The 57671-nt window shown below is 40.5% G+C and carries 55 protein-coding genes; 38 read left to right on the plus strand and 17 right to left on the minus strand.

Translation table 11 applies throughout. From position 1 onward, the window contains the following. Positions 1 to 481 precede the first annotated feature (481 nt). A complete protein-coding gene (gene glsB, locus ACFI4Z_RS05805; protein ID WP_462670007.1) occupies positions 482 to 1405 on the plus strand; it encodes a glutaminase B in 924 nt (307 codons plus the stop codon). A gap of 15 nt (positions 1406 to 1420) precedes the next feature. Here glsB and ACFI4Z_RS05810 read toward each other — a convergent pair whose 3' ends face one another. Further along, positions 1421 to 2725 carry an inosine/guanosine kinase gene (locus tag ACFI4Z_RS05810; RefSeq protein ID WP_462669759.1) on the minus strand — a complete coding sequence of 435 codons (1305 nt, stop codon included), beginning with the start codon at positions 2723 to 2725 and terminating at the stop codon, positions 1421 to 1423. Between the two features lie 180 nt (positions 2726 to 2905). Between ACFI4Z_RS05810 and tadA the strand changes: the two genes are divergently transcribed. After that, positions 2906 to 3415 carry a tRNA adenosine(34) deaminase TadA gene (gene tadA, locus ACFI4Z_RS05815; RefSeq protein WP_462669760.1) on the plus strand — a complete coding sequence of 170 codons (510 nt, stop codon included), beginning with the start codon at positions 2906 to 2908 and terminating at the stop codon, positions 3413 to 3415. Here the strand turns inward: tadA and ACFI4Z_RS05820 are convergent. Further along, the gene (locus ACFI4Z_RS05820; RefSeq protein ID WP_462669761.1) at positions 3405 to 3575 is read right to left on the minus strand and encodes a hypothetical protein; all 171 of its coding nucleotides are present in this window, start codon (positions 3573 to 3575) and stop codon (positions 3405 to 3407) included. The two genes, tadA and ACFI4Z_RS05820, sit on opposite strands and share 11 nt — an antisense overlap. 123 nt (positions 3576 to 3698) lie before the next feature. Then, positions 3699 to 5117, minus strand: a complete 1419-nt coding sequence (gene mltF / locus ACFI4Z_RS05825) for a membrane-bound lytic murein transglycosylase MltF (protein WP_462669762.1) — start codon at positions 5115 to 5117, stop codon at positions 3699 to 3701. Between the two features lie 210 nt (positions 5118 to 5327). Between mltF and purL the strand changes: the two genes are divergently transcribed. From purL to ACFI4Z_RS05845, 4 genes are all read left to right on the plus strand, one after another. After that, positions 5328 to 9212, plus strand: coding sequence for a phosphoribosylformylglycinamidine synthase (gene purL / locus ACFI4Z_RS05830; protein WP_462669763.1), 3885 nt, complete (start codon positions 5328 to 5330; stop codon positions 9210 to 9212). 138 nt (positions 9213 to 9350) lie between these two features. After that, positions 9351 to 11792: an intermembrane phospholipid transport YdbH family protein gene (locus ACFI4Z_RS05835; protein ID WP_462669764.1), complete on the plus strand. Its 2442-nt coding sequence runs from the start codon at positions 9351 to 9353 to the stop codon at positions 11790 to 11792. Beyond that, entirely contained in the window at positions 11785 to 11967 is a 183-nt protein-coding gene (locus ACFI4Z_RS05840; protein WP_099297731.1) for a YnbE family lipoprotein, read from the plus strand. Before ACFI4Z_RS05835 ends, ACFI4Z_RS05840 begins: the two co-directional genes overlap by 8 nt. A 9-nt stretch (positions 11968 to 11976) precedes the next feature. After that, on the plus strand, positions 11977 to 12312 hold the full coding sequence (locus tag ACFI4Z_RS05845; protein WP_462669765.1) for a YdbL family probable chaperone protein: 336 nt from the start codon (positions 11977 to 11979) through the stop codon (positions 12310 to 12312). 32 nt (positions 12313 to 12344) lie between these two features. On the opposite strand, the gene ACFI4Z_RS05850 is transcribed toward ACFI4Z_RS05845, so the two are convergent. Together ACFI4Z_RS05850 and waaA are read right to left on the minus strand one after the other, a co-directional pair. After that, positions 12345 to 12905: a DUF1415 domain-containing protein gene (locus ACFI4Z_RS05850; protein ID WP_462669766.1), complete on the minus strand. Its 561-nt coding sequence runs from the start codon at positions 12903 to 12905 to the stop codon at positions 12345 to 12347. After that, positions 12902 to 14164, minus strand: coding sequence for a lipid IV(A) 3-deoxy-D-manno-octulosonic acid transferase (gene waaA, locus ACFI4Z_RS05855; RefSeq protein WP_462669767.1), 1263 nt, complete (start codon positions 14162 to 14164; stop codon positions 12902 to 12904). The genes ACFI4Z_RS05850 and waaA overlap by 4 nt, the downstream gene beginning before the upstream one ends. Positions 14165 to 14317: 153 nt before the next feature. Here waaA and ACFI4Z_RS05860 point away from each other — a divergent pair, with 153 nt between their 5' ends. From ACFI4Z_RS05860 to hldE, 3 genes are read left to right on the plus strand one after another with little or no spacing between them, the layout of a single operon-like run. Further along, positions 14318 to 15808, plus strand: a complete 1491-nt coding sequence (locus tag ACFI4Z_RS05860; protein ID WP_462669768.1) for a capsule assembly Wzi family protein — start codon at positions 14318 to 14320, stop codon at positions 15806 to 15808. Between the two features lie 50 nt (positions 15809 to 15858). Beyond that, positions 15859 to 16449 (plus strand): SIS domain-containing protein, encoded by a 591-nt coding sequence (locus ACFI4Z_RS05865; RefSeq protein ID WP_462669769.1) that lies wholly within the window; start codon positions 15859 to 15861, stop codon positions 16447 to 16449. Further along, a complete protein-coding gene (hldE, locus tag ACFI4Z_RS05870; RefSeq protein WP_462669770.1) occupies positions 16449 to 17888 on the plus strand; it encodes a bifunctional D-glycero-beta-D-manno-heptose-7-phosphate kinase/D-glycero-beta-D-manno-heptose 1-phosphate adenylyltransferase HldE in 1440 nt (479 codons plus the stop codon). The genes ACFI4Z_RS05865 and hldE overlap by 1 nt, the downstream gene beginning before the upstream one ends. Here the strand turns inward: hldE and ACFI4Z_RS05875 are convergent. Further along, positions 17878 to 18606 (minus strand): 3-deoxy-D-manno-octulosonic acid kinase, encoded by a 729-nt coding sequence (locus tag ACFI4Z_RS05875; RefSeq protein WP_462669771.1) that lies wholly within the window; start codon positions 18604 to 18606, stop codon positions 17878 to 17880. The genes hldE and ACFI4Z_RS05875 overlap by 11 nt on opposite strands. Positions 18607 to 18732: 126 nt before the next feature. Here ACFI4Z_RS05875 and ACFI4Z_RS05880 point away from each other — a divergent pair, with 126 nt between their 5' ends. From ACFI4Z_RS05880 to glpG, 6 genes are all read left to right on the plus strand, one after another. Then, positions 18733 to 19809 carry a glycosyltransferase family 9 protein gene (locus ACFI4Z_RS05880; protein ID WP_462670008.1) on the plus strand — a complete coding sequence of 359 codons (1077 nt, stop codon included), beginning with the start codon at positions 18733 to 18735 and terminating at the stop codon, positions 19807 to 19809. Continuing rightward, positions 19809 to 20357: a D-glycero-beta-D-manno-heptose 1,7-bisphosphate 7-phosphatase gene (gene gmhB, locus ACFI4Z_RS05885; protein ID WP_462669772.1), complete on the plus strand. Its 549-nt coding sequence runs from the start codon at positions 19809 to 19811 to the stop codon at positions 20355 to 20357. The genes ACFI4Z_RS05880 and gmhB overlap by 1 nt, the downstream gene beginning before the upstream one ends. A gap of 155 nt (positions 20358 to 20512) precedes the next feature. Then, positions 20513 to 21709: a glycine C-acetyltransferase gene (locus ACFI4Z_RS05890; protein WP_394192505.1), complete on the plus strand. Its 1197-nt coding sequence runs from the start codon at positions 20513 to 20515 to the stop codon at positions 21707 to 21709. Between the two features lie 49 nt (positions 21710 to 21758). Continuing rightward, positions 21759 to 22784 (plus strand): L-threonine 3-dehydrogenase, encoded by a 1026-nt coding sequence (tdh, locus tag ACFI4Z_RS05895; RefSeq protein ID WP_394192504.1) that lies wholly within the window; start codon positions 21759 to 21761, stop codon positions 22782 to 22784. A gap of 86 nt (positions 22785 to 22870) precedes the next feature. Beyond that, the gene (glpE, locus tag ACFI4Z_RS05900; protein ID WP_099295066.1) at positions 22871 to 23188 is read left to right on the plus strand and encodes a thiosulfate sulfurtransferase GlpE; all 318 of its coding nucleotides are present in this window, start codon (positions 22871 to 22873) and stop codon (positions 23186 to 23188) included. After that, complete coding sequence (glpG, locus tag ACFI4Z_RS05905) at positions 23185 to 23997, plus strand: rhomboid family intramembrane serine protease GlpG (RefSeq protein ID WP_462669773.1); 813 nt, start codon at positions 23185 to 23187, stop codon at positions 23995 to 23997. Before glpE ends, glpG begins: the two co-directional genes overlap by 4 nt. Before the next feature lie 5 nt (positions 23998 to 24002). Here the strand turns inward: glpG and ACFI4Z_RS05910 are convergent, their stop codons facing one another. Beyond that, complete coding sequence (locus ACFI4Z_RS05910; protein WP_099295078.1) at positions 24003 to 24410, minus strand: flagellar basal body-associated protein FliL; 408 nt, start codon at positions 24408 to 24410, stop codon at positions 24003 to 24005. A 158-nt stretch (positions 24411 to 24568) separates the two neighbouring features. Between ACFI4Z_RS05910 and ACFI4Z_RS05915 the strand changes: the two genes are divergently transcribed. After that, the gene (locus ACFI4Z_RS05915) at positions 24569 to 25114 is read left to right on the plus strand and encodes a chorismate--pyruvate lyase family protein (RefSeq protein WP_462669774.1); all 546 of its coding nucleotides are present in this window, start codon (positions 24569 to 24571) and stop codon (positions 25112 to 25114) included. Beyond that, a complete protein-coding gene (ubiA, locus tag ACFI4Z_RS05920; RefSeq protein ID WP_462669775.1) occupies positions 25111 to 25989 on the plus strand; it encodes a 4-hydroxybenzoate octaprenyltransferase in 879 nt (292 codons plus the stop codon). Before ACFI4Z_RS05915 ends, ubiA begins: the two co-directional genes overlap by 4 nt. Positions 25990 to 26000: 11 nt before the next feature. On the opposite strand, the gene ACFI4Z_RS05925 is transcribed toward ubiA, so the two are convergent. From ACFI4Z_RS05925 to ACFI4Z_RS05940, 4 genes are all read right to left on the minus strand, one after another. Further along, entirely contained in the window at positions 26001 to 26621 is a 621-nt protein-coding gene (locus ACFI4Z_RS05925; protein ID WP_099295062.1) for a 2OG-Fe(II) oxygenase, read from the minus strand. A gap of 116 nt (positions 26622 to 26737) precedes the next feature. Beyond that, positions 26738 to 27625 carry a LysR family transcriptional regulator gene (locus tag ACFI4Z_RS05930; protein ID WP_099295061.1) on the minus strand — a complete coding sequence of 296 codons (888 nt, stop codon included), beginning with the start codon at positions 27623 to 27625 and terminating at the stop codon, positions 26738 to 26740. A gap of 120 nt (positions 27626 to 27745) precedes the next feature. Continuing rightward, on the minus strand, positions 27746 to 29269 hold the full coding sequence (locus ACFI4Z_RS05935) for a DUF3369 domain-containing protein (RefSeq protein WP_462669776.1): 1524 nt from the start codon (positions 29267 to 29269) through the stop codon (positions 27746 to 27748). Between the two features lie 51 nt (positions 29270 to 29320). Beyond that, a complete protein-coding gene (locus ACFI4Z_RS05940) occupies positions 29321 to 29728 on the minus strand; it encodes a DUF2721 domain-containing protein (protein ID WP_099295059.1) in 408 nt (135 codons plus the stop codon). A 97-nt stretch (positions 29729 to 29825) separates the two neighbouring features. Here ACFI4Z_RS05940 and ACFI4Z_RS05945 point away from each other — a divergent pair, with 97 nt between their 5' ends. Genes ACFI4Z_RS05945 through tsaD form a run of 3 tightly spaced genes read left to right on the plus strand, consistent with a single transcriptional unit; the run spans position 29826 to position 31789 of the window. Beyond that, positions 29826 to 30152 carry a putative signal transducing protein gene (locus ACFI4Z_RS05945; RefSeq protein WP_462669777.1) on the plus strand — a complete coding sequence of 109 codons (327 nt, stop codon included), beginning with the start codon at positions 29826 to 29828 and terminating at the stop codon, positions 30150 to 30152. Next, entirely contained in the window at positions 30145 to 30735 is a 591-nt protein-coding gene (locus ACFI4Z_RS05950; protein WP_462669778.1) for a YjaG family protein, read from the plus strand. The genes ACFI4Z_RS05945 and ACFI4Z_RS05950 overlap by 8 nt, the downstream gene beginning before the upstream one ends. Positions 30736 to 30775: 40 nt before the next feature. Continuing rightward, a complete protein-coding gene (gene tsaD / locus ACFI4Z_RS05955; protein WP_462669779.1) occupies positions 30776 to 31789 on the plus strand; it encodes a tRNA (adenosine(37)-N6)-threonylcarbamoyltransferase complex transferase subunit TsaD in 1014 nt (337 codons plus the stop codon). Here tsaD and plsY read toward each other — a convergent pair. Then, positions 31786 to 32403 carry a glycerol-3-phosphate 1-O-acyltransferase PlsY gene (plsY, locus tag ACFI4Z_RS05960; protein ID WP_462669780.1) on the minus strand — a complete coding sequence of 206 codons (618 nt, stop codon included), beginning with the start codon at positions 32401 to 32403 and terminating at the stop codon, positions 31786 to 31788. The genes tsaD and plsY overlap by 4 nt on opposite strands. Positions 32404 to 32626: 223 nt before the next feature. Between plsY and folB the strand changes: the two genes are divergently transcribed. Genes folB through ACFI4Z_RS05975 form a run of 3 tightly spaced genes read left to right on the plus strand, consistent with a single transcriptional unit; the run spans position 32627 to position 34273 of the window. Further along, entirely contained in the window at positions 32627 to 32986 is a 360-nt protein-coding gene (folB, locus tag ACFI4Z_RS05965) for a dihydroneopterin aldolase (RefSeq protein WP_462669781.1), read from the plus strand. Between the two features lies 1 nt (position 32987). Continuing rightward, complete coding sequence (folK, locus tag ACFI4Z_RS05970) at positions 32988 to 33476, plus strand: 2-amino-4-hydroxy-6-hydroxymethyldihydropteridine diphosphokinase (RefSeq protein ID WP_462669782.1); 489 nt, start codon at positions 32988 to 32990, stop codon at positions 33474 to 33476. Continuing rightward, the gene (locus ACFI4Z_RS05975) at positions 33473 to 34273 is read left to right on the plus strand and encodes an undecaprenyl-diphosphate phosphatase (RefSeq protein ID WP_462669783.1); all 801 of its coding nucleotides are present in this window, start codon (positions 33473 to 33475) and stop codon (positions 34271 to 34273) included. Before folK ends, ACFI4Z_RS05975 begins: the two co-directional genes overlap by 4 nt. 73 nt (positions 34274 to 34346) lie before the next feature. On the opposite strand, the gene ACFI4Z_RS05980 is transcribed toward ACFI4Z_RS05975, so the two are convergent. Then, positions 34347 to 37250, minus strand: a complete 2904-nt coding sequence (locus ACFI4Z_RS05980) for a TonB-dependent receptor plug domain-containing protein (RefSeq protein WP_462669784.1) — start codon at positions 37248 to 37250, stop codon at positions 34347 to 34349. A gap of 583 nt (positions 37251 to 37833) precedes the next feature. Between ACFI4Z_RS05980 and mpl the strand changes: the two genes are divergently transcribed. The 5 genes from mpl to trmB are packed head-to-tail and all read left to right on the plus strand — an operon-like array spanning position 37834 to position 42189. Next, positions 37834 to 39183, plus strand: coding sequence for a UDP-N-acetylmuramate:L-alanyl-gamma-D-glutamyl-meso-diaminopimelate ligase (gene mpl, locus ACFI4Z_RS05985; protein WP_462669785.1), 1350 nt, complete (start codon positions 37834 to 37836; stop codon positions 39181 to 39183). A 20-nt stretch (positions 39184 to 39203) separates the two neighbouring features. Next, on the plus strand, positions 39204 to 39827 hold the full coding sequence (locus ACFI4Z_RS05990) for a flavin prenyltransferase UbiX (RefSeq protein ID WP_099295049.1): 624 nt from the start codon (positions 39204 to 39206) through the stop codon (positions 39825 to 39827). Continuing rightward, positions 39824 to 40753, plus strand: a complete 930-nt coding sequence (locus tag ACFI4Z_RS05995; RefSeq protein ID WP_462669786.1) for an ABC transporter ATP-binding protein — start codon at positions 39824 to 39826, stop codon at positions 40751 to 40753. Before ACFI4Z_RS05990 ends, ACFI4Z_RS05995 begins: the two co-directional genes overlap by 4 nt. Further along, the gene (locus tag ACFI4Z_RS06000; RefSeq protein ID WP_462669787.1) at positions 40754 to 41521 is read left to right on the plus strand and encodes an ABC transporter permease; all 768 of its coding nucleotides are present in this window, start codon (positions 40754 to 40756) and stop codon (positions 41519 to 41521) included. Then, positions 41521 to 42189, plus strand: coding sequence for a tRNA (guanine(46)-N(7))-methyltransferase TrmB (gene trmB, locus ACFI4Z_RS06005; RefSeq protein WP_462669788.1), 669 nt, complete (start codon positions 41521 to 41523; stop codon positions 42187 to 42189). The genes ACFI4Z_RS06000 and trmB overlap by 1 nt, the downstream gene beginning before the upstream one ends. Here the strand turns inward: trmB and ACFI4Z_RS06010 are convergent. After that, on the minus strand, positions 42119 to 44056 hold the full coding sequence (locus ACFI4Z_RS06010; protein ID WP_462669789.1) for an EAL domain-containing protein: 1938 nt from the start codon (positions 44054 to 44056) through the stop codon (positions 42119 to 42121). The genes trmB and ACFI4Z_RS06010 overlap by 71 nt on opposite strands. Before the next feature lie 261 nt (positions 44057 to 44317). Between ACFI4Z_RS06010 and panP the strand changes: the two genes are divergently transcribed. Next, positions 44318 to 45946: a pyridoxal-dependent aspartate 1-decarboxylase PanP gene (panP, locus tag ACFI4Z_RS06015; protein ID WP_462669790.1), complete on the plus strand. Its 1629-nt coding sequence runs from the start codon at positions 44318 to 44320 to the stop codon at positions 45944 to 45946. Positions 45947 to 45985: 39 nt separating this feature from the next. On the opposite strand, the gene argE is transcribed toward panP, so the two are convergent. Beyond that, positions 45986 to 47137 (minus strand): acetylornithine deacetylase, encoded by a 1152-nt coding sequence (gene argE, locus ACFI4Z_RS06020; RefSeq protein ID WP_462669791.1) that lies wholly within the window; start codon positions 47135 to 47137, stop codon positions 45986 to 45988. A gap of 208 nt (positions 47138 to 47345) precedes the next feature. On the opposite strand from argE, the gene argC reads away from it, so the two are divergent. From argC to ACFI4Z_RS06060, 8 genes are all read left to right on the plus strand, one after another. Next, positions 47346 to 48350, plus strand: coding sequence for an N-acetyl-gamma-glutamyl-phosphate reductase (gene argC / locus ACFI4Z_RS06025; RefSeq protein WP_462669792.1), 1005 nt, complete (start codon positions 47346 to 47348; stop codon positions 48348 to 48350). Between the two features lie 8 nt (positions 48351 to 48358). After that, complete coding sequence (gene argB / locus ACFI4Z_RS06030) at positions 48359 to 49120, plus strand: acetylglutamate kinase (RefSeq protein WP_462669793.1); 762 nt, start codon at positions 48359 to 48361, stop codon at positions 49118 to 49120. Between the two features lie 7 nt (positions 49121 to 49127). Next, entirely contained in the window at positions 49128 to 50048 is a 921-nt protein-coding gene (locus ACFI4Z_RS06035; RefSeq protein WP_462669794.1) for an ornithine carbamoyltransferase, read from the plus strand. Positions 50049 to 50058: 10 nt separating this feature from the next. Continuing rightward, entirely contained in the window at positions 50059 to 51261 is a 1203-nt protein-coding gene (locus ACFI4Z_RS06040) for an argininosuccinate synthase (RefSeq protein ID WP_462669795.1), read from the plus strand. Between the two features lie 50 nt (positions 51262 to 51311). Beyond that, positions 51312 to 53177, plus strand: coding sequence for an argininosuccinate lyase (gene argH, locus ACFI4Z_RS06045; protein ID WP_462669796.1), 1866 nt, complete (start codon positions 51312 to 51314; stop codon positions 53175 to 53177). Between the two features lie 269 nt (positions 53178 to 53446). Continuing rightward, the gene (locus tag ACFI4Z_RS06050; protein WP_135476336.1) at positions 53447 to 53662 is read left to right on the plus strand and encodes a hypothetical protein; all 216 of its coding nucleotides are present in this window, start codon (positions 53447 to 53449) and stop codon (positions 53660 to 53662) included. A 35-nt stretch (positions 53663 to 53697) separates the two neighbouring features. Further along, the gene (locus ACFI4Z_RS06055) at positions 53698 to 54228 is read left to right on the plus strand and encodes a hypothetical protein (protein WP_462669797.1); all 531 of its coding nucleotides are present in this window, start codon (positions 53698 to 53700) and stop codon (positions 54226 to 54228) included. Positions 54229 to 54247: 19 nt separating this feature from the next. Continuing rightward, complete coding sequence (locus tag ACFI4Z_RS06060) at positions 54248 to 54781, plus strand: hypothetical protein (protein ID WP_462669798.1); 534 nt, start codon at positions 54248 to 54250, stop codon at positions 54779 to 54781. Between the two features lie 33 nt (positions 54782 to 54814). On the opposite strand, the gene ACFI4Z_RS06065 is transcribed toward ACFI4Z_RS06060, so the two are convergent. Next, complete coding sequence (locus ACFI4Z_RS06065; protein WP_462669799.1) at positions 54815 to 56221, minus strand: capsule assembly Wzi family protein; 1407 nt, start codon at positions 56219 to 56221, stop codon at positions 54815 to 54817. Next, positions 56218 to 56700: a pantetheine-phosphate adenylyltransferase gene (gene coaD / locus ACFI4Z_RS06070; RefSeq protein WP_462669800.1), complete on the minus strand. Its 483-nt coding sequence runs from the start codon at positions 56698 to 56700 to the stop codon at positions 56218 to 56220. Before coaD ends, ACFI4Z_RS06065 begins: the two co-directional genes overlap by 4 nt. 243 nt (positions 56701 to 56943) lie before the next feature. Here coaD and ACFI4Z_RS06075 point away from each other — a divergent pair, with 243 nt between their 5' ends. Further along, a complete protein-coding gene (locus ACFI4Z_RS06075; protein WP_462669801.1) occupies positions 56944 to 57594 on the plus strand; it encodes a TetR/AcrR family transcriptional regulator in 651 nt (216 codons plus the stop codon). The last annotated feature ends 77 nt before the right edge of the window (positions 57595 to 57671 follow it).

Consider the following 57671-nt stretch of genomic DNA (forward strand, 5'->3'; position numbering starts at 1 on the left):
CAAGAAAGCCCGACTCGAAAGAGCCGGTTTTTTTTACGTCTAAGAGAAAATAAAATACGTAGGTTAACCTGACCACCGTAGCGTGGGTTGAGTATTTGATACCCACGGGTAAAAGAACGTCACGAACACCCAAGAGCCCGGTGAGTCATTATTAAAGAATATCAATCATACGTTGCATATGAAGTAGGTCATCCTACTGCGTAGCGCACCATGGCTCCAAATACAAGAAAGTTATCGAGTAGAACATTGTCAATCAATACACCGTAGCGTTGGTTAAGTAATTGATACAAAAAGAGAAAGGAGCGCGAAGACAAACGCGACGACTACTTCAGAGCCCTGTGTTTTACTTTGAAAATTTGATTCATTTGAACGAGTATATCTTGATAGTTCTACAAACACATAAATTGCCCTCAACTGTTATCAACTATCATGTTAGAATTTTATTTTACTAACACAGACAAGACAGAGAGTGAGAGCTATATTGGTTTATTCTGATTACCAACAAGTGTTAAATGAAATTACAGCTGAGGTACAGCCATTACTTTCTCAAGGAAAGGTCGCTGACTATATTCCTGCTTTAGCTGAAATTGAAGCCAATCAGTTCTCTATGGCTATTCACACTACTGATGGTGAGACGTTCTGCGCAGGTGATTGTTCAGAGCGCTTTACGATACAGTCGGTATCAAAAGTAATGACCCTTACACTTGCTTTGCAGCGTTATGGTGATGAACTGTGGCAAAGAGTTGGTAAAGAACCTTCGGGCACAGCATTTAATTCTTTAACACAACTTGAATTCGAAAAGGGCCTTCCTCGAAACCCATTTATAAATGCTGGTGCAATTGTTACATGCGATGCACTTTATAGTCGTCTTTCAGCTCCTATGCATTCTATGCTTGAAACCTTTCGTTTATTATCTGGTAATCCAGCGATAATGATTGATAAAAAAGTAGCAAACTCAGAATACGAGTTTCGACACCGTAATGCTGCTATGGCGCATCTGATGAAGTCTTTTGATAATTTTGACAACGAGGTGGATGATGTTCTGTGGGCTTATTTTAACTTCTGCGCAATAGAGCTTAATTGTGTTGAGCTTGCTAAGGCTTATAACTTCTTAGCTAATAAAGGGGTTGATAATACAACAGGTAAAGTGGTTCTTTCTAATCGTCAAAGCAAACAGTTAAATTCATTATTATTTACGAGTGGTTTATATGACGCCGCAGGTGATTTTGGTTATCGCGTTGGTATGCCAGGTAAATCGGGAGTGTCAGGAACTATACTGGCTGTTTTGCCTAATAAGTTTACTGTGGCTGTTTGGTCACCGGGCTTAAATTCGTTCGGTAACTCAGTAGCGGGGATAGCAGCATTGGAGCTGCTATCAGAAAAGCTAGATATATCTATTTTTTAAAACTTTCTAAGTGGTTTACTGTTCCCAGTAAACTTGTTCTAGGCAGTCTTCTCGCTCAGGCAATCCACGTGATAAACGCGGTGAGTGCTGCACCAATACTTCATAACTTGCGCGGTTAGCATACTTGCTAATTTGCGCCAGTGATGAATAGGTCATTGCCGGTTGCTGGTGTTTAGCTGAGTTACCGACATTGAGCTTATGATACACGTTTGCTGATAAGTCATGTAATACAGCTGCTAATGCGCAGTCACCCGCACCATTGGTGTTCTTAATACTGTCTGGACCACCCATAAATGGCGCTGTATGACTATAAGCTTTAATAGGACTTTCACAATCGACTTTACGCATTGCGCGTGAAAACTCAAAACGATTAAAGTCAGCTATTGCACCAGGCAAAAGTGGGTATTCTGTTTCTCGTTTGAATTTTTCATCAACGTGTCCTGCCATAAATAGGCCTTTTTCGCCCGCTGTGCAAATAACCAAATCGACCCAGTCTAGGGCTTTATCAGCCGCTAGCAATGGATCTTCAAAGCCTGTAATTGCAAGGCCTTCTTCTTCGTTCATTGCTAAAATATCAACGTGTTCTTTTACAAAGTTAGCCCACCAGGTTGGGTCTTGTTCGATTAAAAACTTGGTGCCAAGTGTAAGCACAACCGGTACGCACGCATCATTAGCATATTTGACTGCTTGCATGGTCGCTTCAGTCATCGTTTCATTACCTTGAGTACGCATTAAATATGCACTGATAACGAGAGCAGATGAGTTTTCGATAAGTTCTTTATCGATTGACTCTGGGCGTAAGTGATTCATTAAGCCTGCACTTATTGCAAATGTTCGCTCGCCGCTATCATCAATTAAGGTGAAACAGCGCCCAATTGGGCCATCAACTGGTTGCAAGTAATCAAGATCAACACGGCTAGAGGTGTTACATAAAAAGCGATAGGCGTAGCTGCCTATTTTTATGTTTTCACTCATAACGCCTAATAGTACTGAGCGGTCGTCCGCTAGCACTGAGTAATTGTGCATGGTGTTACCTATCGTGCCACCGGCAAATTCATAATCGACCATGTCGTTTAATTTAAGACGATCGTATAGAGCGTTGGTAATATCACTATCAATAACTTGCGACATTCCTCGGCGCAGGTGGAATTCGTCAAGGAAAGCTTGATCAACTTTTGCTTCGATATCAACGACAATTTGATCTATTCCAGTAATATAGCTGCGCTGCAGTCTATCACTAGCATTTAGTTGATTCGTTAGTGGATCTTTGGCTTCCACCGGAAAATAATGTTTATGCCTGCGGCGTCCAGGAAATTTCATTTGCTACCCGTGTGTTGTGAGCTAAATAAAAAAAGCGGGAGATTATAGCGCAAATCACAGTCACTGAGCCATGGCAAAGCACCTTTAATTTGTTTTATTTTTGTCACTAATCCACATGTTTAGCACTTTTTTGTTCTAAGTAGGTATAATAAAACAATAATTAAAGAAAGGTTGAGAAAGATGAGTACCTTGCACAGTGACCAATATTGGATGGAAGCTGCGTTAGAATACGCAAAAGAGGCTGAAAAGTTGAACGAAATCCCTGTTGGAGCCATTATTGTAAAAGATAATCAGCTAGTTGCGGCAGGTTATAATCGTTCGATAACTGACAATGATCCATCGGCTCATGCAGAGGTGATTGCGATTCGCGAAGCAGGTCAAAAGCTTCAGAATTACCGCTTAATTGATTGCACCCTTTATGTAACGCTAGAACCTTGCTCTATGTGTGCAGGTTTGTTGGTACACAGTCGCATCAAACGTGTTGTATTTGGAGCGACTGACTTAAAAACGGGATCCGCAGGGTCGATAATGAATCTACTTCAGGAGCCAAGGTTGAACCACCAAGTTGATATCACTGCAGGAATACTAGCGCAAAAGTGTGGGCAGACGATTTCTGACTTTTTCAAGCGGCGTAGAAAAGAAATTAAGGCTAAAAAGCAAGCCGAGAAAAATTTAAATCTTAACTCTTAGGGTCTGATGCATCATTCAATTCAGACATTAATTGCATTGCAAACATACGGCGACGCCATATTGTTTTTTTGTGTAAATTGCGCAGCATTATCCTACGACGAGTAGCTGTTGAAAATATAACGTTGCGCTTAAATGCGTGCGTACGCCGACGTTTTAGCATGGTTTCTCCTAAGTGTGAGAGTGAGAAGTAATTAATTTAGCTCACATTAGTGATCATTTAGTGACAAGTAAACATATATTTTAATCAAACTCAGGTGCTCACCACCTTTGTAAAATTATTATCTTATTGAGCACTATCTTCTGTTATAGGTTTAGAGGGAGTGTTTGGTTCACTTTTTGCTACAGATTTTTCCATCGCATTATTTTCATCTAACCAAACAAGTGCATCATAGTAACGACGAATGTTATCTACGTATTTAACTGCTACGTCACCTCTTGAGTAGCCGTACTTTGTTTTTCTGTAATAGCGCTTTTTAATTAACAGCGGCAAACGTTTTTTTACATCAGCCCATTTGTCGGGGCTTGCCCCTTGTTGTTGGGTAATAATACGGGCGTCATTAACATGTCCCCAGCCAATATTATATGAAGCTAATGCAAGCCACGTGCGGTCGGGCTGTGGAATACGCTCAGGAATACGCTTTACTAATTTAGCTAGGTATTCCGCTCCCCCTTTTATATTTTGTTCTGGTTCTAGTCGGTTTGTTACGCCAACTTGTTTTGCTGTCGCCCGAGTAAGCATCATGATGCCACGCACACCGGTTGGTGATTTTGCTCTGGGGTTCCACATAGACTCTTGGTAACTTAGAGCAGCAAGTAAACGCCAATCTAAACTACCAGCGTATTGTTCAAACCAAGGTCGGTATTTAGGTAAGGTTTCTTTTATTGCTTCAATATAGGCGAGGGTGTTTACATAATTGAATTGACGAACATGGCCAAAATACTTTTCTTCGAGCACATAAAGTTGGTTATTTTGTTTTACTTCGCCAAAAAAAGGCACCATCAGCGCATACAAAGAGTCGTCATTGTCTTTTCGCATTAGCCAAGCGATAGGGTCGTTGCGAGTAACGGAAAAGCCAATACTTAAATTTGGATGGTAACGACGAAACAGCGATAAAGTATGCGAATCGGCAAGAGTATAATCAATCTCACCATCAATCACAGCCTGTAATAGCTCTTCTTCATCTAGGTCTTCAGTTTCATTCCAGTTTAAGTTGGGGTTTGTTTGTTTGATTTGTTGAAGTGCAAGCGAGTGGCTGCTTTTAGCCAGCACAGTTAAGTTGCCTGTTAGGTCATCGAAATTGCGGGGACGAACTCTACCTTGTTTATATACTAGTTTTTGGCTAATGGTTCGATACGTTGGACCAAAACGGTAATTTTGAGCGCGTACTTTGTCATATGTTAAGCCAGACGCAATAATATCTAAATCGCCGCGGTCTAAGCGGGAAAACATATCTGTTAGGCTAAAAAAAGGCACCATTTCTAGTTCAACACCCAAATGTTCGGCAAACTCTTGTGCTAATTCATATTCAAAACCTTGTTCGCCTTGAACAGCCTGATAGTAATTGCTCGCACCAGCTAAAGTACCGACTCGGATTTTGTTTTGCGTTTTTATTTGGCTTAACTGTGACTGTTGCTGCTGCATATCACAGGCACATAAAAACATGATTAACGTAATGATTGTTATTAACTTTTGTTTAATCATAGTGTGCCCCTTTGATGCCCTACAACACTTATAGCAAAACTTTAACATCGCGTCACTTGTCGATTGGTTTTATTGTGTTTATTCATGTTCATAGATACTAGAAAAGATAATTTTACGAAAAGCGCAATTTTGAGTTAAATCTAAGCGCTATTTGCACTATAATAGCCACCTAAAATATCGTTCAATCCCTAACCCCGGATGAAAATACCTATGTTGATCCTTCGTGGTGCACCAGCACTTTCCGATTTTAGAGTTCAGAAAATTTTAGCCCGTTGCCAACAGGCGCAACTTCCAGTCACCAACGTTTACGCCGAGTATGCTCACTTTGCTGATTTAACAGCTGAGCTTTCAAGTGATGAGAAAACTAAGCTTGAGAAGTTACTTACCTACGGCCCAACGATCGCAGAACATACACCAGCAGGTACTTTGGTGTTAGTAACGCCGCGCCCTGGCACTATCTCGCCATGGGCTTCAAAAGCAACGGATATTGCTCACAACTGTGGTTTAACTCAAGTTCACCGTGTAGAGCGTGGTATTGCTTACTATGTTGAAGGTGATTTGAACGCAGAGCAAGTTAGTCAGGTTGCAGCACTTCTGCACGACCGTATGACTGAAGCAACGCATAGCTCGCTTGAAGCTGCTGGACAGTTATTCCGCACTGATGCACCAAGTGAAATGTCATCAGTTGACATTTTAGGCGGTGGTCGTGAAGCACTTGCAAATGCTAACGTGGAGCAAGGTTTTGCATTAGCGGATGATGAAATTGACTACTTGGTAGAAAACTTCCAAAAGTTAGGGCGTAACCCGAACGACATCGAATTATTTATGTTTGCACAAGCAAACTCAGAGCATTGTCGTCATAAAATATTTAATGCTGATTGGACAATCGATGGCATAGAACAGCCTAAATCATTGTTCAAGATGATCAAAAACACCTACGAGAAAAACCCTGAGAATGTTTTATCAGCTTATAAAGATAACGCAGCAGTAATGACGGGTTCTAAAGCTGGTCGCTTCTTCCCCAATGCTGAAGGCGAGTACAGCTATCATCAAGAAAACATTGAAATTCTGATGAAAGTTGAAACCCATAACCACCCAACAGCGATTGCGCCATTTTCTGGTGCTGCAACAGGCTCTGGTGGTGAAATTCGCGATGAAGGTGCAACAGGCCGTGGTTCTAAACCTAAAGCAGGTTTAGTTGGTTTTACCGTATCTAACTTACGTATTCCTGGTTATGAACAACCTTGGGAAACTGATTTTGGTAAGCCTGCTCGTATTGTTAATGCTCTTGATATTATGACAGAAGGCCCACTAGGTGGTGCTGCATTTAATAACGAGTTTGGTCGTCCTAACTTAGTTGGTTATTTCCGTACTTATGAAGAGCAAGTAACCAGTCATAATGGTTTTGAAGTACGTGGTTACCACAAGCCAATTATGCTTGCCGGTGGTTTAGGTAATATTCGTACCGACCACGTGCAAAAAGGGGATATTCCAGTTGGCGCTAAGTTAATCGCTTTAGGTGGCCCTGCAATGAACATTGGTTTAGGTGGCGGCGCCGCTTCATCAATGGCATCGGGTCAATCTAACGAAGATTTAGACTTTGCTTCAGTACAACGTGAAAACCCAGAAATGGAACGTCGTTGCCAAGAAGTTATCGATAAATGCTGGCAGCTAGGTGATGCTAACCCAATTGCGTTTATTCACGATGTAGGTGCTGGCGGTTTATCAAATGCATTCCCTGAGCTTGTAAATGATGGTGGCCGTGGTGGTAAATTCCAACTACGCGATATTCCAAATGATGAGCCAGGCATGGCACCACACGAAATTTGGTGTAATGAATCACAAGAACGCTATGTGCTTGCTGTAGCTGTAGAAGACTTTGACCGTTTTGAAGCGATTTGTAAGCGTGAACGTGCGCAGTACGCTGTAATCGGTGAAGCGACAGAAGAACGTCACTTAACGGTTGCTGATAGTCACTTTGATAATAGCCCAGTTGATTTACCGCTAGATGTGTTATTAGGTAAAGCGCCTAAAATGCACCGTGAAGCGAATACGCAAAAAGCTGTGAGCGAAGCGCTTGATACGAGCAAAATTGACGTAGCTGAAGCGGCAACTCGTTTATTACGTTTGCCTACGATTGCAGAAAAAACCTTCTTAATCACCATTGGTGACCGCTCGGTAACAGGCCTTGTTGCCCGCGACCAAATGGTTGGCCCTTGGCAGGTGCCAGTTGCTAACTGTGCCGTTACAGCGGCAACTTATGATACTTACCACGGTGAAGCAATGTCGCTTGGTGAGCGTACACCTGCAGCACTACTTAACTATGGCGCATCAGCACGCTTAGCTGTGGCTGAGTCATTAACGAATATTGCGTGTGCCAATATTGGTGGTCTTGAAAATATTAAGTTATCTGCAAACTGGATGGCTGCAGCAGGTCACCCAGGTGAAGATGCGGGCCTTTATGAAGCAGTTAAAGCAGTAGGCGAAGAGCTCTGCCCTGCGCTTGGCTTAACCATCCCAGTGGGTAAAGATTCGATGTCGATGAAAACTCAGTGGGATGAAAATGGCGAGCAGAAATCAGTTACTGCGCCGTTATCTTTGATCATCACTGCGTTTGGTCGTGTTGATGATGTACGTAAAACTGTGACTCCACAATTACGTACTGACAAAGGTGAAACATCACTTATCTTAGTTGACTTAGGTGCGGGTAAAAACCGCATGGGCGCGTCAAGCTTAGCGCAAGTTTACAAGCAACTTGGTGATGTAACCCCTGATGTTGACAGCCCTGAGTTATTAAAAGGCTTTTACAATGCAATGCAGGCGCTTGTCGCTGATAATAAGCTACTTGCTTATCATGACCGTTCAGACGGTGGTTTATTTACGAGCGTAGCTGAAATGGCGTTTGCAGGTCACACGGGTGTAACTGTAGACCTTGATGGTTTAACTGGTTCAGACATCGAAGCACTTTATAACGAAGAGCTCGGTGCTGTTATCCAAGTTGCTAATAGCGATTTAGAGGCTGTGAATGCGGTATTTGCTGAGCACGGTATTGCTGCTATTAGCCATGAAATTGGTACACTCAATAACGATGATACAGTGGTATTTAACCGTGCAGGTAATGCTGTACTGAATAATACACGCACTGAGCTTCGTACAATTTGGGCCGAAACAACGTATCAAATGCAAGCGCGTCGTGATAACCCAGACTGTGCTAAGCAAGAATTTGATGCTAAGTTTGATGCGAAAGACCCTGGTCTGAACGTTAAACTAAACTTCGACTTAAACGAAGATGTAGCAGCACCTTACATTGCTACAGGCGCTAAGCCTAAAATGGCTATTTTGCGTGAGCAAGGTGTTAATTCGCACCTAGAAATGGCTGCGGCGTTTAACCGTGCTGGTTTTGCTGCGGTTGATGTACACATGAGCGATATTCTTGAAGGGCGCTTGAGCCTTGAAGAATTTAAAGGTTTAGTAGCATGTGGTGGTTTCTCTTACGGTGACGTATTAGGCGCGGGTGAAGGTTGGGCTAAGTCAATCTTGTTTAATGATATGGCGCGTGACCAATTCCAAAGCTTCTTTGAACGTCAAGATTCATTTAGTTTAGGTGTATGTAATGGTTGTCAGATGTTATCAACATTAAAAGAGTTGATCCCTGGCACTGAGCATTGGCCACGTTTTGTAACCAATAAATCAGAGCGCTTTGAAGCACGCTTTAGCTTAGTAGAAGTACAAGAGAGTCCATCTGTATTCTTCAAAGGCATGGCAGGTTCTCGTATGCCAATCGCGGTTTCTCACGGTGAAGGCCATGCAGAGTTTGCCAATGACGCAGCTGTTAAAGCAGCGCTTGATTCAGGCACTGTGGCGGTTAAGTTTGTAGATAACCACGGTAATCCAACAACGCAATACCCTAATAACCCAAATGGTTCGCCTGAAGGTATTACCGGTATTACATCATCGGATGGTCGTGCAACAGTTATGATGCCACACCCTGAGCGTGTATTCCGTGCAGTGGCTAACTCTTGGCACCCAGATGAGTGGAAAGAGGATAGCCCGTGGATGCGTATGTTTAGAAATGCGCGTAAAAATGTAGGTTAAGCTGCATTTATACACACTAGATTCAGAATCTAGTTGTAAAGTAAAAGGCTGCATTGTGCAGCCTTTTTTGTTTACACTGTTCAAGGTTCAAGGTTCAAGGTTCAAGGTTCAAGGTTCAAGGTTCAAGTTAAGGATAGTATGATCAAACGCATCGCATGGGGAATCGTGTTTTTATTACTGAGTGTTTTAACACTTGGTTATGTATTTCGTATGCCTATAACTCAATGGGCAATAGCTCCGTCTTTGAGCCAATCTGGTGTTGAATTACATTGTTTAGATTGGTCACTCAATGCAAATGTTAGCTTAAACGTATCGCGTGTATGTCTGACTTATCAAGGCCATCAAATTGAGCTTGGTGGTATAGTCGCTGATACAAATAAAATAACCGTTGATCGCGCTAATCTTCGCTTAAATAATAGCGAGAGTGATTCATCAAGTAATGATTCCTTCAAAAAGCTGGCACTTAACTTACCCAAAGAGCGACCTAAAATTGAGATCAAAAGGCTGCTAATTATCCACCCACAACTTCATGATGAACTGGCGGTTAGCGTTGCTGAAAAAAAGCTAAATACATTTGTGATTTCAGGTGATGTAATTGCTGAAATCGCAGTCAACAATAATAAAGTTGCTGGTCGTTTTAATCTAGCTGATGGATTACTAACAAAGATAAAGCCGATACCCGCGCTTACACTAAGCAGTGAGCATGAGTTCATTTTTGACGGGGTATCCGTTGATATAAAATCAAATATAGATGCTGAGTTTACTCAAGAGTTTAGTAAATGCCCAGTAACGGTAAATGCTTTCGGTGATATGAATATTTACTATCACTTTAACGATAAAAAAGCCTTGTTAAACGCACAGCAATTAACCAGCTTGGTAACGTTTGATAGTGGCTGTTTGGCGCTAATAAACAATCAATCACAGCGTGAATTTATAGCAAAGCAGTTGCCTTTAAAGTGGCAAATCATGCTAAGTGATACAATGAAATTTGAAAATGAACAACTTGTTATGCCGTCAATGTTATTAAATGCTAAAAATAGTGATACGAAGCTCAGCCTGACAAACTTTGCAATCAATGTTCACCAGCCATTAGAACAAGCCAAAGGCGATATCAAGGTGTTATTTATCAGTGAAAATATTGAGCAGATAGAAATAAATGCAGCTTTAAAAAACTTGGCTATGAATGGCGATTACCAATTAAGCATCGATGAACTCCCTAATTTTTTGCCCGCATCAGCTAAAAAGATAGCAAGCACGGGTCAATTTAAAATAGCGAATGTTTTACAACTTCAACAGAATGTAAATATAACCAGTGAGCTTGCTTTTGCTGAGCTTAAGTTTGATAAATTAACAGCAAAGGATTATAAAGCCCAGTTCACGACTGAACTTGATGATAAACAAAATATAAAAGCTAGTTTAAATAGCCAATTAAGCTCAGTGGCTTATGAGCAATATCAATTGCTTGATGTTAATAACCATTTATCAGCATCATCAAGTTTGGCTGTTGGAGAATTGTTTGTTGATTTAAACAGTGAAACTAAACTTGCTCAATTTAATAGTGATTTTTTAAACCTGAGTAATATTCGTATAAGCTCAAAAGGCCTGCAAAGTCGGGCATTGCAAGCCTCGCATCACGTTTTTATTGATGGTGTTGAATTAGTCGCCAGTCATCATGTATCTGCTGTGGAGCATCCATTTGAGATAATAATTGCAGAGCAAGCCGCGACTAAACTTAATCCTATTTTACAGCAGTTTGAGCCACTAGCAACGCTGACCTACGGTAGCTTTAATGGTGTTGTTAGCGGAGATGTTAATTTACAGCAGGCTGATTTTACATTACAAATAGACCAGCTAAGTGGTTTATACAACGATTATTTAGCTAAGAATTTTAGCAGTCGCCTAACGGGAGCTTATGATTCAGGGCAGCTTAATGTAGCTCCCACTACATTTGAACTAAATGAGTTACGTGCGGGTGCTATTGTGAATAACATCGCAGGAAATTTAAGTGTTGATAACTCTGTTGCACGCGTTTATCAGTTAACCGGTGATGTGCTGGGTGGCCGCTTCGCTTTGGATAGCTACATAGTGACTCAAGAAGCTCAGCAGTCCTTGGTCACATTTGAAAGTATTGATGCCAGTAAATTAATTACCTTAGATGATAAATCAGGCATTACATTAACAGGTCAAGTGAATGGGCGTTTACCCGTTTACTTTGATCAACAAGGTATTTCAGTAAAGTCCGGTGAGTTATCAAATAAAGGAGCAGGTAAGCTAATAATTTCTGATAATGCTGCCTTTGATGCGGTTAAAACTCAGCAACAAGAGTTGAGCCCGATTTTAAGTTTGTTAGAGAACCTAGACATTCAGAGTTTAAACAGTAGTGTCGAATTAAAGCCTGATGGTTGGCTCTATTTAGGTGTAAACTTAAAAGGGTACAATGAAGAACAGGCACAGCAAGTTAACTTCAATTACAACCATGAAGAAAATGTATTTACACTCTTAAGAGCATTGCGCTTAAGTGATGAAATTACTCAAAAAGTTGAACAAGAGTATTCAACAAAAGGAACTAAAAATGACTAAATGGCTGGTAATATTTACAGCGCTGGGTTTACTTAGTGCATGTACGCACCGTGTTGAAGTGGCGGCGAAAGAGCCTATCACTATTAATTTAAACGTGAAGGTTGATCATGAAATTCGAGTGAAAGTTGATAAAGAGCTAGATGATCTATTTGGCGATGACAGTGAGTTATTCTAAGGAGCAATTATGAGTTTATTAAAAAATAAAAAGTTAAACGTGATCACACTGTTAAGTGCCGCTTTATTGTCATTCTCTGCTTGGGCAATCAGTTTAGATGACGCTAAAAATCAAGGGTTTGTTGGTGAAGATAGCTCAGGTTATTTAGGTCTAGTAGTGCAAAGTGCAGAGGCGAAAGCGGTTGTCGATGAAATTAACGCAAAGCGTAAAGCACAATATTTAAAACTTGCGAAAAAGAACAATTTGTCACTTGCTCAAGTAGAAGCATTGGCAGCAGCAAAAACCATTGAAAAAACCCGAGAAGGGCACTTTATTGAAGTAAATGGTGAGTGGGTTAAAAAATAACTCTGCGCATTATTAAAAACCAAAAACCGAGTTTATACGCTCGGTTTTTTGCAATTTTCAAGTAGCTGCTGCCAAAAGTGAATGCCTTTTCGGCGTGCTAAATTGATATTGTGCTCAGGAATTGACTCTGGCTCATTGTATTCATCTAACGCCGCGCTCATGCTTGCTTCACGTATTAAATGCAAAGTAGGGAAAGGCGCTCTGTTGGTATAATTAGCGGCATCGTTTTCATCACTATCAGCAAATACATAATCAGGATGAAAGTTCGCTATTTGGTACTTCCCTTCAAATCCCTGTGCAACGAGTAAGGCATTCGCTAAATCTACTAAATCTAAAAACTCTTCAAAATCAATAAAACCTTGCTCAAACATGATAAGCGTTGTTTCACGCTCAGCTAAGGAATTAAGTTGATTACACTGTTCAAGCATTTCCATCACTGCATCATCAATGCTAATACTTTGGCTAGTATAATAATGAATACAGTTATTCTCGACTTCTTTACGAGCGAACGGGCAGAAGTTGTATTTGACTATAACATTTGAGACCCATTGACGAGTTTGTAGTTCTGCTAACGTGACGGTTTGATTGTTCATGATTTAATATACTGATTAATTATGGTGAGTGTATTTGCAATAGCGCCTTGATTATTCATTAGGCATTTATTGGCCTGTATGCCGAGTGTTTTACATAATTGAGGTTCGTTTGCATAGAAGCAAAGCTGTTTGTAAAGCTCGTCGCTAGTTTTAATTTGTATGCAGCCGCCAAGCGCTTCTAGGTCCGGGTACACATGGTTAAAATTATAGGTGTGCGGACCAGATACTACCCCTACAGAAAATGCGGCTGCTTCGAGCGGGTTATGACCGCCGCGCTCAATTAAACTACCCCCGATATAACTCACATTAGCCATACCATAGAGACATTGTAACTCACCTAGGGTATCGGCTAATAATACTTGCTCATTCGCATAATTATTCTCGCTTCTGCGACTAAATGTAAGGGCTGAATCAGTGAGTAGGTCGGCAACTTTATTAAATTGTTCTGGGTGGCGTGGGGCGATAACAAGTAATGCATCAGGAAATTGCGTCAGTAAATGAGAGTGAACATGTAAGATAAGTTCATGTTCAATCGGGTGAGTCGAGCCCGCAACCCAGATAAAACGGTGATGATTGTACTGAGCTTTTAATTTAGATACTTTTTCAAGTTGCTCTGTGTTTGGTTGAATATCAAATTTAATTGAGCCGGTTACGACTACTTTATCAGGCGCTAAGCCGAGCTCAATAAAGCGTTGCGCATCTTGTTGGTTATGACTTGCAAGGCGTGTTATTGAGCTCATTATGACGCGGGTTAGTGGTTTTACTTTGTTATAGCCTTGCTGTGATTTTGCCGATAAACGTGCGTTTAATACTAGTACTGGAATATGCTTATTGTGGCACTGCGTCATCAAGTTGGGCCAAAGTTCGGTTTCTAGTATACACAGCGCTTGTGGTTGAATATTTTTTAAAAAACGAGCTGTTGCAGATGGGAAATCAAGTGGCAAGTAAAGTGTTTGTACTGAGTCTTTAAAGTTACTTTTTATTTGCTCACGACCGGTGGGGGTATTGCAAGTGATGATAATAGCTAACTCAGGATGCTGTAATTGCAGCTGTTTTATTAAAGGGGTTGCAGCGAGCACTTCACCCACGGAGGCACAGTGAAAGATCAAAGGGGAGTTTTTTGCTGCGGTTACATCCCCAAAGCGCTCTGCAAAGTTGCTACGATACGCTGGATTTTTTTTACCTCTTATTCCATAGAGGTAAAAAACAATCAGTGGGCTTAATAGATAAAGAATAAGCGAATAAAAAAAACGTGCCATTTTTAAGCCTCAAATAATAAAGAGTAATAATAACGTGGATACCTAATAAGCTAAATATGAAATTGTTAAAAAGCGTTATTTAAGAGAGTTTTCAGTGTTTAGTTTGCCCTAATTTGGTAATATTTGGCCACTTATTAGAAAATGTGTGATGTTATGGAATTCAAATTTATTAAAGCTGCGGTAGTAGCTTGTTTTTTAGGGGGCACATTTCCAGCTATTGCTAGTCCCACAGCATATTTACCAATAGGCATGGATGCGCAGCTTGATCACCAGCTAGATACATTATTTGCATTAACATCTGGCACGCCGATGACTAAGCCGTATCGCCTTACAGAGGTTGAAGCTGCGCTTAGTAAATTACAAAGCACAGAGCCCGCTTTAGTCAGTGCAATCCGCAGTAAAATAAAGCCTTACCAAGGCGCTGATAATATCACTCGTGTCGGTGTGAAACTCAAAGTGGATGGTGATAAAACAGTAAAACTTGCCAATCAACGTGGAGTTAGCTCTGATGAATGGGGGCAGGTATTTTTTGAAGGTATTTGGCGACCAAATGATTATATGTTGATGCAAGTTGGCGCCGATTACCGCGCCAAACAAAATAAATTTACCAACTATAATAGCTTTATTAGTTTTGCTGGTGACGACTTACAGCTAAATATTGGTTATAAGGAACATTGGTTTTCACCGTTTAAGCAATCAGCGCAAATAATCTCAACTAATGCCCGTACGTCGCCATCAATTTCGTTAGGTATGGTGGCGCCAGCGCATAATTGGTGGAACTTTGATTTTGAGCTTTACTACTCTGAGCTTGAACATGTGGAAAAAGGGATTTTATATCAAGATGAATTGCATGACGGTACGCCAAAGCTTGCTGGAACACATATTAGTATCGAGCCTATAAGTGGTTGGAAAATTGGTTTAAACCGTATGATGCAGTTTGGTGGCGGCCCTCGAAAAGCAAGTGCCGGGGATGTATTTAAAGCGTTTTTTGATCCTGCTGGAAATGATAATGCTGATATGGTTGAAGGTGGTAAAGATAACGAGTTAGGAGATCAGTATGCAACCATTACAAGTAGTATCAACTTAAACTTGGGTATTCCAATGGAGTGGTATTTAGAATATGGTGGTGAGGATACTAAACACCACAAAAATTATAAGTTTGGAAATACAGTCTCCAGTGTAGGGGTTTTCTTTCCGCATCTATTAAATGATTTAGGGTTCAGGTATGAATATACTAATATGCATAGTCTCTGGTATGTCAACTCTATATATGCTGTAAAAGGAAATACTAAAGGAGGTTTTGTTACTGGCCACTTTGCCAGTGACCAGCGCTATTTCCAAGATTATTTTAAAGGCGAGCAAATCGTCTATTCTGATGCGCCTCCAACTAAATCCCATACTTTTGAATTGATATATCAAAGTAGCACCGCTTCTACGTGGTTCTCAAAACTAACCCTGATAGATAATGAAAGCAATTATTTTAATACGCATGGGCAATACAGCGCCCAATATGAACAAGCGATTGAGCTACAACTAAGCAATAATCGACAATGGCAACAGTACAATATAGAAACCACACTGACGTATGGTGAAGATGTGTTTGGTGATGATTATGCTTGGTTATCCGTTGCACTTTTTTGGTAATAAGTGGACTTTAGTATTTATATACCGTAACAAATTTGAGAGAAATATGTATGTCTAACACTGACTCAGTAGCAGCGAGCTACCTTGAAAGTTTAACCCGTCATCAAGCTTTGTTTGAGACGATGGAAACGTATCACCCACAAGTAATGCAATTGCTTGAGGTGTGCCATAGTGTTTTACAGGCGGGCGGCAAAGTAGTCTGGTTTGGTAATGGTGGCAGCGCCGCTGATGCGCAGCATTTAGCAGCTGAATTCGTGGTGCGTTATAAGTTAGAGCGCGGACCATTGGCATCCATCGCATTAACAACAGACACGTCTATCTTAACAGCCCACAGCAACGACTATCATTTTGATACCGTGTTTGAACGCCAAGTACAAGCACTCTGCAAGCCTGAAGATTTAGTCATTGGTTTAACAACGTCAGGTACCAGCGCTAATATTAATTTGGCATTGGCAGCAGCAAATGAAATAGGTGCTTATACAGTTGCCTTTACCGGCCGTGATGGCGGTAAAGTCAAAGACATTGCAAAACTACCCATTATTATCAAAGATAATGAAACAGCACGTATCCAAGAAGCACATATGTTTATCGGTCACTGGTTATGTGAAGCGATTGATATGGTTGTGGCGGAGCAAGAGTAATGGATTTAGGGTTACTTAAAAATTTATCTAGCGCTAAGATACTGGTTGTTGGTGATGTCATGTTGGATCGCTATTGGCATGGTGATTCAGGGCGTATTTCGCCAGAAGCGCCAGTGCCGATTGTTAAGGTGAGTAAGTTTGAAGATAAAGCCGGTGGTGCGGCTAATGTAGCTAAAAATATTGCTCGGCTAGATGGTAAAGTCGGTTTGCTTGGTTTAATTGGAGAGGATGAAAGTGGTCAAATCCTTGAAAATATTTTAAATGATGAGCGCATTGATTCGCAGCTAGTGAGTGTGTGTGATTTACCGACTATATCTAAAATGCGTGTTATCAGCCGCCACCAACAAGTTGTTCGATTAGATTTAGAAGAAAAGTTTACCGAGCAACACAGCCAATTATTATTAAATCGCTTAGAGCTTGTATTGGAACAATATGATTTTGTGCTTTTTTCAGATTACGATAAAGGTTCGTTGAGCTTAATTCAAAAAATGATCCAAGTGGCTAAAGCTGCTGGTAAAACGGTTCTTATTGACCCTAAATCATCAGATTTAAATCAGTATCGTGGTGCTGATTATATCACACCAAATTTAAACGAGTTTAAGCTCGCTGGTGGACAAACTGATTCAGAGCAAAGTTTAACCGACAGCGCGCGCCAACTAATAAAAGATGCCGGTGTAGCTGCTATGCTACTTACTCGTTCAGAGCAAGGTATGTCATTGATCAGTGCAAATGAGAAATATGATTACTCGGCGCAGCAGCTTGAAGTCAGTGATGTAACTGGGGCTGGCGATACCGTTATAGCAACGCTTGCGGTCATGCTTGGAGCCGGTATGCAGCCAAAAGATGCCGTAGAAGTTGCTAATCTTGCTGCGGGCATTGCTGTTAGTAAGCTTGGCGCGGCAACCGTTTCTCCTGAAGAATTGAGTCGCAAGCTTGGTCAGTACTTGCAAAAAAATGGCGAGCATTATCAAACACCATTTGATGATGTATTACAGCATATAGAGTTTGCAAAACAAAATGGTGAAACAATTGTGTTTACCAATGGTTGTTTTGATATTTTACATGCAGGTCATGTGCGTTATTTGGCGCAAGCAAAAGCACGGGGCGATCGTTTAGTCGTTGGTTTAAATAATGACGAATCTATCGCGCGTTTGAAAGGCCCACAAAGACCTATTAACCCACTTGATGAACGTGCAATGGTGCTAAGTGCTTTAGCATCTGTTGATTGGGTTATTCCGTTTGGCAGCATTGATGAAAATGACACGCCAGCTAAGTTAATCGAACAAATTAGCCCTGATATTTTAGTTAAAGGCGGCGACTATACTGTTGAGCAAATCGCGGGTGCTGAACACGTATTACGCCATGGTGGTAAGGTTGAAGTGCTGGAGTTTTTAGATGGTTGCTCAACCTCTAAAGTGATCAGTAAAATTAAATCTTAGGCTTAAGGGATGACTGGTACGCTGTACTTAATTGCTGCCAGTCGCTTTGTTGCCAATGCATTACCTGATTACGGTTACGCTCCTTGTCAAACGAGCGGAGTAAGCGCGATATATTCGCCTGCTGCCATTGACCTTTAATTTCTTTAATCTCACCTCTATCAAAATCTATAATATACACAGCGCCTGTGTTGTCGAATAATATGTTATTAATGTTTAAATCTGCATGATAAACACCTAAGTTATGAAACTGGGCTATGGTGTTGCCAACTTTTGTTAACTCATCTGCTGTTAAGGCGCGCACTTTTAATACATCAAGTAAGCTTTGTGCACCCTCTATTGCTTGAGTGATAATATCGCCGCGGTAGATTAAACCGTGCTGAGTAATTTTTGCAGTAATGGGTTTTGGTACGTTTAGGCCCATTTCACAAAGCTTCATCATCAAAGCAAACTCTTGATAAACGCGAGTCTTTTCAAGGCCAAGGTACAAGTATTGATCGCTTAAAACTTTACCTACTAAACCGCCGCGCCAATAGTGCCTGAGCACGGCTGTTAATTCGTTATGACAAAAAAACCATGCGGTAGCTCGGCCTTTTTTACTGCCGACTATCTTTTCTTGCTGTTGCCAATATTCTGCATCAAACCAATTTAGGCTAATTTGAGCGCTGTACGCTGGGTGGCTCAAAATAATGTGTTGATTGATTGTTTGTTGATTAAACATGGTTAAGATACTTTATTACAGGTAATGAGGTATCTTAACGCGTTTTAATGCTAAGCATAAGTACTTGCAATAGTGGGTGGTTAATTTAAGATCAAGCTCTAGTTAATAATAAAGTGAACAATGCCTGTGAGCCAGACTGCAAACTATTCAGATATCTGTATTTTACGACTTTCAGCAATTGGTGATGTATGTCATGCGGTTTCTGCGGTACAAGCAATTCAAAAAGCTCATCCTAATGCAAAAATTACCTGGGTGATGGGTAAAGTTGAAGCCATGCTATTGGCAGACTTACCTGGCGTGGAGCTTGTTGTGTTTGATAAAAAACAGGGCAAGCAAGCATTTGAGCAATTAAAGCAGCAATTTAAAGGTCGCAAGTTTGACGTGCTTTTACATATGCAAGTTGCATTGCGCGCCAACCTCGTCGCACGTTGTATTCCAGCAAAGGTTAAAGTCGGGTTTGATTGGGCGCGTGCAAAAGAGTTTCACAGCTTATTTATAAACAAACGTATAGAGGCTGAGCCACAAGCACATGTGCTAGAAGGATTTAAAGGGTTTGCACAAGCAATAGGCGTATCTGACTACCAACCTAGCTGGGCTATGCCAGTGTCAGAACAAGATCAAACCGTAGCTGATGATTTACTTGGGGCAGAGCGTCTTGCAGGCCCTATTTTTGTGATATCACCAGCGGCAAGTAAGAAAGAACGTAATTGGTTACCTGAGCGATATGCAGCTCTTGCAGAACATGCTCATAGCCAAGGCTTTCAAGTCGTGATCACCGGTGGTCCAACTGAGCTTGAAATCGAACTGAGCGAGCAAATTATCGGCTACGCTAAAGTACCTATATTAAATTTGGTCGGTAAAACAAAACTCAAACAATTATTGTGTGTGCTTAAGCGTGCTGCGTTAGTGCTCGCGCCTGACACCGGGCCCGCTCATATGGCGGTTACAGTTGGTACGCCTGTTATTGGTTTATATGCCCACTCTAATCCAAAACGAACGGGGCCGTATTTGTACCAAAATTATGTAGTTGAGGTTTATCACCAAAATTTATTGCAGCAAACAGGCAAAACCGCTGAGCAAGTCGCTTGGGGTACTCGGGTAAAGGGGAGTGATTTAATGGCGCAAATAGTCGTTGAAGATGTAGCATTGATGTTTGATCTAGTCGTTAAAAAAGAGCAGTTACTCGTAGCTAAGGTTTGTTAATGTTAAATAAAGCGCTTTTTTTAGACCGTGACGGTGTTGTTAATGTTGATCATGGATATGTGTATGAAGCTGAGAAGTTTGAATTTGTCGACGGCGTATTTTCTGCCTGTAAGGCGTTTGTTGATGCAGGCTACAAATTAATAATCGTGACCAATCAATCAGGGATAGGGCGAGGTTATTACACTGAGGCTGATTTTCATGCGCTAAGTAACTGGGTTGTAGCACAATTTGCAGAGCATAATGTCACCGTTAGCGGAGTTTATTTTTGTCCTCATCACCCAAAAAAAGCACTTCCTGAATATTTAAAAGAGTGCCTGTGTCGCAAGCCTGCACCCGGAATGTTACTTCAAGGTATTAATGAGCATCACATTGATGCTACGCAAAGTATTATGGTGGGCGATAAACTCAGTGATATGCAAGCGGCAAGTAATGCGAATATTGCAACCAAAATACTTGTACGCTCAGGCCAAGTATTTGATAGCAACGCTATAGCAGCGGCAGATCACATCTGTGATTCTATAGCTGATTTACCTGCATTACTGTTGTAGCTAACTATAAACTGGCAGCTTAAGTTGTCAGTCTCAATTTATGCGATGAACTACAAACAGTGCATTTAGTTGGCTAAACTTTTACAATAGCCACAATTCGTGATCGGCGATTAAATTTACGCTTGATTACCCGTTCAATTATTTGGAGATTTCAGATGAGAGCATCTGCATTTTTTAGCCAACTTCAGCAACAAATTGATGAAGTAAAAGCCGAAGGTCTGTATAAAAGTGAGCGAGTGATCACCTCGCAGCAACAAGCACAAATTCAAGTCGCCTCTGGTGACAAAGTCATTAACTTTTGTGCCAATAACTACTTAGGCTTAGCAAACAGCCCTGAGCTAATTGCAGCCGCGCAACGCGGTCTTGATGAGCATGGTTTTGGTGTTGCGTCAGTGCGTTTTATCTGTGGTACTCAAGATATTCACAAAACGCTGGAACAAAAAATTAGTGAGTTTTTAGAAACTGAAGATACAATTTTATATTCATCATGTTTTGATGCGAATGCTGGCTTATTTGAAACTATTTTAGGCCCAGATGATGCCATCATCTCAGACTCTTTAAATCATGCCTCTATCATTGATGGTGTGCGTTTATGTAAAGCAAAACGTTTCCGTTATGCTAATAACGATATGGCCGACCTTGAAAAACAATTAATCGCAGCAGATGAAGCGGGTGCTAAAACTAAGCTTATCGCGACAGATGGCGTGTTCTCAATGGATGGCGTTATTTGTAATTTAGAAGCTGTATGTGATTTAGCGGATAAATATGATGCATTAGTGATGGTTGATGACTCGCACGCTGTGGGTTTTGTTGGCGAAAACGGCAAAGGCACACCAGAGTACTGCAACGTGTTAGATCGTGTTGATATTATTACAGGTACTTTAGGTAAAGCCCTTGGTGGTGCATCAGGTGGTTATACTTCGGGTAAAAAAGAAATTGTTGAATGGTTACGTCAACGCTCGCGCCCTTATTTGTTCTCAAACTCACTTGCGCCATCAATTGTAACAGCCTCAATTAAAGTGCTTGAAATGCTAGCCGATGGCAGTGAGCTGCGTGCTAAATTGTGGTCAAATGCTAAGTACTTCCGTGAGCAAATGGAAGCGGTAGGCTTTACCTGCGCAGGTAAAGACCACGCGATTATCCCTGTTATGCTTGGGGATGCAAAAGTGGCATCAGCTATGGCTGACAAACTCCTTGCTGAAGGGATTTACGTAACGGGTTTTTCATTCCCTGTTGTGCCAAAAGGTCAGGCTCGTATTCGTACGCAAATCTCAGCTGCACACAGCATTGAACAGCTAGATACGGCAATTTCAGCCTTTACCCGCATCGGTAAAGAAATGGGTGTTATCTAATTAATTATTAAACCGCGGTATATCCGCGGTTTTTGTTGAGTGTGTGATCATGAAAGCATTATCAAAATTAAAAGCAGAACCGGGCATTTGGATGACAGATGCGCCAAAGCCAGAAGTAGGCCATAACGATTTATTAATTAAAATTCGTAAAACGGCTATTTGTGGTACAGACGTACATATTTATAAATGGGATGAGTGGGCACAAAATACCATTCCTACGCCGATGGTTGTAGGCCATGAATATGTTGGTGAAGTAGTCGACATGGGGCAAGAAGTTCGCGGCTTCAATGTAGGAGACCGTGTTTCAGGTGAAGGCCATATTACTTGTGGTCATTGTCGTAACTGTCGTGCAGGACGCGTACATTTATGCCGTAACACAACGGGTGTTGGTGTGAACAGAGAAGGCTCATTTGCTGAGTACTTAGTGATCCCTGCATTCAATGCGTTTAAAATTCCAGATAACATCAGCGACGAGCTAGCATCTATTTTCGACCCGTTTGGTAATGCCGTTCATACTGCCTTGTCGTTTGATTTAGTAGGTGAAGACGTACTTATAACAGGTGCAGGTCCAATTGGTATCATGGCGGCTGCTGTTGCTAAGCACGTAGGTGCTCGCCACGTAGTTATCACTGATGTGAATGAGTACCGCTTAGACTTAGCCCGTAAAATGGGGGCTACTCGCGCCGTAAATGTCGCCAACGAAAAACTTGAAGATGTAATGAATGACCTTGGTATGACTGAAGGGTTTGATATTGGTCTTGAAATGTCAGGCGTGCCATCGGCATTTAACGCCATGCTAAATAACATGAACCATGGTGGTAAAATTGCCATGCTCGGTATTCCACCGTCAGATATGGCGGTTGATTGGAACCAAGTTATTTTTAAAGGCTTAGTGATCAAAGGTATTTACGGTCGCGAAATGTTTGAGACCTGGTATAAGATGGCCAGCCTTATTCAATCAGGCTTAGACCTAAAGCCAATCATTACTCATCAGTATTCAGTTGATGACTTCCAAGCTGGCTTTGATATGATGATTTCAGGCCAATCAGGTAAAGTTATCCTCAATTGGGATTAACTTAATCTCATTTTAGTTATTTTAAATAAAGGTGGCGATTAAAGCCGCCTTTTTTATTGATTTATTTAATTTTTTAAGAGGCAGCAATGGCATTTAAACATATTTCAATCGCCCAAACTCAAGAGCTACTTAATAAAGAAGACGTGGTGATTGCAGATATTCGTGATCCTAATTCATATCAAGCAGGCCACATTCCTGGATCTGAGCATTTGTCGAATACTAATATTGGCGAATTTATGATGAACAAAGAATTTGATCAGCCAATCATTATTGTTTGTTACCACGGTATGAGTTCGCAAGGTGCTGCTAACTACTTATCAGAGCAAGGGTTTGAAGACGTATATAGTATGGATGGCGGTTTTACACAGTGGGAAGTACAATTACCGGAGCTAGTTGAAAAATGATAGAGCTTGGCAGTATTAATAATCCACGTGCGGCGCAAGGTTTTATCGACTACATAAAAAGCCAAGGGCTTAGCGGCGAATTACGCTCAAGTGACGGCCAAAATGTGATTATTTGTATTGCCCCTGAGCACTTTCATCAAGCTAAACCTTTATGGCAAGAATTTGTCGAAAACCCTAATCATTCCCGTTATCAAGAGGCATCGTGGCAGGTTGGTAACACGCAATCTCCTCTTAGTTACCAAGGGCAGTCACTTAATTTAAAAGAACGCTTTAAAGCTCTTAGCTGGCTCAACCAAACAGTCACTTTATTATGTGTAGGTATATATATTGCATTTTTACTCGGTGGTTTTGAGTCAATTTATGGTGTATTACAATTTAACCCTAATCAACCCCTTACTTGGTTGACACCTGCTATTGTACACTTTAGTGCGATTCATTTAATTTTTAACATTATCTGGTGGATCTCACTGGGCGATGGTATTGAAAAGCTTGCTGGTAAAAGCACGTTAATAGGTTTGTTTTTAGTAACCGCTTTGTTTAGTAATTGGGCTGAGTTTCTAATGGTAGGCCCTAACTTTGGTGGTTTGAGTGGTGTGGTTTATGGTTTATTAGGGTATAGCTGGATATACAGTGCCCTTAACCCGCAACAGCCGGCACTCGTAAGTAATGCAATTATTGGCTTTATGCTTATTTGGCTTATTTTGGGTTTTGCTGAGATGTTGCCTGTAGGTATGGCTAACTGGGCACATTTGGGTGGTTTACTCAGCGGTATGGCTTATGCATTTACCGCACGGTTTTTTAAAAACTAAAAAGCCTAGTGGTAAAGGTATTTAGTAAATAGCACTTCACGAATAATCTCTTGCCCTGTTTCTTGTTTGAGCAGGGTTTTTAGTCTTTGCGCGCAACGCTTACGAATTTCTTCACGGCCTGTCAGTGATTTAATATTTTCTTCAGGTTCTTTCGATAAAATTTCAATAATCGCATCACGAAGCAATGGTGTGTGGTGTTCAACAACAGCAATATTAGCCATATCACTAAGCATTAAATCTACAGTCAAACGAACGTAACCTAGCTTTTTATTATTCTGAGCAATGTAATTAGCAATAATATCAGGCTCAAAACCAAAGTAACCGACGTTTGACTCTGCACGGCTAGTAAAGCTGGTTAATAAACCAAATAACATTGTTAAGAGTAAAATGCTTGCGTAGAGCGTTTTTTTCATATTAAGTAAAGTAATCCATATTCCTGCCATGGTTAACAGTTTATACGTAATACCAATTAATATACAGGCTGAAGAGGCTATTATATTCATTAATCATCACTTTTTCATAACAGCCGCCAGTGGTATCATTTACTCGGTTGTTATTAAGTAGAGATATCGTGATTACATTCCCCCTTTCATTGAACGCTAATTGGCAGCATGGTGCCACTGTTAAGCCGCTTACTCATCATGAGAAAGATTGGCTACTTGAGCCGAATTCACTAACGGCTAAATTAAAACATCATGGCTGTAACTTTCATGTGCAAGTGCTCAGTGAAAAAGTATTTAAACTAAATGTTGAGCAACAATCGTTACTCGATGGTCAGTATAAAGAGGGCGTAAACCGCGAAGTATTACTTTGGTGTAATAATCAGCCAATGGTTTATGCGCAAAGCTGGTTGCCTGTAACCAAAAGTATGCAACAGCAGCAATTACTTGAGCTGGGCGATAAACCGTTAGGTGATGTCATTTTCCAACACCCTGATTTAAAACGCACTGAAATTGAAGTCGCTTGTTTTGATGAGCATCACCCAGTGCAGCAATTGATAGATCAACCTTTCGAGGGAAAGCGATCGTTGTGGGGGCGCCGGAGTGTTTTCTCTCTAGCGCAAAACCGCTTTTTGGTTTGTGAAATATTTTTACCTAAGGCCTTTATATACCAATGAAACTTGCTTCATTAAAAGTTGCACACATACCCTATTACAAGCAACTAATGCGAACAGATAAACCAATAGGAACGTTACTGCTTCTTTGGCCTACTTATTGGGCTCTTTGGCTTGCAAGTCAAGGCGTTCCTAGCTTAGTAAATTTTGTTGTTTTTACTTTAGGCGTGTTTGTGATGCGTAGTGCCGGGTGTGTGATCAATGATTTTGCTGATCGCAAAATAGATGGTTCAGTGAAGCGCACGGCTCAGCGACCACTCGCTGCTGGGCTGGTGAGTAGTGGGGAAGCATTAAGCTTATTCGCGTTGCTGATTAGCATTGCTTTTGGGCTTGTATTGTTACTAAGCTGGCAAACAATTTTGCTCTCGGTAGGAGCGCTCGTATTAGCGTTTAGTTATCCATTTATGAAGCGTTTTACCCATCTACCGCAAGTGGTTTTGGGGGCTGCGTTTAGTTGGGCGATACCCATGGCATATATGGCATGTAGCGGATATGTTCCAGTTGCAGCATGGCTACTGTTTTTGGCTAATATTATTTGGACAGTTGCTTACGATACAATGTATGCGATGGTTGATAGAGATGATGATTTAAAAATAGGGGTTAAATCAACGGCGATTTTGTTTGGCTTTGCAGATAGAGCGGTGATCTTTTTACTTAATTGTTGTTTTGTAGGGTTGCTTGCGATTGTAGGAGTTATCTACCAACTAAGTTTTTATTATTGGCTTAGTTTATGTGTAGCGTCTGGCTTTTTAATTTACCAGCAGTGGTTAATACATAGGCGTAAAAGAGAGCAGTGCTTTAAAGCATTTTTGAATAACCACTATGTAGGGCTAGTGATATTTATTGGATTAGCAGCCTCCTTGCCACTCACTTTTTAAGTGAGTAAATGTTAACGAGGAGGATCAATAATTCCGCTGATAGACGTATTCATTCTAAACCAACCAGCGATAGAGTAACGATCATCGACAGCAGGAAGTACTTCATGCATAAAGCGATCGCTTTCAAACATCACGAGCGTGCCTGCTTGAGGTTTAATATTAACCTCGACTTGCTTGCTTTGAGGTTTGTAGATTACTAATTCGCCCCCACTAGGAGGAGTATTTAAATATAGTACCGTTGTAAAAATACGATTAGAACGACCCTTAAATGCATCATAGTGTTTTTTATAAAAATCCCCATTAAGGTACTTAGCATAATGGCATTCGTAGTCGAATAGGCCTAAAAAGAAACTGCGATTCAGTACTCCCCTCATTTCTTCCATAAGCGCTAAGTAATGAATCTGTGCCTCGCTGCTGGCATCAAACCAAAATGTTTTATCTTTACGGATAGTTTTATCAACGTGTAAATCACTTTTTCGACCAATACCCGCAATATTAAAGTCAGGGTTTACTCTATAGCAATCAAGCATGAGTTGAGCAATGAGGGTCTTAGAGACCGCATTGTGAATTATTGTAAAACCGTGCTTTTCGATATCATCTAAATAGATTTCTGAAATGAAATAGGGGATCATTTTACGTACTAAGTATGAAAGGTTAGCCAGTTTAGCCTATTAAGCCGTTTACGCGAACTTAAATCTACTAAAAAGAAGCAAAAAAAGCCCGAAGTAATCAGGCTTTTGATTTATGTTTATTCACTAATAGACAGCGCTGTCTTTTTAATAAGTGAAAGCAGCTGATTTACATGGTCACCCTGAGGGACATGGTGGCTTGTTTTAACTATCAGTTGTTCTTGCGTTAAATCCTTATTTGTTTTCAATTGCACCAAACCGGTATGCTCTGCAACTGTGTTAGCATGTTCAATACTGGCAATTGCAAAGTGATTTGATTTACATAAACCATCCATCACTTGCTCAATGCTGCCCACTTTAATTGACGGTGTTTTATTTAGCCCCTCAATTGCTTCATTTAACATGGCTTGGATTTGCTTAGACTGTGAGAAACAGCCATACATTGGGTAGTCAATAAGATCTTGTTTACTAATATCACTTTTTTCAGCGAGTGGGTGAGTTTTAGCTACAAATAAAATAAGTTGATCAGGTAAATGAATATCAGTACCTATGCTATTAATTGCTTGTGAGCATACGCTAATATCAATTTCACCAAGCTGAAGTTTACGCATTAATTCACTTGGTTCTTGAAGTTGCATCTCGATTTTTACATGGGGGTATTGTGCTAAAAACTGACCACAAGAAACAGGGACGATCGCACTTGCTTTATTGGTATAGCCAATTACTAACTTTTCATCAGAACAACCATTAACAGATTGGTATAGGCGTTTTTTAGTTACTTCAAGTTCATTCAGTGCCGCTTGCGCATAGCTTAAAAACAATTCACCTTCAGTGGTTAATTTTACCGAACGAGTAGAGCGTTTAACTAGCTCGTAACCCATTTCATCTTCTAATGTTTGGATGCTGCGTGTTAACGCTGATGTACTAATTTTTGTTGTTTCAGCTGCTTGGCGAAAGTGCCTAAGCTGACCTAGTGCTACAAATTGTTCTAGTTGTTCAAATCTCACTTTTATAGTCCTTTGTAATAAGTAAGCCACACGGAGGCGAACATAGTTGAAATAAACCTAATAGATACTAATGCATTGTACCTAATTTGAAAAGGCCATTTTACACAAATGTTACAACCATTAGTCTGGGTATTGTTTATTTATCTGTAAAAAAAGTGCTAAATTTTCGATGAATAAATCGACTAGCTTAGGGTCGAACTGCTTGCCTCTTTGTTCTTTAATAAGCGCTATAACGTCATCCATTAACCATGCTTTTTTATAGCATCGCTCGCTGCCAAGTGCATCAAAGACATCAGCAAGAGCTGTAATGCGTCCCGTAATATGTATTTCCTCTCCTTTTAATTCATTAGGGTAGCCAGTGCCATCCCACTTTTCATGATGAAGATAAGCAATAAGTGAACCGCATTTTAAAATTTCATTATTGGAATTGTTAAGAATGTCGTATCCAATTTGAGCATGAGTCTGCATGATTTTCCATTCTTCAGCATCCAGTTTTCCGGGTTTATTTAAAATGCTATCAGGAATGCTGATTTTGCCAATATCATGAAGTGGTGAGGCCAGTTTGATTATTTCACATTCAAATTCATTTAATCCGTACAGCTTGCCTAAAAGTTCGCTGTATAAGGCAACCCTTTTAACGTGGGAACCGGTTTCTTTTGAACGTTTCTCAACGGCTTCACCTAAAATATAGGATAACTCTTTTTGTGAATCTTTTACCATTTCCCGCATTTTTAAATTATCGTAGGCAAGGGCAATATTGTTGGCAAAATATTCTAAAAGTTGGTGCTCCGTGCCTCCTAGTTGAGAACCCTTATGAATGTAAAGCATAGCTTCAAGGCCTGCTTGAGTAGAGAAATAGCCTACATAGTCATGATTTGTTTTATAAGACGATTTACGATTATGCGCATCAATAAATAGCGCTTTTACATTCTCAGGAATATCACTATTCATTGGTAGGGACTTTACGCCCGAGGCAGCAAGCAACTCAAAGTCAGTTGCTGGAGATGTTTGTTGGTTTACTGCCGCGGCACAATAAATTTCGGTTCCATCTAAACCTAATACATTTTTTACATGAGTTAAAATCGTTGATGCAAATTCATTAACACTGCCACACATTAAAAATGAACTTGAAGCCGTAATTATTCTTTCTAACCCTTTTTTATGGCGCTCAATAATTTGAATATCTCTGTGGGCTCGAAGTGCAGAATAAAGCAGCGTCTTCATTTTTATAGCGGTCAGCTCAGTTTTGTTTTTGTAGTCATTAATATCGTAATCACGAATGACTGCTTCTTCAGGCGCTTCACCAGGCTGTCCGGTCCTAAGGATTAAGCGTATATCGTGATTATTAATATCTTCGCGGATAAACTTTATGAGCTCTAGCCCTGCGTGACTAGTCTCCATCACAACATCAATTAAACCCACAGAAAAGTCAGGATGTTGTTGTAATAATTGCTTGGCTTCTTGGGCAGAATATGCATGATGAAACCTGAGTGCTTTATTCTCAAACTTAAAGCCGGATAATACCAATTTGGTCACTTGATGAATGTCATCTTCATCATCGACAACTAATACATCCCAAAAATCGGGCTCGCTATTAAGTGTGGCCTCTTGAATTACCTCATTTGAAAATAAAAAGTCACTCAAATGAATACCCTTAAGTTTAATTATTCACATATAGAGTATAGTGTCTGTTTTTTAGTCTGCCTGTTTGCTGTGTGGTTTTTTTTCAATATTCTTCAACTCGATCTCTATAGCATCACAGGAAATATGAATTTCATATAAAGAGGTTAAAAGTGACAAAGCTAAGCATCCTAGGCTAATACCAAAGAGGACTACGCCAACGGTTTTAAACTCAATAAATAATGCAAACATCGAAATAGTGCACATTAAAAATGAGGCTACACCATAAACTTGCATGGTTCTTATAAGTTTAATACGCTTTCTAAGGTTCGCTATTTGCTCTACGACTATTGGGCGAATCGTTTTCCCTTCACGGGCATTTAGCTCTCTAATTAATTGCGCTAATACTAAAAAACGGTTTGTATAGGCTAACAGCAACAATGATATTGCAGGAAAGAGCAAGCCAGGGGTTGTGAGGGTCATAGTGAGATCCTGAGTAACAAGTGGTTTCTTCAGTAGCCTAGCAATCAAGTAAATGAAAGTAAAAGAGTTCGCTTATAAAATGACAGGAAAGTAATAAATGAATAATCCATTTCAATGGCTCACCATTTATAGTGCTGCGGATGCTGTAGAGGCGAATATTGTTAAAGGCTTACTTCTAGCCAATGACGTTAATTGTCAATTGTTAGGCGAGTCTTTACAAAGTGCGGTGGGTGAGATACCCATTGCACAAACCGAAGTTCGAGTTCAGGTTTATGCGATTAAAGAGCGCCAGGCGCGAGAAATATTGATAAACTATAGGCAAGATCAACAATCCGCTCCTGATTGGGTTTGCCCCAACTGTAATGAGCATAATGGGTCAACATTTGAAATGTGTTGGTCCTGTGGGACATCAAAGAATGACTAAAGCGAATAATTTTCAGCGAATTCGAGAGCTTAACTATTTACAGCAAGCGGTTCTAGCCGCAGCACTTATTGAGCGAATGCTACCAAATTACGGTTTATTTAGTGAAGCGACAGGTTTTGGTGATGAAACAACGCTGCGCAGTGCACTTAATGTATGCTGGGAAAAAATTCTTTTACCTAAAAGTAAAATTGATTTAGAAAAACAAATTGAAAAAATTGAACCGAATGTACCTGAGTTAGCAGACTTTGACATGTTTGGAACCTACCCAGCGATAGATGCTGCTACCGCTTTACTTGGTTTAATGCATGGTTTAATTGCACAAGATGGCAGTGAGTTCGTTAGCATAAGTAAAATATCGCAAGCAACGGTAGCACGCTTTATTGAATATCAACTGACAGTTGAAGGTGAAATTGCTGATAACAAAACAGTACGAGAGCATCCCCTAATGCAGTATGAAATTGAAGTACTCAGCGAAATAATTGATTATGTTGAGCAGATGGGACGAGTTACATCACAAAGTGTTAAATCACTTAAGCAGCATGCCATTGCTGATGGCCAAACAAACATTGGTTTAGCGTTATAAAATTAATCTAAGTAAATCTACTCGTTAGGAGAAAGTTGCAGTGCGAATTTTAGGCATTGAATCATCATGTGATGAGACTGGTATTGCTATTTATGATGATGAGCAAGGCTTACTTGCGCATCAATTATATAGTCAGGTAAAAGTGCATGCAGATTATGGAGGAGTGGTTCCTGAGTTAGCGTCACGTGACCATGTTCGAAAAACGCTACCGCTCATTGATGCAGTGTTTGCTCAAGCCGGTTGTGGTCCTGAAGATCTTGATGGTATTGCCTACACCGCAGGCCCAGGTCTTGTTGGAGCTTTACTTGTTGGTACTTCCATAGGGCGCTCATTGGCTTATGGTTGGGGAATTCCTGCCGTTGCAGTACATCATATGGAAGGGCACTTATTGGCTCCAATGCTTGAAGAAGATGTACCGGAGTTTCCATTTATTGCGCTTTTAGTCTCAGGCGGTCATACCATGATGGTTAAAGTTGAAGGTATTGGTCAATATGAAGTGCTAGGGGAGTCTGTTGATGACGCCGCAGGAGAAGCGTTTGATAAAACTGCAAAACTCCTCGGTTTAGATTACCCAGGCGGGCCTCGCTTGGCTAAACTGGCTGAGCAGGGTGAACCTAAGCGATTTATATTTCCACGGCCAATGACTGACAAGCCAGGGCTTGACTTTAGCTTTAGTGGTTTAAAAACGGCCGCGGCTATCACGATTCGTGATAATGATGATGCTGAGCAAACTAAAGCTGACATTGCTCATGCCTTTCAAATCGCCGTCATCGACACACTAGTGATCAAATGTAAACGTGCGTTAAAACAAACGGGTATAAAGCGTTTAGTTATTGCCGGTGGCGTAAGTGCCAATGTGCAATTGCGCGCACAGCTTGAACGCGTAATGCAAGGCATGAAAGGTCAAGTGTATTACCCAAGAACTGAATTTTGTACAGATAATGGCGCAATGATAGCGTATGCAGGCATGCAGCGTTTAAAAGCAGGGCAATTTGCAAGTCTTGATATGAAGACTAAACCACGTTGGCCAATAGATAGTTTGGAGGCGATTTAATTCGCGTTTTGATCATTTTGAGTTGGCGGCTTTTTTTTGTCGCCAATTTTAGGCTCCTGTCCACTGAACAAGCGTTTAATATTGCCGTGATGACGGATAATTATTAGCACAGTTAAAAACGTAACAGGTAATGTATACAATGGCTTTATCCACCATGTATACAGAGGTGCTAATGCCACCGCAGTGAGTGCGCCCAAGGATGAGTAGCGAGTGAGTGCAACTACAGCAACCCACGTTGAAATTAATAGCCCACCTAACGTTAAACCTATCGGTAACAGTGTGCCAAATGCTGTTGCAACCGCTTTCCCCCCTTTAAAGTTAAAGAAAACTGGAAACATATGACCTAAACAAGCAGCTACACCAATTAGTCCTAAAATTAGCGGATCTAACTTTAAAAAATAAGCGCCCCAAACAGGAATAGTGCCTTTAAGTATATCAAAAACTAAAACTAATACGGCAGGTAAAGCTCCTCCTAAGCGAAATACATTCGTTGCGCCTGGGTTATTTGAGCCATTCAAGCGTGGATCAGGTAGTTTAAAAAGCCGAGACACTAGAATAGCCGATGAAATCGACCCCAGTAAATAGGCTAAAACTAACATTAATACAGCTATCACGCGGTTCCTTATTTTTTAATCATGCATTTTCGGCTATCATTGGCGACAAAATTAACATCACAAACACGTGCGTTCAATATTTAGGTAATTCCTTTGCACCTACTGCACATTGTATTGTTAAATTTCTCATAGTTAAACACGCTAAAAGTATATAAATGATATAAATATAAATTATAGCGCGTGTAAACTCATTAAAGAGTTTAAATTTCTAGTTGGAGCAGTTATGGACAAGGTTTTTATATCACAACTACATGTTGACACTATCATAGGCGTTTATGATTTTGAAAAAGAAACTAAACAGAGCTTATTTTTTGATATAGAGATGCTATGCGACATTAAACCAGCTGCCACAACAGATGATATAAGTCTTGCATTAGATTATTCAAAAGTGAGTGAGCGTGTTATTGAGCATACAACAGCTAAGCCAGTTGAACTGTTAGAAACCCTTGTAGAGCAACTTGCTGCAATTATATTGGCTGAATTTAATACCTCTCAGATAACGATTAAAGTAAGTAAACCAGCCGCGGTGGCGCAAGCACAGACAGTAGGTGTTGAAATTACACGCCAAAAGGTAGCCAGTTAATATGGCCCAAATTTATGTTAGCCTTGGCTCAAATGTAAATAAAGAGCACTACATTAGTCAGGCTTTGAAAACGTTAACGTCATATTTCCCCCATCTTGAGCATTCTAGTGTATTTGAAAGTGAGGCAGTAGGATTCACTGGCAGTAATTTTTATAATTCAGTTGTGGGCGCGCAAACAGAAATGCCACTCGAGCAGTTATGTTATTTACTCAAAAAGATTGAGCAAGAAAACGGCCGGACAGCGAATGATAAAAAGTTTAGCCCGCGCACATTGGATTTAGATTTACTGTTTTACGACGATGTTGTCTGCGACTCACCAGCACAACTCCCGCGCGATGAAATAACAAAAAATGCATTTGTACTGCAGCCATTAGCAGAAATAGCGCCAAATTTTTATCACCCTGTTGCTGAGCAAACGATCGCCCAGTTATGGAGTAACTACAACAACCCCAATCAAAAACTATGGAAGGTGGAGTTTACTAACCCATGAGTATTATCGAAATTATTGTTTTAGCCCTGATCCAAGGATTGACTGAGTTTTTACCTATTTCAAGTTCAGCACACTTGATTCTTCCCTCACAAATATTAGGGTGGGAAGACCAAGGTTTGGCCTTTGATGTTGCAGTACATGTTGGAACGCTTGTTGCGGTTGTAATCTATTTTAGAAAAGAAGTAGTCGAAATCTTAGGAGCGTGGTTCAAATCATTTGGGCAACAGGGTACAACCGATGATAGTAAACTCGGCTGGTGGATTATTTTAGGGACTATCCCTGCAGCTGTACTCGGGTTAATTTTTAAAGACTTAATTGAGTTGTACTTGCGCAGTGCATGGGTTATTGCTGTAACGACTATTTTGTTTGGTTTACTCCTATGGTATGCAGATGTGAAAGGTAAGCAAACTAAAACAATTTACCAATTAAACTGGAAATCAGCCCTGATGATAGGTATGGCGCAAGCCATGGCAATGATCCCGGGTACGTCACGTTCAGGTATTACTATGACCGCTGGTTTATTACTTGGAATGAATAAGCAAAGTGCGGCACGTTTTTCATTTTTACTGGCCATTCCTGTTATTTCGATGATGGGGTTGTACTATACAGTTGAGTTAGCGTTGGGTGATGAAGTTGTGGATTGGACTACGCTAATTTTAGGTGCGGGTTTATCATTTGTTTCTGCATACGCTTGTATCTTTCTGTTTTTAAAAATCATTGAACGTATGGGCATGATGCCATTTGTTATTTATCGTTTATTACTCGGTATTGGCTTAATTGTATTTTTAATGATTTAGGCAGTTATACATACAAATAAAAACGCCTTAGCTCACTGAGCTAAGGCGTTTTTTGTTATTAGCTAATACACATTTAGAATGTGTATTTAGCGCCTAACGATAAACGGCGGCCTTTAACATCAAAGAACTCACCATCGTCGTACGTGAACGGGTTACGTGGTGGCTCACGGTCTAGGATGTTGTTAACACCAATACGTAACTGTAGCTCATCCATTAGATAAGTTTTGTACATGAAATCAAACGTAGTGTAAGACGGGATATCATTGTAGTTGTTGTCTTCAATGGTCCAGTCATTATCATTAACTGTTGCATGACGGTAGTTCATGGTTAGCACATACGCTGAGTCATCATGAGAATAAACAGCATTAAAACGGCCCTTCCAGCGAGGTGAAGCTGTTTCGCCTACATCAGTTCTAAAATCTTCAGCACGGCCTGTAGAGTTATTGTTGTCCTCTATTAGGTAAGTTGCTGTTAGTTTCAATGCCAAGTCACCAGAGAACAACTCAGTGCGGTATGCTGATTCAACATCAACACCTTTTTTATTAATAACAGCGGCATTAATTGGGCGAGTGAAGAAGTTTTCAATTTCACCCGTTTCTTCATTACGCACAACGTTACTACAGAAAGGGTTATCTAAAGACGATGATTCATAACAAAGCTCAACGCTGTTACGGCCAAAGTATTCAATAGCGCCTTCTACTTCGAATGACCAGTAATCAAGTGTTATATCTAGCCCTTCCACGAACTCAGGTGTATAAATTAAGCCAATGGTATAATCGTTAGATGTTTCATTTTTAAGGCTTTGGTTACCTTGAATATAGCCTGGTAAGCTGCCACCTGAAAGCCATTCATCTGATGGCATCCAACCTTTAGGAAGCCCAGCTGCTTGGCAGTTTTTGATTACATTATCTTTATATTTACTGCCTGACTCAGCGATAGAGTCAGCTCTACACACATCCGCGCGACCTGAGCTAAATGTTTTTGAGTTAGGCGTGAATAAATCCCCTAGGTTGGGAGCGCGTACTGATTTAGAACGATTTAAACGAACACGTAACTCATCAGTTACACCCCAGTTTAGGGCTAACTTCCAGGCATTATCTTCACCTGTAACTGAGTAATCCATGTAACGGAACGCCGTTTCAAGGGTTAAGTCAGTTGCTAGGAATGCATCTTCTAATAATGGAATTGATATTTCAGCTGAAAGCTCATTTACATCAATCTCACCATCCATAGGAAGGCTTGAATTACCAAAAATTAAGCCTTTTTGCATATTTTCAGACGGTGTAATAGTTGCTGACTCACGGCGGTGCTCAGCGGTAAATGCAGCTGCAACATAACCTGCTGGTAGTTCAAATAAGGCGCCATCTACAGTAACAGCAAACACGGCTTGGTCGTGCTTAGCAAAACGTGTTGCATCAGTCGCTATATAGTCTAACTGTGCTTGTGTTGCAGAAGTCGCGCCCATTGTGTTAAATGGCGTACAACCTTCAATAGCACCTACTACATTACCTTTAGCATCACGTTTGGCACATACTACATTGCCTTGGTATTCAACGGCATCAATAGAGTTAGCTAAGTTTTGCGTTAATACTTCGCCAGTCCAAAGAGTATCTTGCTCGATGCGACCAAATTGCGCGTAAGCAGAGTAGCCCCAGTCGTCGTTTAAGATACCTTCAGCGCCAATTGAAGTACGGAATACTTCGCGCTCTTGGTTGTATGCACGGTCGCCCCATAAGTTTTCATTAGCTTGGCGAAGTGTTACCTCTGTAAGCTCATTGTCGTCCATTACTTTAGCCATATCGTCTTTAATAAATGCATTGTCGCGACGTATTGTATGGCGAAAGAAAGAAGGTGAGCTCTCTGTTGTTGCTTCTGTATTTGAGTAAGTGAAGTCAAAGGTTAAAGCGTGGTCGTCATTGAGTTCATATGTACCGTACGCTGAAGCAATTATACGCTCTAATGGCGTTTGAAAATAATCTTTATAGCCGTGGCCAAAAACACCATCGCCTTGATTTTGACTATCTTGGAAGTAGTTTGACGCATCACGCCCAACACCTGGGTTAGGAATGCGCCCCAAGCCATAGTCAAACGGTTTTAGGTTACCATTTGCATCAAAAGTGTAGTGGTGATTGTCATAACCATTATTTTTAAGTGAGTCTTTAGCGAAGAAGTCGCCACCTTCAGAATAATAAGCAAGACCAGTAGGTTGACCTAAAATAACGCGTGAAGGAATACCGTCATCACCACTTGTATTTGCTGGGTTTGCGTATGAGTTCACAGGGTTGCGGTAGAAGTCACGGCTCAGCTTGCCATAGCTTTTGTTTTCTGTGTAATTAAATGAAGCAATAAAAGAGAGTTTATCGCCTTCCATACCACCAGTAATTGAGAAGTTGTTTTGCTCGCCACCACTTTGCTCTGGACGTACGGTAGAAACATCAAGTTCAATCCCATCCATTGATTTTTTAGTAATGATATTTACCACACCTGCTACTGCATCAGCACCGTAAACGGCTGCTGCACCACCTGTAGCTATCTCAATACGTTCAATCATTGTGGTAGGAATGTTGTTTAAATCAACTGCAGTGTCACCCACAGAACCAGGTACAAAACGGCGACCATTAACAAGCACTAATGTACGCTCTGATCCCAAACCACGAAGATCGGTTGTGTTAAGACCTGACGCATAAATAGTATTAGTTGTTGTTTCTGGTGAGAGGCCAACCGTCGCTTGTGGCATTTCTGCAAGCAAATCATTAACGTTAGTAATACCTTGGTTTTCCATCTCAACACCGCTGATCACAGTCACAGGCGTTGGCGAGGTTAGGTTAAAACGTTTGATTTTGGATCCAGTCACTTGAATTCGTTCAACAGGTTTAGCATCTGCCGTTGACTGAGCGAATACACTCGATGCGCCAATAGCACCTGTTACAAGTACTGTATTAACCGCTGCTGCGATAAGATTTAATTTTTTCAACATAACACCTTTTAATTTCGACAAGTTTTAAAGACCGATTAAAACTTGATGGAACTTATTTACTTTCTCAACTGAGTCAGTTTTGGCTGATACCAAATAAACATCAGAAAATGTAAGTAAATGTAATTTGCAGATGTTTTATCACAGTACCTAAATTGAGTCTTGAAAGTAGGGGATGTATCAATTGTTTCTTAATTGTGTATTTTGTATTTATTGTGGGTATTTTTTGGTATAACCTTGATTATATGGTTTTTAATTTGTAATCATGACTTTACACTTCTATTTGCAAACTGTTTTTTTGAATTGAATCACTTTATTTATTAACTAAAACTAAATTATTTATAAATAACTTAGTCTGTTAATTGAGCTTTATTTAGGGTTTTGTATAAAAAGTGACGCATGATTTTTGCGCACTTAAACCGTTGGCAATGAACTTTTTTGAAATTACTGTTTATGTGTCACTTTTTTGCAAAGGTGTTGTGCGAGATGGCAATGGTAACTAGGCGCTAAATTTGGCATTATATCAAGCTTACTATCGCTATTATTAATTGCGCTGCGCACCTAGAAATGCAGCAAAGGAGCACAGATGCATATTCATATTTTGGGTATTTGCGGTACTTTTATGGGTGGTATTGCCGCAATCGCTAAATCGCTCGGTCACACTGTAACGGGGTCTGACCAAAACGTATATCCGCCAATGAGCACCCAACTTGAGTCGCTCGGTATTGAACTCACTCAAGGTTATGACACCGCCCAACTTGAACCTGCGCCAGATATGGTGGTAGTTGGTAATGCAATGAGTCGTGGTAATCCGTGTGTAGAATACGTGTTAGATAAAGGCCTTCCATATACATCGGGTCCTGAGTGGTTAAAACATAACTTATTACAAGACTCCTGGGTACTTGCTGTTGCTGGAACGCATGGCAAAACAACCACCGCCAGTATGCTTGCGTGGATATTAGAATATGCGGGCTTAAAACCAGGTTTTTTAATTGGTGGGGTTGTGCAAAATTTCGGAGTGTCAGCGCGCGTTGGCGAAACGCCCTTTTTTGTCATTGAAGCTGATGAGTACGATACGGCTTTTTTTGATAAGCGAAGTAAATTTGTTCATTATTTGCCCAGAACGCTCATTTTAAATAATTTAGAGTTTGATCATGCTGATATTTTTGACGATTTAAATGCAATAAAAAAACAGTTTCACCATTTAATGCGTACATTACCCAGTAGTGGAAAAGTCATTTGGCCTAGTGATGAGCTCGCCCTAGATGAAGTCATACAACAAGGTTGCTGGAGTGAGAGCGAAACATTGGGCGGTGACTGGGGCTATAACCTACACAAAGGTGATGGCAGTGAGTTTACTGTATTACTAAACGATAAAATTGTTGGCACGGTTAAGTGGCAAGCTATTGGTGAGCATAATGTTAAAAATGCCATTATGGCGATAGCAGCAGCGCGCCATGTGGGTATTGCAATTGATCATAGCATTAGCGCATTAGCTGAGTTTATAAGCCCAAAACGACGCATGGAGCTCAAGGCGGATATCGCAAATATTAAGGTGTATGATGACTTTGCGCATCACCCAACAGCCATTAAAACCACACTGGCGGGATTGCGTGCTAAGGTTGGCGACGAAAAAATTATTGCGATTTTAGAGCCTCGTTCGAACACCATGAAAATGGGCGTGCATCAACATACACTGTTAGCGTCGCTGAGGGATGCTGATGAGGTTTACTTATTTGAGCCAGATAATCTTAACTGGTCGTTGAACGAGCAAGCTCAGCAAGCTGGTATGAATTGTTTTACCAGCACCAACGAAATCGTTACGAAAGTTGTGAATGACGTAGTACCACAACAGCATATTTTAATTATGAGTAATGGCGGTTTTAATGGCCTGCACGAGCAATTAATTCGCGCGATAGAGACGAAGTATAATTAACTTAAAAAGTGAGAGCTTAAGTGCAATATAAAGAAACCATCACACTTGCTTTTAGTGGGGCATCCGGTGCTCCCTATGGTTTACGTTTACTTGAAGTGTTATTAGCACAGCAATTTAAAGTATATGTGTTGATCTCAAGCGCAGCGCGCGTTGTACTGGATACAGAGTCAAACATTAAACTCTCAGCCAATGAAGACAAAGCAACCGAGCAATTGTGCGCGCTTTTTAATGCGCTACCTGAGCAGCTTCAGGTTTTTGGTAAAGACAACTGGTTTAGCCCTGTGGCGTCAGGCTCGGCGGCGCCTAAAAAGATGATTGTTTGCCCATGTAGTGCAGGCTCGGTGTCTGCTATTGCTGTTGGTGCGTCAGATAACTTACTTGAGCGAGCGGCTGATGTGGTTATCAAAGAGCGTGGGCAACTTATTTTAGTGCCGCGCGAAACACCGTTTAGTGAAATACATCTTGAGAATATGCTTAAACTAGCTAGGTTAGGCGTCACTATTATGCCAGCAGCACCGGGATTTTATCATCAACCAGAGTCTATAGGTGATTTGGTTGATTTTATGGTGGCACGAATTTTAGATCATTTAAATATTGAGCATACCCTTACTAAGCGATGGGGTTATGGGGAAGGTAAAAAGTGAGCGAACAAACCACAGCTTTAAAAATTAAGGGCCTCAGAAAGGTCTACAAAAATGGTGTTGAAGCAGTTAAAAATATTGACCTGCAGGTGCAAAAAGGGGACTTTTTTGCTTTGCTTGGTCCAAATGGAGCGGGTAAATCAACGACGATTGGCGTTATTTCGTCGCTTGTGAATAAAACGGCCGGCCAAGTAGAGGTATTTGGTCATAACATTGATACTCACTTGGAGGCCGCTAAATCAGAATTGGGTTTAGTGCCGCAGGAGTTTAATTTTAGTCAATTTGAAACACTCACCCAAATATTAGTGAACCAAGCTGGGTATTATGGTGTGCCACGTAAAATAGCTCATCAGCGTGCCGATAAATACCTGCAGCAGCTAGGTTTACTTGAGAAAAAAGACAAGCAAGCACGCACTTTGTCAGGTGGGATGAAACGCCGCTTGATGATTGCTCGTGCGCTGATGCATGAACCAAAATTACTTATTCTTGATGAGCCTACAGCGGGTGTTGATATTGAACTACGTCGCTCAATGTGGGATTTTTTAAGGCAGATTAACGAACAAGGCGTGACCATTATTCTTACCACGCATTATCTTGAAGAAGCAGAACTGCTTTGTAAAAACATTGCCATTATTGATTCGGGGATTATCGTTGAAAACACCACAATAAAAGCACTACTGACGAAACTGGACAAAGAAACTTTCATTTTAGATTTAAAGCAGCCTGTACAACCGGTCTCACTCGCGGGGTATCAATTTTCTATGGTAGATGATCATACCATTGAGGTTGAAGTGGCTAAATCACAAGGCCTTAACGCTGTATTTAGTGCGTTAACAGAACAAGGAAATACGGTGCTAAGCATGCGCAATAAGGCAAATCGTTTAGAAGAGTTATTTGTCGGTTTATTAGAACAAGGGCGGGAGAAGTAGATGTTTAAATACGGCGTAGCCTTAAAAAGTTTATGGATAAAAGAGTGTATCCGCTTTTTACGTATTTGGGTACAAACACTGGTGCCACCTGCTATTACAATGAGCCTATACTTTGTTATTTTTGGTAATCTAATTGGCTCTCGAATTGGTGAAATGGGTGGCTTTAGCTACATGGAGTTTATTGTTCCGGGCTTAATTATGATGTCGGTTATTACTAACTCATATTCTAATGTTGCATCGAGTTTTTACTCCACCAAATTTCAAAAAAGTATAGAAGAGCTACTTGTTGCTCCTGTGCCTAACTACATTATTGTACTGGGTTACATGGGAGGAGGGATGACCCGGGGTATGTTGGTTGGTTTAATTGTTACTTGTGTATCTTTACTATTTGTTGATATTCAAATTCATAATATCTTTGTCATCATTGCGACTGTTATTTTAACTTCAGCCGTGTTTGCACTGGGCGGTTTAATTAACGCGATTTATGCCAATAGTTTTGATGATATTAGTATTATTCCTACATTTATACTCACACCACTTACTTATTTAGGCGGGGTGTTTTATTCAATAACTCTGTTACCTGACTTTTGGCAAGGTGTGTCACAAATCAACCCAATTATTTATATGGTTAACGCATTTAGGTTTGGATTTTTAGGTGTGTCAGATGTTGATTTATCAGTCGCATTTGGTGTGTTGTTTTTATTTATTACGGCCTTATTTACATTAGCGTTAACGCTAATCAAAAAAGGTGTGGGGCTTAGACACTGATGAGTGATGCAAATTCACGAAGTATTGTATCAAACCAAGATGGCTTGAATGAAAAGCTTGAAGAAATTGTCAGCAAGCACTTAAAAGCTGAGTTTAAAAAGCCTATTGCTGCGCATACTCAATCTGCGTTTGATGAAGTAAACGAAAAAGTACAAGCGTTTAGTGGTCCTTTGATTCTTGATTCATGCTGTGGTGTTGGTGAAAGTACAGCTAATTTAGCAAAGCGTCACCCTGATGCATTAGTCATTGGTATTGATAAATCATCACATCGTTTAGATAAGCATGATGTGGAATATAAACAAACAGATTCAGGTCATTATATTTTAGTGCAAGCAGATCTAAATGACTTTTGGCGTTTGGCTGTGGCTGCTGATTGGCAACCCTCTCATCATTACCTACTGTATCCAAACCCATGGCCTAAAGCGAAGCACATTCAGCGACGTTGGCATGGTGCAGCAATCTTTCCTTTTATTGTTAAGCTAGGTGGGCGTTTAGAGGTTCGCAGTAACTGGGATATCTATGTGAAAGAGTTTGCCCAAGCACTGCGCTTAACTGGGCACAATTGCGACGTTGAACTGTTTGAAAGCGATGAAGCTATCACTCCATTTGAGCGTAAATATTGGGCGAGTGGTCAACAGAGTCACCGTTTAGTGATTGATTTGAGTTAATCGCTTGTATGAGTGGGTTTATTTGTGGAGCCGGTGAGGCAAAGTAATTGCCCTGCATTAAATGTACGTTGGCTTTTAAGAGTGTGTTGATGGTTGGTTTATTTTCAACACACTCGGCAATTAGCTCTAAATTTAATTGCTTTGCAAAGCTCGCAATATGTTCGATATACAGATAAATATCAGTGTCATGGGCAATCTGTTTAACTAGAGATCCATCAAGCTTGATCCCATCGACATCAAGTTTTAGCACGTTAGAGATATTTGAATAACCTGTTCCAAAATCATCAATAACGACTTTAATACCACGTTGTTTAACCAATGCGATAAATGCTTTCACTTCAGAGAAGTTTGCAATAGCTTCGGTTTCTAAAAGCTCTAATGTAATGTTACTAGGTTGGGGGTAGCGATTAAGCTCTTGTTCAAGATATTCGCTGAGGCTTGGGTCTAACATATCGTGCACAGTGATATTAATGCTCCAGCACAAACTTGTCCGTCTAAAACGCTCAAAACATTGAGTGAGCATTGTGCGGGTAAGAGCACCGTCCATACGAGAGCGATTAACGACATTTAAAAATGACTCAGGCAGTAATATTTCACCATGACAGGTGATCATACGTGCTAAACATTCGTATTTTAGAACATCGCCACTGCTGTAATCATAAACAGGCTGGAAATACGCAATAATACGATTATTATCAAATGCTTCTCTGACCTCTTTAGCCATTTCAACATTATATTGATACTGATTTTTCACATCATGTAGTGCATTTGAGTAATTAACAACATTAAAGCGTCCTTGTTTCGCTTGCAGGGCAGCTATGTGGGCATTTTCAAGCAGCATTGCTTTGTTTCCGTGAGCAATACCTGCACATAGCGTAATATAAATAAATGGCTCCTTAAGCAAAGGAGAGCTGCAATTATATCCTTGTACTAATTCACTGAACCCGCGATGTTGTTCTTCAAACGGGCCTATTAGAACCACTTTGTTCGTTGATAAACGAAATATTTCACTGCCTGCGGGACGACGTTTAGCAAAGTACTCAAGTAAGTTTTTCATAACTTTATCACCTACTTTTGTACCGTAAAAACTATTAATATCTTCAATTTCATTGATCCAAATAACAGCAACTTGTAAATGAAAGTGAGAAGATTTGCTCATGTAATATTCAAGTGCAATGTGGTTTGCAAAACCGCTACTACTGTCCGTTGAAAGGGCGCGTTTGAGCAAATAAATATAAATGCTTGCGACTAATAAGGCGATAAAGAAGAAAAAACTCGCAAGCGCAGCTGCTTTTGACACGCTTTGGTTAAGGTGTTGATTGAGGTCATATATTTTAATATCAGCACCCGTTAGGTAAGTATTGCCTGCGTTATCAATGTAAGGCACGAAAATGCTTTTAAAATGCCCCCATTGATCTTTTGAAATTTCAAATACAGGCTCGGTCGAATAAAATGCGCTGATATTGGCTTTGGTTGCTTCAGGGTAGAGATCAAGAAATTGAGTGACTTTCCCTGAGTTTTGATCCTCTTGGGTGTAGCTTGACGCAGTGAAATGTACACGGTTATCTTTTAATACCATGGCATACACATAGGCAATATCAAGCGCGTTAGCGAATTCTGAAAGTTGACGGCTTTTTTGCTGAAACACAAATTGTGGGATCGATCTTCCCGATTTTAATGACTCATGGTAATCATGGCCTAATATATGTTTTACGCTTACAGCTGCATTTAATAACCGTGTATCTAGCTGTTGCATGATTTCTGCACGGGCGGTGTGGTAAGTATAATAAACGTAGCTGAGTAAACTCACTAAAAATATTAAAAAGCCCGCAACAATCCAGTTTGTCCTTAAACTTGTTTTAATCATTCTTGTTCCTTATTTGTTTACTGGCGCATTATACAAAAAAAGGAACTGCTGCCTATAATTAAATCTTTCTTGGATTATTAACTAATTTATCATTAATTTGTCATGCAATTGTCGGCTTTTATGGCTTTAAACGAGACATTTATACTCTATTGCAGTAAAGTTAGCGCATTTCGTAGAAACAATGCGGTTTAGTTTGTTATTCAAAAAGCCATATAACCTAGGTACTTTGATTATGAAAAACTGCACTTACTGGGTATTAAGATGGATCAAAAGCGTTGTGCCGTCGCCTCTAAAGAAACTCTGATGCGTATATTTACCGTGCCTGAAGCACCGGACTCAACATTGAGTAAAATTGAGCTTGAAATTTCAAGCAATTTGGCTGGCTTCTTAAATGAGAACATCGCGGCTATAGAAAAGCCACTGCATGAAATTGAAAAAGACTTTCAATCGGCAGTGATCCCAGAAGATCCAACGTTTGTTTCTACTTATGCACAAGACATAATGGAGCAATTGGTTGCACACTCTGTGCATACTGCTGCGCCTAGCTTTATTGGTCACATGACTTCTGCATTGCCGCACTTTGTATTGCCATTATCAAAATTAATGGTGGGGCTAAATCAAAACTTAGTCAAAATAGAAACATCAAAGGCATTTACCCCATTAGAGCGTCAAGTGCTTGGTATGATCCATCACCTTGCGTATGGGCAAAGCGATGCCTTTTACAGCAAGTGGATGCACAGCGCTAAAACCTCATTGGGAGCGTTCTGCTCTGGTGGCACCGTAGCTAATATCACAGCGTTATGGATAGCACGCAATCGCTTGTTAAAAGCCGATGGTAAGTTTAAAGGAATTGGCTCACAAGGGTTAATAAGTGCAATGATGCACTATGGCTACAAAGGGTTGGCTGTATTAGTTTCAGAGCGTGGGCATTACTCATTGGGTAAATCAGCAGATTTATTGGGTATAGGTCGTGATAATTTTATCGCGATAAAAACAGCCAATGACAATAAAGTAGACATTGCGGCGATGCGAGACAAAGCGCATGAACTTCAATCCCAAGGCATTAAGGTCATGGCGATTGTGGGCGTAGCAGGCACAACTGAGACAGGCAACATTGACCCCCTTAACGATATGGCTGATTTAAGCCAAGAGCTGGGGTGTCATTTTCATGTAGATGCAGCATGGGGTGGTGCGACACTGCTCTCACAGACATACAGACCTTTACTCAAAGGCATTGAACGTGCTGACTCAATCACAATTGACGCACACAAGCAAATGTACGTTCCTATGGGCGCGGGGTTAGTGTTATTCAAAGACCCAGCAGCTACTGATGCGATAGAGCATCATGCAGAGTACATTTTACGTAAAGGCTCAAAAGATTTAGGTAGTCATACACTTGAAGGTAGTCGCCCTGGTATGGCGATGTTAGTGCATGCTTGCTTACGTGTAATAGGCCGTAAAGGTTATGAAATACTGATCGATAAAGGGATTGAAAAAGCGCGTTACTTTGCTTCTCTTGTTAGTGAAGATGAGGATTTCGAGTTAATCTCTGAGCCAGAGTTATGTTTGCTGACCTATCGTTATGTGCCGAAGCAAATTCAGCAAAAGATCACAAATGCAGATGAACAAACTCGATTAGAGATATTTGCGTCATTAAATCGATTTACAGCCAGTATGCAAAAGCGCCAACGTGAAGCGGGTCGATCTTTTGTATCGCGTACACGTTTAACACCAGCAAAGTATGATCATCAACCAACTGTGGTTTTTCGGGTTGTACTTGCGAACCCACTTACATCCGAAGCTATTTTAAAAGAAATTTTAGCTGAGCAAAAAGAGCTCGCTAAAACAGATCCTGTCTTTAAAAAGTTTTTATCTAAATACATGGATTAATTTAGTGCTGGCGCTAGCCAAAGGCTCGCCAGCATAGCGTTATGAATGAAAACAACTGGCTCTGATCATCTCACTGATAATTTTTTGCGAAGGTTTAATTTTCTCCATTGCTAAAAACTCATCCGGCTGGTGGGCTTGATTAATAGAGCCAGGCCCCATTACGATAGTTTCACAGCCAAGCTGTTGAATAAACGGCGCTTCAGTACAGTAATTTACAGCCACAGCTCGCTCGCCAGATAATTTTTCGGCCAGTTTAACGAGTGCAGAATCAGTACTGCCTGTAAAAGCAGGGATGGGTTCATGCATATCAATCACGCTCACCGCATCAGGGTATTGGTTATTAATATCTGCAGCTATATTTAACAGCATCGCTTGTAATTCTTGTACACTTAAACCTGGTAATGGGCGCATATCAATGTGCATTTCACAGCAACCACAAATACGATTTGCGTTGTCACCACCATGTATGTGCCCAAGGTTTAGAGTAGGGTAGGGAATAACAAAATGCTCAACTGAATATTTATTCTTTAATTCTTGCTTTAGCACTAGTAGTCTTGAGGTAACTTGATGCATGACTTCAATGGCATTCAAACCACGCTCAGGAACAGAGCTATGGCCTGAACGACCGACGACTCTAATTGCTGTACTCATATGCCCTTTATGCGTAAATACAGGCGTCATGTCGGTAGGCTCACCGATTATACAACGTGCAGGTTTTAAATTTGAATGCTTACAAACTTGCTGGGCGCCCGCCATGGTAGTTTCTTCATCGGCAGTGGCTAAAATTAAAATCGGTTGCGATTGGTTGCTCTCATCAAGCTCACTTATTGCTTGCAAAATAAAAGCGAAAAAACCTTTCATATCAATACTGCCTAAGCCGTAAAGTTTATTATCTGACTCGTTTAATTTAAATGGATCAACGCTCCATCTGCTGTCATCAAATGGCACGGTATCAGTATGACCAGCAAGCATTAAACCGCCATCGCCTTTGCCGCGCTTTGCTAATAAGTTGAAACGACCTTTAGGACCTGAAAGCTCAGTTATTTCACACTCAAATCCGAGCTCTTTACACCAATTAGCAAGTAAATCGATAACCCCCTTATTACTCATAGACAAAGATTCATCCATTGAACTAATTGAAGGCGCAGCAATTAATTGCTGATACATAGACATAAAAGAAGGGAGTGACATAAAAAATTCCAAAATAATTATTCATTCTAATTGCATAACAATATAAAAGTATTTATGATGAATATCAATTCACTTTTTAAGCATAAATATATCAAAGTAGAGCCATGACTAATATACGACGATAACGAAATTTCATTCCTCAAAATAGTGCCCTGCAACGCACTTAAAATCTATATGTATACCTAATTATCACTAGAAAGAGTAACGAATGAACGTAGTAATTATTGGCGCGAGTGGTTATAGCGGTGCTGAGTTAGCCAGCTTAGTAGTAAAGCATTCCCAGTTAACCTTAACCGGTTGTTATGTGTCTGAACAAAGTTTAGATAAAGGCAAATTGTTAAGTGATTTATATCCAGAGCATTTAGGTTTATTAGATACCCCTTTATTACCGCTAAGCGAAGCCGCCTTTAACGAGATTAATAGTAATGCTGATTTTGTTTGTTTATGCACAGATCACAAAGTAAGTGTCGATTTAGCGCCACGCTTTTTAGCTATGGGCAAAAAGGTGTTCGATTTATCTGGCGGTTACCGTTTAAGCAGCAACGAAGATTACCAAACTTATTATGGTTTTGAGCATCAGCACACTGACTTATTAGCACAAGCTGCATATGGTTTAGCTGAATGGAATAGCGAAGCCATTAAAGAGGCCCAGTTAGTAGCGGTTGCGGGCTGTTACCCAACAGCAGCACTCAATGCATTAAAGCCATTACAACAAGCGGATTTATTAGCTGAGCAACCAATCATAATCAATGCTGTATCAGGAGTAACAGGTGCTGGGCGTAAAGCCAGTATTGCCACTCATTTTTGCGAAGTGTCACTGGTACCGTATGGTTTATTCAACCATAGGCACAGCCCTGAGATTGAACAGCATTTGGGTCATAAGGTTTTATTCACGCCGCATTTAGGTAATTTCCCTCGCGGTATCCTTGAAACTATTTATGTACAGTTAAAAGCAGACGTAACACCTGAACAAGTTACACATGCTTATCAGGTATTGGCAGATGAGCCGTTAATTCGTTTGTTGGGCAGCAAAATACCTTCTATTAAAGGGGTTGCTAAGCAGCCATATGTAGATATTGCATGGCAGCAACAAGGTAGCCAATTAATTGCTATGGCGGCGATAGATAATTTATTAAAGGGCGCGGCTGGCCAAGCATTGCAATGTATTAATTTAGCTATGGGCTTGCCCCACAGCACAGGTTTAAAAGGGTAGTTTTAGTAATGCAGACATGGGTTATTAAATTAGGTGGCGCAGTACTAAATACTGAAGATGCAGCAAAAGCATTATTTGAAGCTTTAGCATCTCAGACTCAATCGCAATTTGTGATTGTTCATGGCGGTGGTGCACTTGTTGATAGTTGGTTAAAAGATGCTGGCTTTGCAACAGCCAAGCACCAAGGTTTACGTATTAGTCCAAAAGAACAGATGCCTTATATTGTTGGTGCATTGGCAGGGTGTGCCAATAAACAATTGATGAGCCAAGCAATCATTGCAGGGCATAAACCTGTGGGGCTTAGCTTGTACGAGGCTGGTATTATTTCTACACAAAAGCTAAAAGCATTAGGTCAGGTTGGTCAATGCCAAAGTGGAGTGCAAAGCGTTTTACCTGAGCTTTTAAAGCTAGGGCGTTTACCGTTAGTTAGTTCGGTTGGATTTGGTGAAGATGGCCTTTGGTATAACGTAAACGCGGATGAAGCAGCCGCAGCGATAGCCAAAACGCTCGATGCTGAAATTATTTTTATGACGGATGTAGAGGCGGTTCTGGATGGCAATAAACAGCCTTTACATCAACTTGACACAAATCAGATCAATACTTTAATTGCAGAGGGAGTAATTGTGGGCGGGATGGAGGTCAAAGTTAAGACCAGTCTTCACGCTGCCCAACATTTACGACGAGGTGTGTATATTTCGAGCTGGCAAAAGCCAGATAATTTAATTGCTTTACTTAACGGTGAGCACGTCGGAACAAAAATTACACCATAGGTTTTACATGTTTAATCATTTTTTATCAGGTCTAGAGTTAGATCAAAAAGGCGCACTTAAATTACTCAATCTTGCGCAAAAAATTAAAGCTAATCCCGCTGATTTTAGCCAAGCGCTCGCGGGCAAATCAGTTGTTACGTTGTTCGAAAAGCCAAGCTTACGTACCCGCTTATCGTTTGATATTGGTATTAACAAACTAGGCGGCCATGCGGTTTATTTGGATTCGCAAAATGGGGCTATGGGCGCTCGTGAGTCAGTAAAAGATTTTGCATTAAATATTGCTAGCTGGGCTGACGGCATAGTAGCACGGGTTAATCAGCATAATACGCTGACTACACTGGCTGAGTTTTCTAGTGTGCCAGTGGTCAATAGTTTGTGTGACTTATACCACCCATGCCAAGCATTGGCTGATTTTTTAACACTGCAAGAAGTATACGGTGATGTAAGCCAGCTGAAATTAGCCTATTTAGGTGAAGGCAACAATGTGACTCATTCACTTATGCTACTAGCCGCAACGCTTGGCACTGATTTTGTTGCAGTCTGCCCTAAAGGCAGTTCACCAGATTCGCAAATATTAAAGCAAGCAGAGCAAATAGCCGCAATGAATGGCGCATCAGTGATGGTGAGCGACCGTGTTGAAGCTGCGGTAGGTGCTAATGTTGTGTACGCCGATACCTGGGTATCAATGGGTGATGACACACCGCTTGAACAAGTTAAAGAAAAGTACATGCCATATCAGTTAAATGCAGCATTACTCGCACAAACAGGGGCTGACACTGTTTTGCATTGCCAGCCAGCACACCGTGAATTTGAAATTACCTCTGAGGTAATGGATGGCCCGGCATCAAAAATTATACAGCAAGCAGAAAACCGTATGCACGCGCAAAATGCACTGCTTGTTACATTATTAAATCCAAATTTTGTTTAAGGTATTATCAATGAGTTCAATTAAAAAAGTCGTATTAGCCTATTCAGGTGGTTTAGATACATCAGCTATCGTGCCGTGGTTAAAAGAAAACTATGGCTGTGAAGTTATCGCGTTTGTGGCTGATGTAGGTCAAGGCGCTGAAGAGTTGGAAGGCGTAGAAGAAAAAGCCATCGCATCAGGCGCATCAGAATGTTATGTGGTTGATTTGAAAGATGAGATGGTAAGTGATTACATTTACCCAACGTTAAAAACTGGCTCAATCTACGAAGGTACTTATTTGTTAGGTACTTCGATGGCACGCCCAATCATTGCTAAAGCACAGGTTGAAATTGCACGTAAAGTCGGTGCCGACACGCTTTCTCATGGTTGTACAGGTAAAGGCAATGACCAAGTTCGTTTTGAATCGTGTTTTGCAGCCCTCGCACCTGACTTAAAAGTAATTGCACCTTGGCGTGAGTGGGATTTATCAAGCCGTGAATCGCTATTAGATTACTTAGCAGAGCGTGATATTCCTTGTTCAGCATCAGCTACTAAGATTTATAGTCGTGATGCTAACGCGTGGCATATTTCTCATGAAGGTGGCGAACTTGAAGACCCATGGTGCCAACCAAGTGAACAAGTATGGACATGGACTAACTCTCCTGAGCAAGCGCCCAATGAGGCAGAACTAGTTACCTTAAATGTAGTAGAAGGTGAAGTGGTTGCCGTGAATGGTGAGCAACTTAAACCTTACGACTGTTTAGTGAAACTTAATGATATAGCATCGCCGCATGGTGTGGGTCGTGTTGATATTGTTGAAAACCGTTTAGTGGGCATGAAGTCACGTGGTTGTTATGAAACACCTGGCGGTACCGTGATCATGGCTGCACTACAAGCAATTGACGAGCTTGTACTTGATAAATCAAGCCGTAAATGGAAGGAAGTGCTGGGCGGTGAGTTTTCACACCTAGTTTATGATGGTCGTTGGTTCACACCACTTAAAAACTCAATCTTAGCAGGCGCAGAAGCGTTATCAACACTGGCTACGGGTGAAGTTGTGCTTAAGCTTTATAAAGGTCAAGTAACTGCGGTGCAGAAAAAGTCACCACATAGTTTATACAGTGAAGATTTCGCGACCTTTGGTGAAGATGATGTGTACGACCAATCACATGCTGAAGGGTTTATTCGTTTGTTCTCGCTTTCAAGCAGAATTTCAGCATTAGCGAAGAAGTAATTTAATACGCCCCGATCGAACGGGGCAATTTCAGGGTTTGGAGATATTTCATGGCATTATGGGGCGGACGTTTTTCTACGGGTCCAGATGAAGCGTTTAAGCAATTTAACGACTCACTTCCCTTCGATTACCAACTCGCAGAGCAAGACATTGTTGGCTCTGTGGCATGGGCTGGGGCGCTTAAGCAAGTTGATGTACTAACAAGTAGCGAGCATGAAACGCTTGTTGCAGCACTATATGAATTACTCGATGAAGTTAAAGCTGACCCACTTGCAGTGGCGACGTCAGGCGCTGAAGATATTCATTCACATGTTGAAGCAGCATTGATTGAAAAAGTGGGTGACTTAGCGAAAAAGCTGCACACAGGGCGCAGCCGTAACGACCAAGTTGCGACAGATTTTCGGTTATGGTGCCGTGATACTGCCGATCATTTGCTCGAGGCCTTAGGGCAATTAAAAGGCGAGTTTGTTGCACTTGCTGAGCGTGAACTCGGTACTATTTTGCCAGGTTATACACACTTACAACGCGCTCAACCATTATTGTTTAGCCACTGGTGCATGGCGTACGTTGAAATGCTTGAGCGTGATGAAAGTCGTTTAAATGACGCCAAAGCGCGGATGAACTTTTGCCCATTGGGAAGTGGTGCACTTGCGGGAACGGCGTACCCAATAGATAGGCAAACACTTGCCACGGGGCTAGGTTTTACCGCTGCGACTAAAAATAGTTTAGATTCGGTATCTGATCGTGACTTTGTTTTAGAGCTTTTAAGTTGTGCCTCTATTTCAATGATTCACCTATCCCGTATGGCAGAAGATTTAATCTTTTATAACTCAGGTGAAGCAGGGTTCATTGAGCTTGCAGATAATGTGACATCTGGCTCATCTTTAATGCCGCAAAAGAAAAACCCAGATGCACTTGAACTAATTCGTGGTAAAACTGGCCGAGTATTTGGCTCGTTTAGCGCCATGATAATGACCCTTAAAGCACTGCCTCTTGCGTATAATAAAGATATGCAAGAAGACAAAGAGGGTTTATTTGATGCCATGCCAACTTGGCTTGCGTGTATACATATGGCGCAAGCGTGCATCAAAGGTGTAAAAGTAAATGCCGAGCGTACGCTTGCTGCAGCTAAAGGAGGCCATTCAAATGCTACCGAGTTGGCTGACTATTTAGTAGCTAAAGGTATTCCATTTAGAGAAGGTCATCATATTGTTGGTGTGTTGGTCCAAATGGCTATTGCGCAAGGGAATAACTTAGAAGATTTAAGTTTAGAGCAATTTAAATCTGTGCATAGTATTTTTGAACAAGATGTATACCCTGTACTAGAGATTGATGCTTGTATTAAAGCACGCCAAGCTTTAGGCGGGACCTCGTTGGAGCGAGTGTCTGTCGCTGTTAAAGATGCCAAAAAAAAACAGCAAATAACGGTACGTGATGCAAATTTAGATGATGTAGAGTCTATCGCTAAGCTAATACAGCATTGGGCAACAGTAGGTGAAAACCTGCCACGAGCCAAAAGTGATATGGTGCATTCAATTAATGAATTTGCTGTTACGGAAGTGAACTCAACGGTAGCAGGCTGCGCCTCTTTGTACATTTATGATACTGGCCTTGCAGAAATCCGCTCTTTGGGTATAGATCCTGAATCGGGGGTTTCTGGTCAAGGACGCCAGTTAGTTGAGCACTTACTAACAAAAGCCAAAAAATTGGCACTTAATCGCATCATAGTGTTAACGCGAGTACCAGATTTTTTTGAAAAACAGGGTTTTACATTCTGTACTAAAGAAAGCTTACCTGAAAAAGTAATGAAAGATTGTGAACTGTGTTTACGCAAAGACAATTGCGATGAAGTCGCAATGGAATTTATTTTAAAGCCAAGTCGGAGTACGGCGATCCCGTGTAAAAACGTAGCTTAAAATCCCTGGATATAAAAAACGTACGGTTACCCCTGTGCGTTTTTTTATATCTTATATCATCTGGTATGACCACTTTCAACTCACATATCTAGAAAAAGATCATAAATAGATCAATGTTTTTTAAAAGTTGGATCGCTACTTGCTTTATATCTATCAGATGGCTCAGTAAGGGTTCATCTTTGCACTACGCCAAAAAAATATCATAGCGTTATGCAAAAACAACTTAAATTGCTTAAGTAATCTCAACATTTAACGAAAGGAACAATCTCATGCAAGTTACAGGTAACAGCCAGCTGCAAATGCAAGCATACAACACAATGCAACAATCAAAGCCTGCTTTAGAACAAAGCGCTAGCAATAAAACCCTACAATCTGATACAGTGTCTATATCTAATGAAGCCTTATTAGCCGCAAGTGGTGGAGCTGAGATTCAGCGTGGTGGTGGTGGTTTATCTACAGACCCGGATCGTCGCAAACCTTCATAACTTGCTAAATTAGGTTTAGCAAAACGAGATGGTGTATGTATTTTGATTTAACGTCTTTAGGAATCCACTTTGATACTATTATCATTTGGGGTTTTTTAATGGCTTGCTTGTACAATTTATTGCTCAAGTTTACAGTAGAAGATAGAAATAGTTCACCTCTCGTTATATCAATTATAATGCTCCTCTCGTATGGTTTGAGCTATGAGTTTGTTGATCTAAATGCGGGAATGTATGTTTATCTAATTTGGGTTAAGTATGATGTTATTACCATAATTGCCCTTCTTGCAGCACACAAAATACTGAAGTTACAATTTACCGCTACTTTAAAATATATATTAGTTGGTTTATCAATTAATACTCTCATATTTTTTGGGATCCATGTTGACATTGTTTACCTTGGTAACTCTGATTATTGGTGGTTTTGGAGTTTTTATTCAGTTGGAATAAACGTTGTTGACTTCTTCATGGTGGTAACTCTTATCTTTGGAAAAGATTGGTTGCGAATAGGTAAGTTATTTTCTAAACGGAATAAGAAAAAGCACATTAGCAATTTTAAAAATTGCTAATTTTATTCCATAGTTTTTAATGCAATTTTTCCAAGAGTATGCAAGTTTGTATCTCGCTTCACTAGTGATGTGGAGTTTCTTGATGGCGTTCTTGTACAACCTAGTAAAAAAATCCGCAGCACCTAATGGCGATGGTGTGCTGATGTGGATGTCTCTAGCTATATTTTTATCTTACCTTCTTTCTGACCCACTTCTTAGCTTATCGGTGGGGGTTGATATTATTTATAGCATTAATGGATACATTATCTGGGCTATTAGCGATTTTTTTATTTTGTTTATAATTTTATTTATCACAAAAAAATCAAGAGTAAAAAAACTACCCGCTAAGCTCTACGTCATTGTTGGTTTAACAGTGAACATGCTGCTGTTTTTGGCAATGCATGTCGATATCAATGTTTTATTACACTACGAACATTGGTGGTTTTGGACTTTTTACTCGATAACCGTCAATGTTATGGATGTGATGATGATTATTGCACTGTTAACTAACAAAGACTTTTTAGGGCTGTTACGGTGTCATAGATGGGTGTTTGAGACCAAGCAAAGTGCTTGATCTCAATGTATTTAGCGGTCGTTCTAGAAGTTTTTAAAAGCGATATTCCCAACTGGTTTTAAGCGCTGTATTTGTGTCTGAATCACTATTAAGTTCGTCTTTAAACACTGAGCCAGTCACTTTCCAAAGACCCGAAAATATTGCTTGTTGATAACCTAACTCTAATTGTAGCCGTTTAAATGAACCTATCTCATTTGCAGGTGCTGTTATCAGTGATTCACCCTTTAACCAACGTACCTTGGCAAATCCAGCATAACCTTGCATCGTGTGGTACTGAGCGCCTAATACAGCTGACTTACTGTTATAAGGTGTTGAGCTGCCAATTAACCGGTCTTTATGAATATAGCCAGCGCTGATATGAGTTAAGGTATCATTGCCATAAGTGCAATCCATTGCTGAAAAGCATTCTTGTTGGGTATCGGTATACTCAAGGTAAGTTTTCAGTAATTGCTTTTGGTTGCCATAAAAGTGTTCAATGCCTAAGGTGTAAAATGGCTCACTTGGTGCAAAACCGCTGTCATTGCGGCCCATTATCTCTGCATAAATCCCAACCGCTTGACCTGCTATTTGTGTTGAATATTTGGCGTCTAGACTAGTAAGTTGTTGCTTTTTATTGTCAGCTTCTAATGTTGCAGTTTCAATAAAAGAGCTGGTTAAAAAGTCAGACCCAGATGTACTGAACGCAATTTCCAAACCAGGAAATGGTGTACTGGCAAAGCGCATCGCCCAATAATTACCTTCATCATTATTGCTAAGAGTCGGTTTTTGTTTAGCGAAAATACCGGTAAGTTGCCAGTTACCAATGAATGAGAGAAAACTTGGCCCATCATATTGAGTATTAGCACGGTTAACTCTAATACCTTTCATGGGAGCTGCATTATTTGAAAGTAGTAGGGCGTTATCATTACTTGGCCCCCACCAGTGACTTACCTGCTCGGCGCTAATTGACCAGTCAGCAATCAGGACCGCTAAATAGCTGCCCTGATTATTTATGTATTTATTATCAAGCGCCTCATCTGCATAATTTACGCTGACTTTAGCGCTAACTCTATTACCAGTGATAGAGCCATAACTGCTTACTCCGCTTGTTTGCTGATTACGACTGCCAAAACTTTGCTGTAAACTTGTATCGCTATTGAAGTGTGCTTTAACACCTGAGCTGGTGCCTTGCTTCGCATTTGCGAGGGCATGCTTTACATGTTGTAAAGCAAACTGGCTTTGCACAGATAAACTATCAAGATTGACATTTTTTAGGTCGCGAGCAATACCTTGCCACATTAAAGGGTAGCTATTAATCGGTTGCTTAATGACACCTTGATTAAAGAGCATTTCAATTGAAGCACGTAAAAGTGGATCATCTCCCTCAATCCACGGCCCTGCTAAACTTGGTAAAGAAAGTGAGAGTAATGCGGCACAACTGGCAAGTTTAGTTAACTTCATCCGTGTAATTTTTCCTCTAAAGCTTTGACTACAATTGGGCTGACAAACTCACTAACATCGCCTTTATGGCGCGCCACTTCTTTAACAAGTGTTGAGGAGATAAATGAATTCTTTTCTGCGGGGGTTAAAAATACACTTTCTAAATCAGGGTTTAGTCGTCTATTCATATTCGCTAATTGAAATTCATAATCAAAATCTGATACTGCACGAATTCCACGGATCAACACATTTGCGTTGTGCTCGCGAGCAAGATCAGCAAGTAAACCTGAAAAACCAATAACACTCACATTTTCAATATGATTTAAAAGGCTGTTAGCCAATGCAACTCGCTCTGCCAAACTAAAGCAAGGTTTTTTACTGGGGTTGTTCGCAATAGCTACAATCACAGTATCAAACATTTTTGCTGCGCGTTGAATTAAATCTGTGTGACCATTGGTTAATGGGTCAAAGGTACCCGGGTAAATTGCTGTGACTTTCATAGAACTTAGCTTAGTGTTATTTTGTTGGTTATATTAGCAGTGTTTGCAGTGCAAATCAGCCCTCTTACTTATTCAGCCTTTGCGTAAAGTTAGTTTAATTCATTTTCACTTATGTAAATGTTGATTTTAAGATAGAAATTTTCATGGTGGTGTTTTATTCGAATGGATTTGTATATACTGCGCCGCTAATATTAATTGCGTAAACTTTGAGCATTTGCTTTAAAAAATCTAGAGTAGCCTAATATGAGTACCAAGGACAAAATAATTAAGACCAGCATTGCGCTGTTTAATGAGCACGGGGAACGTGCAATCACAACAAACCATATTGCTTCTCACATGGGGATCAGCCCCGGCAATCTTTATTATCATTTTAAAAATAAAGAAGACATTATTCGTCATATATTTGCTTTATACAGTGAGCACCTTCATACCCAGTTTAGCCCTGTAGATGAAAATACAGATGGCTTTGTTCAATTAAGTGGTTACCTTGATGCCTTGTTTGAATTAATGTGGAGGTTCCATTTCTTCTACGATAATTTAGGTGACATTTTGTCGCGCGACGATGAACTTAAAAAGAATTACATCGAGTTTCAAGCCGCGCTCTTAACTCAAGTACGTGGCATAATTATTAGCTTACGTGATAGTGGTTTAATGGAGCTTAACGACGAAGATGCCACTGAACTTGCACATATGCTAAAGTTGACCGTGAGCTTTTGGACGCCTTACATTAAAGCGCGTCGTTTAAGTGGGGAGCTCGCTCAGCAAGATATTTATAAAGGTATTTTAAAAGTGCTTATGCTTTTTAAAGCGTATGCCGCCGAGCAAAGTATTCCTAAGTTGACCCAGCTAAAAGAGAAATACACCAAACTTGCGCAACAAACTATACCTGCTTAATTCAAACTAAGCTATGCGGTACTTGTTTATTTCCTAGACGTTAGATTTTTTGCTATAATCGCGCGCCCAGCACGTGG

It is taken from the genome of Pseudoalteromonas sp. RWi3, assembly GCF_054960735.1.

Coding starts and splice junctions, on each gene's coding strand:
- argB (WP_462669793.1), top strand. CDS start 48,359: ATGCAGACATGGGTTATTAAATTAGGTGGCGCAGTACTAAATACTGAA.
- ACFI4Z_RS06010 (WP_462669789.1), bottom strand. CDS start 44,056: ATGATTAAAACAAGTTTAAGGACAAACTGGATTGTTGCGGGCTTTTTA.
- waaA (WP_462669767.1), bottom strand. CDS start 14,164: ATGGCACGTTTTTTTTATTCGCTTATTCTTTATCTATTAAGCCCACTG.
- tdh (WP_394192504.1), top strand. CDS start 21,759: ATGAAAGCATTATCAAAATTAAAAGCAGAACCGGGCATTTGGATGACA.
- ACFI4Z_RS06055 (WP_462669797.1), top strand. CDS start 53,698: ATGTATTTTGATTTAACGTCTTTAGGAATCCACTTTGATACTATTATC.
- ACFI4Z_RS05810 (WP_462669759.1), bottom strand. CDS start 2,725: ATGAAATTTCCTGGACGCCGCAGGCATAAACATTATTTTCCGGTGGAA.
- argC (WP_462669792.1), top strand. CDS start 47,346: ATGAACGTAGTAATTATTGGCGCGAGTGGTTATAGCGGTGCTGAGTTA.
- panP (WP_462669790.1), top strand. CDS start 44,318: ATGGATCAAAAGCGTTGTGCCGTCGCCTCTAAAGAAACTCTGATGCGT.
- ACFI4Z_RS06040 (WP_462669795.1), top strand. CDS start 50,059: ATGAGTTCAATTAAAAAAGTCGTATTAGCCTATTCAGGTGGTTTAGAT.
- argH (WP_462669796.1), top strand. CDS start 51,312: ATGGCATTATGGGGCGGACGTTTTTCTACGGGTCCAGATGAAGCGTTT.
- ACFI4Z_RS05910 (WP_099295078.1), bottom strand. CDS start 24,410: ATGAAAAAAACGCTCTACGCAAGCATTTTACTCTTAACAATGTTATTT.
- folB (WP_462669781.1), top strand. CDS start 32,627: ATGGACAAGGTTTTTATATCACAACTACATGTTGACACTATCATAGGC.
- trmB (WP_462669788.1), top strand. CDS start 41,521: ATGAGTGATGCAAATTCACGAAGTATTGTATCAAACCAAGATGGCTTG.
- gmhB (WP_462669772.1), top strand. CDS start 19,809: ATGTTAAATAAAGCGCTTTTTTTAGACCGTGACGGTGTTGTTAATGTT.
- mpl (WP_462669785.1), top strand. CDS start 37,834: ATGCATATTCATATTTTGGGTATTTGCGGTACTTTTATGGGTGGTATT.
- ACFI4Z_RS05840 (WP_099297731.1), top strand. CDS start 11,785: ATGACTAAATGGCTGGTAATATTTACAGCGCTGGGTTTACTTAGTGCA.
- folK (WP_462669782.1), top strand. CDS start 32,988: ATGGCCCAAATTTATGTTAGCCTTGGCTCAAATGTAAATAAAGAGCAC.
- ubiA (WP_462669775.1), top strand. CDS start 25,111: ATGAAACTTGCTTCATTAAAAGTTGCACACATACCCTATTACAAGCAA.
- ACFI4Z_RS05860 (WP_462669768.1), top strand. CDS start 14,318: ATGGAATTCAAATTTATTAAAGCTGCGGTAGTAGCTTGTTTTTTAGGG.
- ACFI4Z_RS05890 (WP_394192505.1), top strand. CDS start 20,513: ATGAGAGCATCTGCATTTTTTAGCCAACTTCAGCAACAAATTGATGAA.
- ACFI4Z_RS06050 (WP_135476336.1), top strand. CDS start 53,447: ATGCAAGTTACAGGTAACAGCCAGCTGCAAATGCAAGCATACAACACA.
- hldE (WP_462669770.1), top strand. CDS start 16,449: ATGGATTTAGGGTTACTTAAAAATTTATCTAGCGCTAAGATACTGGTT.
- ACFI4Z_RS05940 (WP_099295059.1), bottom strand. CDS start 29,728: ATGACCCTCACAACCCCTGGCTTGCTCTTTCCTGCAATATCATTGTTG.
- ACFI4Z_RS06060 (WP_462669798.1), top strand. CDS start 54,248: ATGCAATTTTTCCAAGAGTATGCAAGTTTGTATCTCGCTTCACTAGTG.
- ACFI4Z_RS06000 (WP_462669787.1), top strand. CDS start 40,754: ATGTTTAAATACGGCGTAGCCTTAAAAAGTTTATGGATAAAAGAGTGT.
- purL (WP_462669763.1), top strand. CDS start 5,328: ATGTTGATCCTTCGTGGTGCACCAGCACTTTCCGATTTTAGAGTTCAG.
- ACFI4Z_RS05925 (WP_099295062.1), bottom strand. CDS start 26,621: ATGATCCCCTATTTCATTTCAGAAATCTATTTAGATGATATCGAAAAG.
- tadA (WP_462669760.1), top strand. CDS start 2,906: ATGAGTACCTTGCACAGTGACCAATATTGGATGGAAGCTGCGTTAGAA.
- glpE (WP_099295066.1), top strand. CDS start 22,871: ATGGCATTTAAACATATTTCAATCGCCCAAACTCAAGAGCTACTTAAT.
- ACFI4Z_RS05850 (WP_462669766.1), bottom strand. CDS start 12,905: ATGAACAATCAAACCGTCACGTTAGCAGAACTACAAACTCGTCAATGG.
- mltF (WP_462669762.1), bottom strand. CDS start 5,117: ATGATTAAACAAAAGTTAATAACAATCATTACGTTAATCATGTTTTTA.
- ACFI4Z_RS05865 (WP_462669769.1), top strand. CDS start 15,859: ATGTCTAACACTGACTCAGTAGCAGCGAGCTACCTTGAAAGTTTAACC.
- ACFI4Z_RS05845 (WP_462669765.1), top strand. CDS start 11,977: ATGAGTTTATTAAAAAATAAAAAGTTAAACGTGATCACACTGTTAAGT.
- ACFI4Z_RS06075 (WP_462669801.1), top strand. CDS start 56,944: ATGAGTACCAAGGACAAAATAATTAAGACCAGCATTGCGCTGTTTAAT.
- ACFI4Z_RS05950 (WP_462669778.1), top strand. CDS start 30,145: ATGACTAAAGCGAATAATTTTCAGCGAATTCGAGAGCTTAACTATTTA.
- coaD (WP_462669800.1), bottom strand. CDS start 56,700: ATGAAAGTCACAGCAATTTACCCGGGTACCTTTGACCCATTAACCAAT.
- ACFI4Z_RS05875 (WP_462669771.1), bottom strand. CDS start 18,606: ATGTTTAATCAACAAACAATCAATCAACACATTATTTTGAGCCACCCA.
- ACFI4Z_RS05945 (WP_462669777.1), top strand. CDS start 29,826: ATGAATAATCCATTTCAATGGCTCACCATTTATAGTGCTGCGGATGCT.
- ACFI4Z_RS05835 (WP_462669764.1), top strand. CDS start 9,351: ATGATCAAACGCATCGCATGGGGAATCGTGTTTTTATTACTGAGTGTT.
- ACFI4Z_RS05975 (WP_462669783.1), top strand. CDS start 33,473: ATGAGTATTATCGAAATTATTGTTTTAGCCCTGATCCAAGGATTGACT.
- ACFI4Z_RS05820 (WP_462669761.1), bottom strand. CDS start 3,575: ATGCTAAAACGTCGGCGTACGCACGCATTTAAGCGCAACGTTATATTT.
- ACFI4Z_RS06065 (WP_462669799.1), bottom strand. CDS start 56,221: ATGAAGTTAACTAAACTTGCCAGTTGTGCCGCATTACTCTCACTTTCT.
- argE (WP_462669791.1), bottom strand. CDS start 47,137: ATGTCACTCCCTTCTTTTATGTCTATGTATCAGCAATTAATTGCTGCG.
- glpG (WP_462669773.1), top strand. CDS start 23,185: ATGATAGAGCTTGGCAGTATTAATAATCCACGTGCGGCGCAAGGTTTT.
- ACFI4Z_RS06035 (WP_462669794.1), top strand. CDS start 49,128: ATGTTTAATCATTTTTTATCAGGTCTAGAGTTAGATCAAAAAGGCGCA.
- ACFI4Z_RS05980 (WP_462669784.1), bottom strand. CDS start 37,250: ATGTTGAAAAAATTAAATCTTATCGCAGCAGCGGTTAATACAGTACTT.